The organism is Desulfatiglans parachlorophenolica, assembly GCF_055394735.1.
Genome location: NZ_AP042460.1, coordinates 977,741 through 1,033,672, shown reverse-complemented (window position 1 = coordinate 1,033,672; position 55,932 = coordinate 977,741). Strand labels below are relative to the sequence as shown.

The window sequence follows — 55,932 nt, the reverse complement described above, 5'->3', positions numbered from 1 at the left end:
ATGAAGGTCTGGGCCGGTCAGGCGCACATATTTAACGTCGATCTTTTCAATTCCACAGCAAAATCAAAAGATAATCAGAGGCCGTGAACAAGAGGTATAAACTTTACGAGTTCTCTGAAGCACAAACCATGCCAGAGGGATAGGACAAGAATGGGTATTGATTTCAGTGATATAGCTTCTTGGGTAGAATCAAGATGTCATGCTGCCATTAATGAATCTTGATCCAGAAAAATTGTTGAAAGGCAAGTGCTTAGAAAAAGGGAGAATTAGGGCAGGATTCAAGATTACTTGATCAGTCAAGAAAACTTGATTTATTTGCTTCGCTTCCTCGATTGACGGTCCTTTTTTAAGCGCTGATTGAGGGCCTGTGGAGATATCCCCAGCAGCAAGGCGGCAGCCCGTTGGTTGTTTCCAGTCCGACTCAGGGCTTCCTGGACCAGGGCTGTGCTTGTTTCCCTTAAAGTGGGGAACTTCTTCAGTTGGGCCAGCCACGGTTTTATTAAAGGAGTAGGCGGGATAACAGCAGCGCTCCCCGGCATGCTGTGCTTTTTTAAAACGGTATTGAAAGATTCCAATGACAAAACGGGCAAAGAACTGCACCCAACTGCATCAAAAATAAGGGCCCGCAGTTCCCGGACATTTCCCGGAAATGGATGCTCCTGGAGTAGTGTCACCAGTTCCGACGTGTAACCGGGGGGGCGTTTGTTAAATTCCACGGCGGCGGAATCGATAAAATAATCAATAAGTAGTTGGATGTCATCCATCCGCTCGCGTAAAGGAGGGATGTGGATATGATGGGTGCGCAACCGAAAGAAAAGATCTTCGCGGAATTGGGTTTTAGCAACCATTTCCCCCAAATCTTTGTGGGTAGCAAATAGAAATCTGACCCGGGCGGGTTTGGCCACATCCGAACCCAAAGGAAAATATTCATGCTTGTCAAGGAGCCTTAACAGCTTTACTTGTGAAGACAGGCTGAGATCTCCGATTTCGTCCATAAACAAGGTCCCGCCGCCGGCCCTCTCAATCTGGCCGGTGCGGACGCTGACCGCATCGGTAAATGCTCCCTTTACGTGACCGAAAAGGGCGTCAGAGAATACATTATCATCGAGGCCAGCCGCATTGACAGCCACAAATTCTCCCGGGCGACCGCTCAGCCTATGAAGAACCTCGGCAATCAACTCCTTACCCACGCCTGTTTCCCCGGTAATAAGGATGGGGGAGTTTCCTCCCGCTATGGCTTCGCAATAGCGGAAAACAGCATGCATCTTTCCTGACTGCGTTAAAATCTTTGCAAAGAGTTCAGGATGCTCCAACGACTCGGAGAAGAAAGATTGAGCCAGTCGGGCGTTTTCCTGTCTTAGTTGGCGGATTTCGATGGCCCGCTGAACGGCCGGGAGCAGTCTTTCCTTGTGAACCGGCTTAAGCACATAGTCAAAAGCCCCCTTCTGCATGCAGCGCACTGCCGTTTCAACTTCATTGGTGCCGGTAACCATGATGACCGGGATTTCCGGATGGCGTTCTTTTAATCCGGAAAGGACCTCTTCACCTGAAAGGCCAGGCATCACGAGATCTAGAAGGATTATTTCAACTTCCTGTCTGGACAGGATTTCAAAGACGTGCGCACCCTCGGGACACAGGAGGATATGGTTCAGCCCTCCAGACCGGAGGGTCAACTCGAAGCCCTTGAGCGCGTGCTCCTCATCATCGACGACGAGGATGGGAAATAAAGGCTGGAGGGGGGGAGCTTTGCCCATTCCTTTCCCTCAAACTGCTGCCGGGAAGGTCAACAGGGCCTTGGTCCCTTTGCTAAACTCCGAAAAGAACTCCAACCTCCCGTTGTGTTCTTTCACAATTTCCAGGCATACCGACAAACCGAGACCCGTTCCTCCCCGGTCTGCCTTGGTAGTGAAGAAAGGGGCAAAGATATGCCGCAAGTGCTCAGGCCGGATCCCAATCCCTTCATCTGCGATAGAAATGGCAACTTCCCTTTTTTCTTCCTCATAGAAACTCCTGATACGAATAGCCTGACTTCGTTCAACAAGGGCCTGGCAAGCGTTTTGGATGAGGTTAACGAGTACCTGCTCCAGTCGCTGTGGAGTTCCTTTTATTAGGGGCAAATGGTCGCAGCGTTCGATGGTGAATGCCACGGTCGATTTTCTGATCTCATGAGCCAACAAATCCACAGCAGCCGTGACTACGATGTTCAGGTCAACCGATTGAGGTTGCTCGCAAAATTCTCTCCTGGCATATTGCTTCATGTTTTCAATAATTTTTCTGATGCGCTTAGCCCCCGCTTCTATTCCGCCAAAAAGTCGCCCGATTTCCTCCCGCATCTCGGAATAGGGTAGGTTCGCAATTATAAAATCTCCGCATTCCTCGTGATATTTGTCCAGAATTGGCAAGATATCCGCCCAGGACCCCCGGAGGATTGGGGTGTTCATCATAATAAAGTTATTCGGGTTATTGATTTCATGGGCCACTCCGGAAGCCAGCACGCCCAGGGAGGCCATCTTGTCCGCCTCCAGTAGTTGCCGGCGACGCAATTCGGCCTCTTCTTCCGCCCTCCTTTTTTCCGTAATGTCCATTCCAATCAGGACGACGTGGACGCCGTTGCCTTGCCCATCTTCCATGATGCTGTTCGACCAGCAAATCAGACGACTGCTCCCGTCCCGGGCTACCCACTGGCTCTCAAAAGAAGAAGGCAGATTTCTATCCTCCGACAACGGGAACAACTCTCCGATCAAGTCCCGATCCTTGGAATTCGCAAGGAGGTCCCCTAAAAATTTTCCTAAGACCTCCCGACCGGAATAACCAGTCAATTTTTCGCAAGCCTTATTGAAGCGGGCTATCCTGCCAGCCCGGTCCAGGACAAGGATGAAGGGAACGGCATTGTTAAGAATGGCGTTGGTAAAATTTCGCTCCCTTTTCAATTTTTCCTCAGTCTGTTTGCGGTGGATTTCGACTCCCAAACGATTGGCCACAGCCTTGAGTCCGTCGATCATCAGATTTTTTTCCAGACGTTCCTTGAAATCGATCAGGACAATCGTTCCGATAACCTTCCCCTCCACCTCCAGCGGCACGGCCAGAATGGTTTCCGCACCCGCTTCTTTCAAGATGTATCCTTTAAGGTCAAGCTTGCTGAGTCCGGTCAAATTGACGATACTCCCGTCCTTCAGCACCCCTTTTGAAAAGCACCGGCTTAGGGGGTACCGTTTACCCGGATGAAGCAACCGCTTCGAAAAGCCGAATTCCCCCAGGCTAATGATTTCCTGAGTCTGCTCGTCGTGCAACGTGATGACCCCCGCCGGGTAATCAAAATGAGAGGCGATCTGACCAATCAAGGGCTGGCAGATCTCCTCCAATCCCCCGGGAGAGTGAAAAACCCAGGGCTCCGTCAAAGTCAGCCAACGTCAAGTGAGCCGGCCCTAAAGAAATAGCGCTGGCTTTTTGTTTTTTCATTTGCTATGCTGAGGTTATGGCCAGCGTAGCAATCCAAAACTTTTTCTCAGACAACCCCTTGCGGGTGCGCCTTGCTCGGCGCGATGAGTTGCCGAAATGGCGCGACTTGATGCGCCGGCATCACTATCTCGGGTTCGAGCGTATTGTCGGCAGCGCCCTCCACTATGTCGCCACCATTGGCGACCAATGGGTCGCACTCCTCGGTTGGGGCTCCGCCGCCTTGAAATGTGCTCCCCGAGATCATTACATCGGTTGGGACCCTCATCTTCACTACCGGCGTCTGCACCTTGTCGCCAACAATGTCCGATTTCTCATTCTTCCCGATTGCCACCAGCCGAATCTGGCCTCACGCCTGCTCGCCATGAACCTCAAGCAGCTTAGCCGCGACTGGCTCCGATTTCATGGCCACCCCATCCTGCTTGCTGAAACCTTTGTTGACTCCACTCGTTTCCGTGGCACCTGCTACCGGGCTGCTGGATGGAAAGAACTCGGCCAGACCCTCGGCTATTCCAAGCGAAACCGCGGGTACTGGCACAACGGCTCTCCAAAGCTCATCTTTGTCCGTCCCTTGGTTGCCAACGCCGTATCTCACCTCTGCGCCCCATTTCTCCCGCCGGTGGCGCTTAACCCGAAGGAGGCTGAGCCTATGATCGATGTCAACCGCTTGCCCCTGGAAGAGCAAGGAGGACTCATGCAACTCCTTAATAACATAACCGATCCGCGCAAACCGCGAGGGGTCCGCCATTCGGTCGCTACGGTTGTTGCCATAGCCGTCTGCGCCGCACTCTCCGGAGCCCGCAGCTTCACCGCCATTGACGAATGGGCGCAATCGCTGAGCATTGACGCTCTTCGCCGAATGGGTTCCAAGCGACCCAAACCACCCTCGGAATCAACCATTCGCCGTGTGCTTCAACAAATCGACTCCGCAACCTTCGATGCTCAAATCGGCGACTGGATTGTCGACAAGTTCCCTCTGGCAGGAAAAGCGCTCGCCGTGGACGGAAAAACACTGCGTCGCGCCCATGATGTCGGCCAACGCCCTCCGCACCTGCTCAGCGCTATTCTCCACCAGGAAGCGGTTGTTGTCGGACAGCTCGCTGTAGAGGAAAAAACCAACGAAATCCCAAAACTTAAAGAACTGCTCCAGCCACTGCCCCTCGATGGCGCCGTCGTTACCGCCGATGCCCTCCATACCCAAAAGGACACCGCGCGTTTCCTGGTAGAAGAAAAGGGGGCGGAGTATCTCTTCATTGCCAAAGACAACCAGCCAACCCTCCGCCAGGACATCGTTGACCTCAACCTCAACGCTTTTCCCCCCTCAGCATTGCCAAATCGACAAGGCGCATGGCCGCCTGGAAACCCGCCGGATACGGGTCAGCGCCGAACTAAACGACTATCTTGACTTCCCCCATGTCGGGCAAGTCTTCTGCATAGAGCGTAACACCGAGGAGATCTCCACCGGTAAAACCCGCAATGAAACCGTCTACGGGCTCACCTCACTTAGCCATGCCAAGGCCAGTCCAAAGCAAATTCTGTCTCTGGTTCGTGGCCATTGGTCCATCGAAAACCGTTTGCACTGGGTGCGCGACGTCACCTATGATGAAGACCGTTGCCGTATTCGAAAAGGCAATGGCGCGCAGGTTATGGCCTCGCTCCGTAATCTGTCAATATCCTTGTTGCGTATGGCCGGCGCCCGCTATATCGCCCCGGCGTTGCGATACTGTAGCCGCATAGGCCTCGGGGTCTTGCGCTTCCTAGGGGTGCAGCTTTGACTTTGCCGGATCCCTGGTGAAAAACCTGGGAAATATGATTTAAGATCTCTGTCACACTATACTTATTTCTCATATCCGAGATGTCCTGGGCCACGATCAGCCTCCCTGGCAACCTTGTCTCGTGGCAGACCAACGGATACGATCGCGTAAAGTACAATCGGCCGGTCAAAAGGCTGTTTTCAATGACTTCCAGGTATTCGCTGAAAGAGCCTTTGACCACCGGGCATCCCAGACAGGGTTCTTCCTTCTGACAGGCCACATCGAAAAAGGGTCTGCCAACCATCTCTTCAGGAGCCAACTCGACGAAATCGGCGGCTGCCCGATTCGCCCATAGAACATTCAAAGCATCATCATGATACACAATCATTTCCGACATAGAGTCCAGAATGGCCTCGAAAGGGATCCTGTTCTTGCAGCCAGACGGTCCTTCCGCCGTTGGTTGAAGCGGCGCTAATAGTGCGGACGCTCTCTGTTCCATTCCATACTCCCAAAGAAAAAAGTGAAAAAGACTTGCCATAGTTCAAATAAAGGTTTTTTACCATATTGCAACAACAGTTGCAAAATTTACATGACGACAGAAATATTTGCGCATACTGTAAGCCTGTAATATGTTAACCTCCGAAACGAGGTAAAACATGCGCAAGCTTGAAATTACAGATCCCGATATCATGCGGATGGCAATCCAGGACGAGATTGCGAGATCCGAGGAATCGCGCTACGACCATCGACTTCATGGCGTCCTGCTGGTCTGCCAGGGATTCAGCTGTGCGAAGGTCGCAGACCTGCTGAACCACAGTCCTCGTACAGTTCAGTACTGGGTAAAACGTTTCGAGAAAAGCGGCTTTGCAGGCCTTCAAGAAACCGAAAGGCCTGGCCGCCCAAAATCCCTGGATGACATGACCATCGAGGCCGTCGCCTCTGACCTGAGGAAATCGCCCGAGACCTTCGGCTACCGCCAAAATCTCTGGGATGGCAAGTTGCTCAGCCATCACCTTGCCACCCAGTACCGGGTCGATCTCGGAGTACGGCAATGCCAGCGCCTTTTTCACCAGCTTGGGTTCAGACGGAGAAAACCATGACCGCTCATTGCACGATCTAACGCCAAAGCACAGCAGAGAGATATAAAAACTGCTGCGCCGGTCATCAAAGGGATATTCACTCTTCTCGGGGAGTTCAAGGCTGCGACGATTCCCTCTGAGCCCCTGCGAAAGGCCCTCGATTATACCCCGAACCATCAATTGAGGGTAGCTCGTATCCATCCGGAAATGATTTCCCGGTACAACCCAGTTTCCAATCCGGAAATGAGGATTTTTTGCCAATATCAAGGAAATCCAGCGTTTGCGCGGAGGCGACCTGGTGGTCGCCGCACAAGCAAATGTGCAGATTGACGCCGAGATTGGCAAAAAAGACCATTTCCGGATGGAAATTAGATAGTGTCCATCCGGAAATGATTTTCTTATAGAACCCAGTTTCCAATCCGGAAATGAGGATTTTTTGCCAATATCAAGGAAATCCAGCGTTTGCGCGGAGGCGACCTGGTGGTCGCCGCACAAGCAAATGTGCAGATTGACGCCGAGATTGGCAAAAAAGACCATTTCCGGATGGAAATTAGATAGTGTCCATCCGGAAATGATTTTCTTATAGAACCCAGTTTCCAATCCGGAAATGAGGATTTTTTGCCAATATCAAGGAAATCCAGCGTTTGCGCGGAGGCGACCTGGCGGTCGCCGCACAAGCAAATGTGCAGATTGACGCCGAGATTGGCAAAAAAGACCATTTCCGGATGGAAACTAAATATCAAAATGCTCCGTTTCATAACCACATGCTCACGCCCAACGGTTTCCGTGAAATCGACATCGGTTGGGAAACTATACAATGCGCTTTGACCCGATTTGATCGAAAACGCGTTATTCAAGCATCCGGTGCATACCTCAGACTCCCCTGAAAGGCAGAATCCAAAACCGAAAAAAGGAGCATTTGGAAAGTATTTCAGGACGGTAGGCTGATTCAGTTCATAGTCCGAAAGGGCCAGCCGGATGCCGGGGTTTAGAAAAACGGTCTTTATACTCCCCGAACCAACGGGTGGTGGGATTGTAAACTGGCCTTCGTTTAAAATATCTTGCTGACTGATGGAAAACAGTGGCCCTTTTTGCATTGTTTGCCACCTGCTGTTGGACGATGGGTTGACCGCATATGCCTCTATTGCCCGCCGACTCTCTCGGCTATGCCCCTGTAACACAACAGTTTCAGGGGACTTGGTCTTGCACTGGGAGGGCCGTAAAAACGCCACCATATGCCGCGTAAACGCGGCCAAAATGGCCTTTCTGCAAAGTGGGGATTATCCCGTTTTCGATATGGAAGCCGGTGATTCACAGATCAGGGCTGGGCTGGATCTGAACCTGAAGATTAAACAACCACCACAGAGTTTTTGGCATCTCCATAGTGCGTAGGAAAATTTCTATCAGCATCGTAATCATTCATCCAATCCGTGCCGTCAAGAAGATAGTGAAACTGATATTCTCTGCCCTTTTGAAGATCAATCACCACGTTGAATTCCCCCTTTCCCAATCTTTTCATGGGGGTGGAAGAAACATCCCAGTTGTTGAACTCGCCCACAACATGGACGGTCTTGGCGGATTTGGCCTGTCTTTTGTCCAGCCTGAACGTGACCCTGCATAGATGCCTTCTCTTGAGGTACTTTTTCTTGACACTCATGAAGAAATCTCCTGTGCGGTGATATATATTCCAAGCCCTTTTCGGGCATGGTGGTCAGGCGCTTTCCCATGAGGGTGACCTCAAAGGAAACCATATCCCCCCACATGCACACGGCTCAAATCGGTCAGAGGCATCAACCTTATGACGCGATTCACAAAAAAAGACGTAACCTATTGCACTCCAAAGGATTACGTCTTCACTTTCTCCGCGCGCAAGGACCGGAGGCCATAAGATATCTCTTATTCAATTTTGACTATAGAACATATATTCTCACCTCTAACTGATCCGAAAAAGCCCTTTTGTCAAGCCCTATTCAAGGAGCAGGGACATATTGTTTTTGGGCAGATTCATCTCCACTTAATGGGTCGTGTGAATGGTGCAGGTGATAGAATAAAGCCTCAGTTTGAGATAGATCATATCTCCGAATGCGCGTAACAGAGGAACTCTGGCTCTAAAAAAGGCAACTGAATTTCACGCCAATGATGAGCGGTTCGCCGGCACGACCCGCGCCGGCGGTGGTGTGGACCAGGTAGCTTTCATTCAGCAGGTTTCTTCCATAGATATAGGCCGCCCAGTTGGCGCGTTCATACCCTATTTTGGCATTGACAAGGGTGTAGCGCTCCTGTTTGATCAGGTTTTCTTCGTCCATGTATTTGGGGCCCATCGAGGCGGCTGAGAGGGCTCCGAAAAATCCACTGTCATGTCTGTACGTTGCGCCTACGGAGAGGCTGTACTCATTGGCATTGGGAAGCTGGTTGCCCGATAAATCCAGGCCGTCGGGATGATTATCATAACGGTCGAATTCGGCCTTGAGCCAGCCGAGCCCTGCAAGGAGATCCAGGCCTTTTGCCGCCCGCCAGCGAGCCTCCAGTTCCGCCCCGTAGCTGTGGGCTTCCGCCGCGTTCTGCATCAGCGCTACATTATCCTTTACGACGCTGACCTGCATATCGGTCACGTCCACATAAAAAGCCGCAGCGTTCAGCCCCAGGCGTTTGTCAGCCAGCAATCCCTTATATCCGAGTTCGTATGTCATGGTATATTCCGGATCCACCGGATCTCGAACAGCATCCATATCCACCTGATTGGCAGCATAATCGCCGACTTTGTATCCACGATCCACTGCCGCATAAATCCTTTCCCGGTCGGATAAGACGTAGGCGAGACTGGCCGATGGCATTACGCCAAACCAGCCGTCCTCACGAGAGAAGTCCTGACTGGGCCCGAGAGCGCTGCTGCCCATTTCAGACCATCCTTCCCATGTCAGTTTTCTCTTTTCATAGTCAAGGCGAAGCCCGGCTCGGAACTCCAGATCCTCCAAAAGCCTGAGGATGCCCTGACCAAAAAGCGCGGCCTCTTGGCTGTCGATCGATGAATCGGACAGCATGTGGAGCCCGGAATACGCACTCTCTTTTCCAAAGGCAAAGTCTGACGACATATCGATATCTTCTAACATTAGGAAGATGCCCGCCAGCCATTCGAAATTTCGAGAACAATTGCCGGTGACACGCAATTCCTGCGTCAGGGTATTGAAATCCTCGTCGTAGTCGAAGACCATCAGATCATATTGCGTGAAGTCTTGATCCCATAAGATCTCATAATCCGAATTGCTGTAATTTGTAATCGATGTGAGGGTAAACTCGGAAAACTTCCTTTCCCATGTCAGCGTAGGCGAAAGAAGGTGTCCTTTGTTCTCGCCTTCTTCATTATTGGTGGTTGTGGTTGTCGGCCCCAGAGAAACCGGCGCATAATCATCAAAGCCGCCATTATAGCTATCCGCCGTCATGGTAAACCTTACGAGATTGTCCTTCGAAAACAAAAAATCATATATGCCACGGCCGGAGAACTGCTCATGTCGACTCCCATCATCGGTGTTCAAAAAGGCATTCTTCATGTAGCCATCTCCACGGGAATAGCCAAACGCCAGGCGATACCCTTGATTGATTGCCACCGGTCCGCCAATAGCCGCCGTGGCCTTTTGGGTGTTATAGCTTTCCGCTTCTGCGTAGGCATCCAGTGAGAACTCGGGGGTAGGCTTTCTGGTAATCACGTTCACCACGCCGGCCAGGGTATTACGCCCATAAAAGAGGCCTTGGCCGCCCCTTATCAGCTCAACCCTTTCAACATCCAGGAACGTGTCGACTCCCACGTAAGGCGCGGCTACTCCATCCACATTGGTGTTCCACACTTTATTCATATTGGCTATACCACCGATGCCGCGAAACACCATCTGCGTCATATGCGAATCAATCTTGTCGATATTGATATTGGGTGTCAGCTCTGTCAACTCATCGATATTGTCGACACCCAAGTCCTCCATGACAAATCCATCAAACGCCGTGACGTTTCCCGGCACCTTCTGAACATCTTCTTCTTGCTTTTGGACTGTAACGGTCATTGTTTCGAGTTCATATTCCTCCCGGGAGTCGCCTTCTTGAACAGCCTTCTTTTCCAATATTTCCTCCTGGCCCGCTACAGAAGCTGCCGGCAAAAACAATACCCAAACGACCGAAAATAGCGCGGCAAGTATCCATAAGGTCTTTGCTTTGTACAGATTCATGATATTCTCTCCTATGTCAGCGGTTTTTCTGCCAGATCCCAATGCCGTCTATTTTGATTGAGGGGATGTCCGCAACCGCCCGATATTCGTGGACTCTGGATCCGCATCACGGGCATCGTGACGGCCGGCGAATTGCGTTGTATCCCTGGCCGGGGAAAGCATAAAGACGGGGATATACAGGGCGGCGGTAGTGGCGAAAAGCGCAGGATAGCCGAATATCCGAGCCACCACACCGCTCACCGCCACGAATGCAATTCCGCCGATGAAGGAAAAGGACATAACCAGCGCAATATCTGAGCCTTCCCTCCCCGGACGAGCAAATGCCATGGCGATGGTATAGAGCACAGTGATGAGCATGGCAAACGCCATGTGAATGCCGGCAAGAGCGCCATACACGATTGCATCCGAGCTGCTGCCGAGGGATATCGGGATGAATGAACTGCAGGCGGCTGCCGCCGAGAGGCAGGAGGCCGCAAACACACGGCTGTGCCCCCACCTTCGAATGCAAAACCCTGTGATCAGTGCTGTCGGCACGCCGGAAATGGGGGCTATCCCTAAGGTAATGGAAATAATGTCCCAGTCATACCCCTTGTCGACCAAGAGCGGCTTGCACATGGTCATTGTGCTGAAAACGCCGGCCAAGACCAGAAACACCGCCAGCATTAAGCGCGCAGCCCCAGGGATTCTAAAAAACGAGATTATATCCCCATACGAAGCCAACGACCGTGAAGCACTTCCCCTTTCCCGAGTAAAAAGAATGGGAAGCCCCAACAGCATGGTGATGCTGGATAAAACCGCGATAGTCGTTCCCCAGGACGTATGGAAATACAGGATCAGCGCTGCGCTCGAACCGAGCACTACGCCCAGCATATTGCCGGCCGTCTGAATGCCGTTTCCCACCCCGCGATCTCTGTGCTCGAGCGTTTTCGCCGCGTATGCGTCAACGGCGATGTCTTGGGTAGCTGCGAACATATAAGATAGGGTCATGAGTGCCGCCACCATGATGATATCCTCCCGAATGCTGAACAAAGCCGCACAAAGGGTGGTCAAAGCAAACAGCGGCTGCATGGCAACCACCCATTTCCGGTAATGATTGCTCTCGCCACCGAACCGGTCTACCAAAGGCGCCCAAAGAAATTTCAAGCCCCATGGGAGGCTGATCATACCGAGGCATCCGATCATCTCCAGAGAATACCCCTCTTGCCGAAGGATGATGGGAAGCGCATTCGCAGCGAAGTGCCCCGGCATGGTCTGGGCCGTATACAAACAGGCCAATACGCCGAACAGGGGCCTCTTCAGCATGGCTTGACCCCTCGGCACACCTGCATTACGACCATGCGCCGGCCCACCTCGATATTGGAGAATCCCGCAGCAGCAAGCATGGACCTCATCTCATCATCCGAATAGACTCGGAGGGAATAGAGCCAGCCGAACGTAAGTCTTCCCAGGATTCCCCTTGCGATGGTGACCATGGCAAACCTTCCTCCGGGCTTTAACACCCGGAATACCTCGGAGAGCACCGCCCCGGGGTCTTCCACAAAAAAGAACATATTCGCGCTGGCGCAGGCGGTAAAAGCGCCGGCCGGCCAGGGGAGGTTTTCGGCGTTTCCCTGGACTATCTCCACCCTCCCTCCCGCCACATACCGCCAGTTGATCTGTTTGGCCAGTTGCACCATAGCCTCGCTGTGATCCACGGCAGCGCCCCTGCTCACCTTGGAAAGGGCCATGTTCAAGAGCACCCCGCCCCCGCAGCCGATTTCACAATAGATATCCCCGTCACTCAGACAAAGACTGTCCAGGATGATCTTAAACGATCTGTAATGGGACCGGGGATGGGTATAGTTTTTGATTGCCCATTTCCCCTCCGGCTTGCGTGCTGTCCGGTCCACAAAGTCCTTCCATTTCGGATTGTTTTTCATTTGAAGCCCCTCATCATGTTTTGGCGTGCTCATTTCTTGAGGATAGGGCATATTGCAACCCTCCTGCTTTGCAGGGCGGACCTTTCATTTTGCAGGGCGGACCTTTTCGATCGAGAAACACCTTGGATACAGATTACAGAAGCGGGGCCGACGGAAGTAATGAGAAGGGATAAATGTGGATTGACCCAAAAGCTGATGAGCCTCTAAGAGACCATTAGAACTGACTCGCCCGGAAAAGAAGAGGAAACCTACGAGTAGTTTTTTAACTGCGGATAAGACATAGATATGGCGCTTGTTGGAAGTCTGCAAGCCCCTTGCCTGGGGAAACGGTCTTCGCGAAGATAGTCAGCCGGGGGCGTACCGAAATGCCGCTTGAATGCCTTGGTGAAGTTACTATGCTGGGCATAACCTACTTCAAACGCCACTTCCGTGACGCTCTTTTTCTTGGTCTCGAGCAGTTCTCTCGCCCGTTCAAGCCTGCTGATGCGTAGGTAATCAAACACGGTGGTTCCAAAAAGCTGCTGAAAACCCTTATTCAGTTTGTTCTTGTTAGTGCCAACCTGCCTGGCTAATTCGAACAGCGACGGCGGATCTTCAATGCTGTTCAGCAGGATTCTCCTGGCCTCCCGGATGCGGTCGACGTCATCCGAGCGCAACACGAGAGGCCGTGAGACGGTCTCCGGCCAGACCAGGTGTGCCATGCTTTGAAATAACAGCTCCAGTGTCTTTCCTTCAAGATAAAGCCTTCTCAGTGGAATCCCATAAGGGCAGTTGATGATTTGATGAACAACCACCCTTACAGAGGGCGTCATGGCTGACGTATGATGAAAGAAACTGCCATCACCATTTGCAATATCACGCAGACCGGCGGGAATCAGATCCTGGTGTCCCTCCATAACATCGTTCAATAACAGCGGCGCTATATGGATGGCCACGCCGCCCAGGGTGATCCCGATCGGAGATCTAGATATCCCCTGACACTCAGGCGCATAGGTCATAACGCTATGCCCAGGCTTAAAATGCCAGAAGTCCCTTTGCCCCTCTCTGCAGGTTACAGTGTGATGTATACCGCCCGAGAGGCTGAATGCCAGGACCAGCGGCGAATAATCGAGGTCAAAACTGATCGCAACACCTTCGGATAACCGATAGCTGCCGATGGCCAACATCAGGCCCGGCCGGAGCTTGAGCGCATACAAAAACCCCTTTCCGATCTTCTTCGGCCATTGCCAGTAGGCTTCATGCCCGTCCCTCCAGGCTTTGAACCCCCTGTAATCGGAGAAGTCCCCGAAAAGCTCGCGCGCGTTGATGATCACTGTGCCCTGTTCCATGGAAGTCCCATATGATATTTGGTCCGACGTTAGCCGGTATGTCGGCAGAAGAGCCGGTATGCCGCTCATCACCCTGCCCCCTCTAGCTTTAAGCCTGCCTCATGAATCAACGCCCCCGGCACCATGAGATTCAACCGCTGCTCTCAGGGTATGGGAGAATCGCTCATAATGCAACTGACTACCCGGAAAGAGAGCGTCGCGAAGCCCATAGATTGCCAAGTCTGAAGGCTTCTTCTCCATAAGCCAGGGAAAACGCCGAAAAGCCCCGGGTCTGTTGCACTGCTCTGCATCGGCCATCCTTGCAGCGTGGATCCCCTTACGGCACCTCAAAGGTCAATGTGGTCGAACAGAAGCACTCGTTGCATTTCGACTCCAACTCATCGGGCGCAGGGAATTTCCACTCAACTTTCACAAGCCACGTTCCGTGATGCAGGATTCTTACCTTTGTTTCTCTCACAGCTTTTTCATTACGCTGATGACTCTGGAAGGATGCGCATGCGATTTTGAAAGCCGTTCATGATCGTGCTTCCGAGATGATCAAGGCATGCGAAATACTTGCAATAGGTAGCGTCTCTCCTTTTCTTCCGCCAGAACCTTTCTGTAAGGTCAAGTTTGGCAAATGAAAGGGGCTTCATTTCAGTGAGCGCGTTTTGAGCCGCTGCCCGCGGCTTTACCCTGCCACTCCCCTCTTGTCAACCCTCCCCCCGGCGAGAGTCTCCCTCATCCATTAGAGTCGTTTCTTGATCCAGTTGCCGCAGGGCCTTTAGCGCATCGTCCTTTTGACTTGAATACCTGGCCGCATTCTGAAACGCGCGGCGCGCGCTCCGCAAGTCCTTTGCATTCCAGGCCGCATATCCTGCCATGAGCCAGGCCCTATCTGCTTTCGTCTGTTGGGAAGCGGCGTTTTCATAGGCCTGAGCGGCCTCGGGGTACCTTTTCAGCTGATAGAGGAGGTCTCCTTTCAGCAACACAAGACGGGGACTGTGTTGCATGGCAAGGGCCTTTTCCACCCATTCAAGGGCCTTTTCAGGCCGATGGAGGCGGATATACCCCTGGGCGATCTGGTAGGCCATGTCCGGTTGCGGTTTTCCCCGTGCAAGCTTCTCATAAAACCAAACCGCCTGAACCGGAACATCCAGGGCCATGTTCAGGTCTGCAACGATCTTTTCCTCCTGGTCCGTAAGGCATTCAAGAAAACCCTTTATGCGCAGTGCGATCAGTGCCGACCTGTAGTCATTCTCCTTGAGGTACAAGTGGGCCAGGCCTTTCCACCATCCGGGCTCCTCAGGGTATTCGAGGATCAGATGCTCGAGATACTCTCGGGCGTCTGCCTTCATGTTCAGAGAGAGATAGGTATGAAGCCTGGCCTCCTGCCACTGGCGGCGTTTCCCCCCTCCTGTCTTTTCCGAGAGGGCTTCAATAAACGGGAGGGCCTTCCGGGGCTGATCCGAGTCAAGATATGCCTGGACCAGGACCTCCTTCCATTCATGCCTGATCTCGGCCGGCGGATGCTCCTTCAGGAGGATCTGGAACGCCCCCAGGGCCGATTTGGAGTCCCCGGCAGTCATGAAACAGGCAGCGCCGTAATAGAGGATTTCAGAATCCTTTTTGGGGGCGGTCTCATACCCTTTTAGGAAGGCGTGGCCTGCCCGGCCATGCGCGTTCATGTCATAGCAGCATTTAGCCAGGTTCATCCACCCTGCGTGGAAATGGGGGTTCTGGCTTACGGCAGCCCGATAATGGGTCTCTGCTGCGGTATGATTTTTGCCCATCAGCCAGCAGTTGCCCAGGGTAAAATGGACCAGGTAGTGGTCATATCCCTTTGAGGCCTTCTCCTTTGCATCCAGCCTCCTCCCTTCTTCCGTGAATCGCTCGAGCACGGCAGCAGCCTCTGCAAACCGGTCCTTTTCCATCAATTGCTGAGCCTCGTGAATCGCCATCCGTGCGGCCGGAGGGACATCGTCTCCCTGACTCCCGCGGGAGGCCGAAGAAACCCCCAGGAGCATGATTACCATAGGCCACAACCCAAAGGCATATTTTGACACGGGGGTCATCCTTTCTCCTTCTGGAGATCGAATTGAACGGTTGTCTTCACCCATGTCTTGACAGGGATGCCGTCCACGGTCCCCGGCGTAAAGCGCCATATCGAAACACAGCGGATCACGGCCTCGTCAAAGACCTTTTCCGGACGGCTTTCAACGATCCGGATGTCTTCCACCCGGCCCTGCTCGTTTACGATGAAGCGGACCTTGACCCACCCTTCGATCCCCATCCGTCTCGCCTTCATCGGATATACAGGAGGGACCCGGGCAAGGGTGGTCAGGGGATGATCGATCTCGCCCATCTCATAAGATCCCTTCAGTACCGGCGCGTCTGGCGCGCCTAACGAAACCGTCTTCATAGGCGGGACCGACACGGCGCATGGAACCGGCGGCAGTTTCGGGTTGATTTCAAACGGCAGATCCATAGTTTGTCTTACCGGCCGATTGGCATAAACCATCTTCTTCGGGCTCACCTTCTTCGGGGTTTCGTTAACCTTCGGCTCTTCCCTTTTCTCCTCTCTCCGGGCCCGGGGTTCGGGATGTTTGATCCGGACGATATTGACCATTTCGATACACGGCTCACACTCGAGCCTCCTCGAACCCCTCTTGTCGATCAACCGCGGCATGAGATCGAACAAGACCACGTTGAGCCCCAGAGACAACCCTACCGCGACCGTCCAGAGGATTGCGGATCGCGCAGGGCTCCGGGTTTCCATCCGGTGTAGTGCAGCAGATCCCATCACCACGCCCATCTCGTTACTCCCCTGTTTCCGATAGGAGACCCGCGCCTAATGAGACACTTTTGGCCCCCGCCAGCTTGCATTCGTCCATGACGTTGATGGCAATGCCGGTACGGCTTTCCCGGTCGGCCACCACGATGACGGCCCCTTCCGGATTCTCGGCCAGGGCCCGTTCCACATGCGCCCTTACCGCGCGAATATCGATCTCGCGCCGGTCCATGAAGATTCGATCTTCCTCGGTGACTCCAATCAGGATATTGGCCTTTTCCTTGCTGACCGCCGTAGCCGCGGTCGGCCGGTCGATGTCGATCCCTGTTTCCCTGACAAAACTGGTGGTCACCAGGAAAAAGATCAGCAGGATAAAAACCATGTCTATCAAAGGCGCGATGTTCAGCTCGATCCCCCGTTTCCTCGCCTTTCGCGCTGCGGATATGTTCAGCATGATCCCCTCTCCCACAACATAAAACAGCCCCCCATACGATTACACATGCCGCCTCAGATAGATGCCCACCGCTGAGATCCGTTGTTTCAGGTTCTCGGCCCGGCGACTCAGAAACCCGCTCATATAAAGCCCGGGTATTGCCACCAAAAGCCCGGTCTGGGTCGTGATCAGGGCCTCCGAAATCCCCCCGGCCATGGCCTTGGCGTTCCCCGTCCCGAAAATCGAGATAATGTCAAATGTGGCGATCATCCCGGTCACCGTGCCCAAGAGGCCCAGCAAGGGCGCCATCGCCGCAAGAACGGCGATCAAAGAGAGGTGCCGGTTCAATGAGGACGTCAGAACGAGCACGGTCTCATCCAGAATGAATCGATCCACCTCGGCCATGCCGCACCGACGAAGCAGAAAGGCGTTGACCAGCAGGGCCCCAGCCCCCCTGTACTGCTTGGGATCCGGCAGTTGGCAGGCCTTTACATGCGCCAGGGCTGTTTTTCGGCTCATATTCTTCCGGTACAATCGCCTGAAGAAAAAGACCCGGTTGACAATGAGCGACCACATCACCACCGAGAGGACCGCCAGGGGAACCATGACCACGCCCCCTGCACAAAAATAGTCCTCCAGACCGAGAAAATGATCGTGAAAGACCCCCATCATCTCCCCTCCCGTGCCTTGAACACGGTGTTTACAAATGAAACCGCCTTCTTTTCCATCTGGCCGATCAGGTTCTCGACCTTTCCGGACAAGAGGGTGTGACACAGCATGATGGGAATAGCCACTGAAAGCCCCAGCATAGTGGTCACCAGGGCCTCGGATATTCCGCCCGACATCATCCTTGGATCCCCGGTGCCATAATAGGTGATCACATGGAAGGTATTGATCATGCCGGTAACGGTTCCCAGGAGTCCCAGCAGGGGCGCGATCGCCCCCAGCATGCCCAGGGTGGACAAAAACCGCTCCAGCTTCGGGACTTCGTTCAGCGTAGCCTCCTGGAGCACGTTCTCCAGGTCCTCACGGCCCATATCCCGACCATTGATACCTGCCAGGAGCACATTGGGCATCGGCTTTTTCCCGGCCTGGTTGCAAAGCTCCACACACCTGTCCCACTCGCTCCGGCTTGCATGGCCGCATACCGCATCCACAAAGCGGTCTGTTTTCATTCCTTTCCGGAACAGATAGAAGGTCCTCTCCAGAATAATCAGCAAGGCCAGAACCCCGATGCCGAGGATCGGGTACACGATGGGGCCGCCCTTGGGGATCTGTTCCATGAGGCTCAGTTGATGGGTCAATTGCCGCAAGGCCGCACCCTTGGACATATCGATGGGAACATCCTCCGATTCACCCTTCAGATACGCCTCCAGCTTTCTTGCCATACGCGGCGGAGGAGCTTCGGAAAGGGCAAAAAGATGTCGATTGTCGTCGGAATAGAGCAAAAACCCGGTCTCTCCGGCAACCTTATAGGCAGCTGAGAAATTCCCCAGCACCAGGATGTCGCCGGAAACCTCTTCCCCGGCTCGATTGACAAACGCTCCCTCCTTTATCCGAACCTGACCCGATAAACTGATTTCATCAAACAGGAGATCCACCATCGCCCGGATGTGATCCATCCCCGGATATTCCGTCTGGTTCAAGATCGGCTGCAATGCCGCCTCCCGGCCCGCGACAAGGGCGCTCTGCAGGCTCCGGCCCAGAAGAAGGTCAGTATCCTTGGCATTGACACGCACAAATCCAACCAGTTCCCGGACAGCCCCCTCCACCTCCTGCCGGCGGCCAAGCAATTCCCTCTCCTTGGCTTGAAGGGCCTTCAGACTCTCTGCCAATGCCAGGCTTTCAGTCGTCAGCCGCTCCTTTTCTCCACTCAGCCGCTCAAGTGATCGGTTGAGTGCCGATCTGTCGGCAAATATGCCTTGCCTGCTCTCTTCCGCCTCCCTCGCCGCACGCTCCTTTTCCTCCCTTGCCTTCTCCAGTATGATCGCCCGCCTCTCCCTGGCCTCGGTCTGCACGGCCCTCATATCCTGGGCAAAGGCTGCTGTGGACACACACAGTAGGATCATGGCCACAAGGCACATACCAGATCCCCTTTTCATTTCATCACCAGCCTTCCAAGCGGCAGAACCAGCAGATCCACCGGTCGTTGCTTCGCCCCCATCTCCATGGCCGCGCTGATCGCCTGGTTGTATCCAGGCGGAAACTTCTTCCACTCAAAGGCCGCCGGATCAAAATGCCCGGCCATCTTCCCGTCCAGAGATTGGAAAAACAATGAGATCCGTCCCAATCGGAAGATGTTGACCTGGATCTCCTTGCCGTCAATCTCGACCTCTTCACGGTACACCTCCACGGTGTTCCCGTACTCCGCCTCGACCGACAGGGCCTCCATCACCTTCCTGAACTTCTCACCGGCAGAGACCGTGGCGTCATCCAGGGTCCGTCTCAGGGTCTCAAGGCGTCTCTCCCGTTCATCCCGAAGAAACGGGACATCCCCCCTCACCAGGGTCTCCAGCCGGTCATAGGTCTCTTCAAGAAAGGGAAGAAGCTCTTCCGATATACCGGCAATCTGCCCAATCTCACGTTCAAGGGATTCCACCGAGCCACGGAGGACCGCCACGTCCTTCTCCAAGGCCTCGTTTTCCACACCCAGCCGATCGTTGTCATGCTCCAGCCTCTCATACTCCTCCTTAAGCCTCAGTCGCTCCTCAGCCCATTTGTCCTCAGCCTTCTGGGTCTCCTGCCGAATCGTTATGGACTGGTCGATGCTCTTTTGCGCCTGATCCGCTTCTCTCCCGGCCATCGAATGCCTCTGCGCCATACACACGAGGATGAAGAGCAACGGAATTAGAAGAAAACCTCTTTTATGAATACGATGATTCGTCATTTCTATCTCCCTCAGACAAAAAAAAGCGTAACCTGGATTTTTTTCCATCCAAGTTACGCCTTCACTTTCTCCGCGTCTTTGAGCCGCGAAGAACGTAAGACATTCCTCTTTAAGCTTGATCTCGCTAATTAATTTCGAACTGACTAATTATTTCAAAGCATCTCTTTTGTCAAGACTTTTCTTTCACTATAAGAGGGTTCCAGATCAGATAGCTGTATAAGAACCTGCGTCAGGGTCGGCAGGATGATGAGGCCTGAGGGAATAGTCCAAAGTGACAAAAAGCATCGCCGAGCAAGCCTGATAAACAATCTCCTTAAGCTATCAGCCCCGCCCTTGCGAAATAGTTTCCATCCGGAAATGGTCTTTTTGGCCAATCTCGGCGTCAATCTGCACATTTGCTTGTGCGGCGACCTACAGGTCGCCTCCGCGCAAACGCTTGATTTCCTTGATATTGGCCAAAAATCCTCATTTCCGGATTGGAAACTGGGTTCTATAAGAAAATCATTTCCGGATGGACACGAAATAGATTTGAGGGATGCGCCGTTCGATCTCGGCCGCTGAAGGGATGACTTCTTCGGCCGTGGCATCTTCAGCAAATTCCGCAAACAGGTTGGCCATCTGATGATCGCTGAAGGAAAGGCCGGTGGATTGGCGGGGTGATCCCGGGCCGTTTCCGACCCGGGATTCCCACAGATCCGGACATGCGCGACTGACGCATCCGGCTCCTCAGGTCATGGTTTTGCTACGCGACCTCAGCACTGGTGGGCCACGGTGGGTTTAGGAAGCGGAAGCCGCTTCGCTAATTCGTTTCCATCCGGAAATGGTCTTTTTTGCCAATCTCGGCGTCAATCTGCACGTTTGCTTGTACGGCGACCTACAGGTCGCCTCCGCGCAAACGCTTGATTTCCTTGATATTGACAAAAAATCCTCATTTCCGGATTGGAAACTGGGTAGTGCCGGGAAATCATTTCCGGATGGACACTAATTCGTTGAACCAATCCCATTTCCGTTTAGCCTTATGGGATCGTCGACCAAGCCACTTGTGCCAGATCTCTCGGGCCAGGAAGATAAACCTGCCGAGAGCAGGTGTATTGCCCTTGATCCCGAAGTACTGAATGTGCCCGCGCATCTTTGAACTCGGCATTTTATGCTGCCCTGCTATAGGCCAGTGGCGCACCCTGCGCAGCCAGACAGATAAGCGTTTAAGGGACCTTGCCAACCTGTCTTTTGCTGTCTTTCGCTTGATGATCCAAAAGCCCCGCCGGGATTTTGCCCAGAAGTGTGTAAACCCAAGAAAGTTGAATGTCTTTTTTTTCCCTGCGCCGTCTCCATCATGTGGCCGCCGGAAATTCAATGTTCGGGTCTTTTCCGGGTGGAGCTTCAGCCTATACTTGCCGAATCTTTTCGGAAGTACCGCCATCACGCATTCCGCATCCTCCTGGCATTCGAATACCAGCAGGGCATCATCCGCGAACCTCACCATGAAGGCTTTCCCTCTCATGCGGGGCTTCACCGTTGTCTCGAACCATTTATCCAGCACTTCGTGAAGGTAGACGTTGCTGAGGCACGGGGAGATCACTCCTCCCTGTGGAACCCCACTTTCTGGATACGTGATCTGATGCTGCTCCATCACGCCGGCATTCAGCCACTTTCCGATGAGACGCACAAACACACCATCGCGTACCCGTCGGCGAAAAATCTCCTGCAACTGACTATGATCGATGGCGTCGAAGTATTTGCGGATATCCTAATCTAATGATATACCCGCCTCCCATCTCCATCAGGCCTTCCCTGATTGTCTTTATGGCCTGGTGAGCAGACCGACCCGGTCTGAATCCATAGGAGCAGTCCAGGAAGTCCTGCTCATAGACTGGTTCGAGAGCCATCGCCACCGCCCTTTGAAGCACCTTATCTTCAAAAGTCGGGATCCCGATCGGGCGTGTTTCTTTGCCCTTTGCATCCTTCGGGAGTAAGCGATCACAGGATCTGGATCAGGCGGTGGGTTGAGCTATCCAGGCGAGGTCGGGTTCCTGACCCCGGAAGTAGGCGCGCAGGGCATCGACAAGGACGGGGAAGGTTGTCTTTTCCCGAAGCCGGCAGGTCTGCCTGAGTGAGAGGATACGCTCCACCCAGCGGTTTCCTTTTTCACTGGACGTACCCTGGCTGGATTTGCGCCACAGCACGGCGAATCGAAGCATCCGCTCGGCATGATTGTTCGTGGGATCCACCCCCTGCTCCGAGAGGAACGTCCAAAGGCTTTCGATCTCCCTGCGAAGACGGCGTGCAAATCTGCCGGCATCATCCTTGTGCTTCTCATGAAGGGTGATCAAGCGGATCAAACGAGCATAAAAGGCCTGCCACTCTCCGACGGAGGGGGGATCCTTGGCCATATGGCATAGTCGTTGGAGTTCATGGGTTGCCCACAGACCGAACCGTTTTATGTCCGGGTCTTTCCTTTCGGAGAGTTCCTTGGCCTTGCGGATCAGATGAGCAAGGCAGGTCTGCCGCAGTCCGACCCATTTGCGGTACACGCCGTATCCGTCCGAGACCAGGATGCCGGTCCAGTCCTTGATCGATGCTTCGAAGGCTTGCTTCGAGCGGTTGGAATGGATCATGAAGAAAGCCACTGCCGGCCCCTCCATGACCCACAGCCATTGCAGGAGGCCGTTGAGGCGGTGGCTGGTCTCGTCGATGTGGTTGACCGGCGCCTGTCTGGCTGCCTGGCCGATCGTTTCATAGTGGAGTTGGATCGCGGCCGAGGCCCGATCGATGATCTTCTGGATGGCGCTCAGGCTGATATGGAACCCAAGCACCGAAGCGCAGAAGGTTTGAATCGTTGAGCGGCTGTCTGCCTCCGGTGCCCGCCATCTCGGCGATCATGGCTGAAAGCCTGGGACCGTAGCCTGTCCGATGTTCCCTGGGGACGGTGGCCTTTTGCATCTTGCCGCAGACCGGGCACCTGCCTCGGTGCAGTTCGAAGTGCATGACCTCGAGTTCGATCGGCGGCAGTTCGATGACTTGGTGCGTATAATACGGTTCGGTTTCGGGGAACTCGCGGTTGCCGCAGGTGCAGATTTCCGGAAGGATGACTCGGGTTTCCTTCGGCGGGAGCATCTCCTGCCGGTGCCCCGGATGGGTCAGTTTCCGTCGATCGGTGTCTTTCTTTTTCTTCCCGGATTTTTTCTTTTTGAAGGGCAGATCCGAGGACGGCGGCCGATCCGAGTTGGAGGAATCCTTGTTCAGACGCGCTTCGAGGTGTTCGATCCGTTTTCGGAACTCGCTTTTTTCCTCCGCAAGGGCGAGGATGATCTGGATGAGCACGGAGCGCGCGACATCCTGCAGCCCTTCTTGGGTCAAGGTGATGCCTTCGGGAAAAAGAGGCGTTTCAGGCATGGAGCGCCTCCCGGAAACGCTTGCCAAGCGGGTAGAGGTAGACCGCCTTGACCGGTTCCATGCAGCGGTTATAGCGGTCGTAGCGTCCACGCCCCTTGGTCAGTCCTGCATAGACCCAGTTGGCCGCCCGGTAGCAGGTGCCCTGGAACCGGGTGGTGTCCACGAAGGTTTCGAGCAAGGCAACGGGATGGCGGTAAAACGCCTGCCAGTCCCCGGGAAGCATCCGGATGTTGGCGCTCAGAAGCTTCGAGGCCAAGTGTTCCACCGAAACCCAGCCCGGAATCAGGAACCGGACGTTATTGACGACCTTGTAGAGGTTCGCTTCCCTGGTACGGGGCTCCCAACCGATGAACCGGTCGCGGCACTCCACCTTCCAGGCCGCTGAGCCCCAACCGAGGCAAGCCACCAGGTGTCCATCCAGGTAGGCCAGGTACTTCAAGTATGCACCGACGATTCGGGGGCGCCCCAGGTAATATGGTACTTGTCGACCAGGTGATCCCACAGGCCTTCATCCGGGGTGCGCCGGACCATCTCGATTTTCAAAGAGCCAAACTCGGAGACCGTTCCGTGAATCTCCGAGGTGTCGTAGTTATAGCTGTGTCGAACAGCCTTGCGGGGCTTCCGATGATTCGTTGTGGACAAAGGCGGGGGGAGATTAACAACCTGCTTTTCTTGGAGCTTGAGCAGCAGCGCACGGCAGGCCATCCCTTTGAGTTGCCCGTTCGGCTGCCGCCAGTCCCAGTGCTCACACAGCACTCGGGAAATGGCGGTTCGACCGCGTTCCCAATGCCGGGAGATGGTATCGCGGATAAACGAGAGGTCTTCCTCTCTGATCTGACGGCCGCGAATTTGATACAGGGTCCCTGCCAAGGGGCTGTCCCCTCTTGGCAAAGCACCCTGGCAAAATTTAGCCTCGGACGCCAGGGAAAAATGCACCCCCTGTGATCAAATACAACTGATCTGCATGAGAAGAAAATGGCGATAGACAAAGAAATCAGCAGATAAGCCTGGATCATCGACACCACCTTGCAGGACGGGGAACAGGCTCCCTGGATTTCCTTCAGCCGCTCGAACAAGCTGGCCATTGCCCGCGCCCTGGATCATGCGGGTATCCAGGAGCTCGAGATTGGTGTTCCGGCCATGGGACCTGAGGTTCAAAAAGACTGCCGCGCCATGGCTGCGCTGGGACTACGCTGCCGGTTGTCGGTCTGGTGCAGGAGCCGAATGGACGATCTGGCAGCGGCCGCCCGCTGTAACGTCAGCGGGGTGCATTTCAGCTTTCCGGTCTCTCCCATCCATCTGGCGGCCCTTGGCAAGGATCAGGCTTGGGTGCTTTCCCAAATGGTCGCCCTGGCCCGTTCGGCCAGGGCTCACTTTGATCACATCACCGTGGCAGCCCAGGATGCCACACGGGCCGATAAGGACTTCTTGATCGCCTTTGCAGAGCGAGCCCGGGGCGCCGGCATCCAGCGCTTCCGTGTTGCCGACACCGTGGGAATTGCACGACCCGAAACCGTCACAAATCTGATCCGGTCCACCAGAATCGCTGTTCCAAAACTGCCGCTGGAATTCCACGGCCATAACGATCTGGACATGGCCACGGCAAACGCCCTTTGTGCCCTGGAAGCCGGTGCAGAAGCCATCAGCGTTACGGTGAACGGCATGGGAGAGCGGGCCGGAAACACGGCCCTGGAACAGATCGCCATGGCCCTTTATCAGCATCCCTGTCTCGCTTGTGAGGTGGACACCACATCCCTTGTGCAGTTGTGCAAAATGGTGGCGAATGCTTCCGGACAAACCATCCCGCCGGCCCAACCCGTTGTAGGGAGCCGGGTCTTCTCCCACGAATCGGGCATCCACTGCCACGCCATGTTCCGGAATACCCGCACCTATGAGCCCTTTTAACCCCAATTGGCGGGGCATGAGACCCGCCGTTTCGTTCTGGGCACCCATTCGGGTACCGCCGCAATCCGGCATCTGCTCGATGAGGCGGGTATTCAGGTATCTTATCAACAGGCACAAGCCTTAAGGCCCCTGTTCGTAATGTCGGGCGAGAAGCTCTAGGATGGCGTCGCCGGCCTTTTTGTCCACCGGCAGGGGTCCCCCCCCTGTCATGATCGATTCATCGACGGCTGATACGCCCGAAACGATAACCGCGTCGACCGGGATGCGCTCTCCGGGTTTGACTCCGGGAGGATTTCTCGGCTTTTTACGAGCAGATGGATGGCATCAAGGTGGGTATAAAACCCTATGCCTTTCCAGATTCCGTTGCTATTTCAGGGTGATATCCATATCCAACTCTCCCATGGCTGTTTCTATGGTTTGAGACCGGACCGACCGGAATCCGCATCGAAGCATGGAATCAGCAATTTCTCCCTGGTTGAAGTAGAGATCCCGACCTGCCCGCATAGCATCTCCCAAGTGCCCCAATATGGTATCGGGCCGGGTCTGCTCGTGGGTCATGCCGTCCTGAAAACTGATAAAGACCCCGCCCGGATTAAGACTCGTGTAAATTTTACCGATCAACGGGTCGAGATCGTGCCGTGCAAAATTCAGAGTCGCGCAGGCCCACACCAGGTCGTACCCGTTGCCAATATCGTCGGATAGATAATCTCCTGCCTGCACGGATACGCGATTTTGCATGCCATATTCCTGAATGAATCGCTTTGCCACGGCAACTACGGCCGGTCGGTCGAAAACCACACCGGTCATGATCGGGTGCGCGGCCACGAAATAGAGGGCGAACATGCCGTGACCGCCGCCCAGGTCGAGCATTTTCCGAAAACCGGAAAATCCCGGCAGCCCGGTGATAATGGCGGCCATTTTCTGTCCGGTACCACCAGTTACCCAACCGGCGGTGGCCTTTGTCACTTCGGCCCAAAGCGTCTCCGATGCCAAGTCCTTGTCGCAGGCTTCCGTGCGGGGGCCGCACTTGACCAAATCGGTGAGATTTTTCAGTGGGTCTAGGTACATCCTCTGTAGCGTCTTAAAAAGCGGTCCGAGATACGTCGGCGAATTCTTCATCAGGTAGGTATTGGTCTCCGTCCGGTTCCGGTAAAGGCCCTCTTTCTTTTCCACCAGGTCGATGGTTGCCAGGGCGTTGAGAAACAGTTCGGTATTACCCGCATGAGCCCCGACGGTAGCAGCAATATCCTTGGACGAACGAAATACATCCATTACATCAAAAATGCCCAGTTCGATCCCGGCCATCAACAGCCGGCTGCCAATGGGCGCTGTCGCTATATCATTAAGAGCCTTAAAATCATTTTCTACAGTGGGCAATGTTTTCATCCTACCTCCTCTTACTGTCTTATGCATTTTAGCTCTATCCTCAATGAGTTTTCATCAGAACCGATAGCTTGCAGTGATGCCGACCATTCTGGGTTCACCATCCTCGACCAGATCCCCCAGGCCCATGGACGAATTATCGTACATTGCGGTGACATATTCTTCATCAGACAGGTTCGTGCCCCAGACTTCAACGCGCCAGTGATCCGTTTCGTATCCAAAACGTAAATTCACAATTTCATAGGCCGTCTGTTCGAGATTGTTTCTGACATCCCCATAGAAGCCACCTGTGCCGAGCAGATCGGCCCGGGCAAAGAAACCCGTGGGGTGCCGGTAATCAGCGCTCAGGTTATAGGTGTAGTCCGGAGAGTATGGAAGGGACTTGCCATCAAAATCATACAGGGTGCCATCCTGTTGTAACGCGTTCCATTCGTCAAATTTTGATCGAACGTATCCAAAACCGGCAACCAGGTTCAGGCCTGGCAAAGGCCGTGCCTGAACCTCCAGCTCAATTCCCTGGGAATGCGCTTTGGCGGCGTTCTTTATTGTGGTCTCCATGTCCATGGACCATTCCACCACCTGTTTGTCCTGGATATCGATGTAAAAGAAGGCGAGATTGGCAAGGAGTCTGTTATTCAGCCAGGATGTCTTTATCCCTGCCTCGTAATTCCAGGTGTATTCGGGACCGTAGCAGAAGGCGTCTTCACTGCTGGGCATATAGCCGTAATTGTATCCGCCCACCATGTATCCCTTGGAGACCGTGGCATAGGACATGAATGCATCGCTGAAATCATAAGCGACGGAGAACTTGGGCATCCATTCATTATAATTGAGGTCTCTGTTTTGATCTATTGGGCCGGCCATACCCGTACCCTTCATGGTCCCTTCCAGGTTCTGATGATCAAATCTCAGTCCGGCGGTCAAGTGAAGTCTTTCGAAGAACGTATATGTTCCCTGGCCGAAAAGGGCACCTCCATCGTTATGAATGTCCGTATTGTTTTCCATGTGCCATGCCGGCCTATTGCTCCATATGTCGGTCTTTTCACCGAACACGTAGACACCCGTCAACCATTCAAGAGGCTTCCCGCCTTCAGGAGAGGACACCCTGAGTTCTTCGCTCATGTGTTCTATGTCATATTTCATGGGAGCATCCCCCCAATTGTACCAGGGACCCAGGTCATCGGCACAATCCATATCCGTATCATATTTATGGGAGTAGTGCTGAAGCCCGGTAATGGATATCACATCAAACACATCACCGGCGTACTGAATCCGGAGAGTCTGGCCGTTGCCTTGCTGTCTGGAATATTCATCCGTCACATTGTGGCGGATTTCGCAGGAAGGTGTTGCAAAGGGCCCGGTCCGGTATCGATAGGAGTTCTGCTTGTCGTCCGTATCCAGAAAATCTGCGATAAACGCCAGTTCCCATATATCCGTAGGCGTCCAACGCAGGGTGGCGCGACCATTTTTATGGTCTTTTTTAGCAGACTTATTATTGTTGCTGTACAGATTTGTAATATAGCCGTTTGAAAGATCATATTGCATGGCAAGACCCAGGAACAACTGATCCTTCGCAACAGGACCGCTCAGGTCTGCGCCAAATCGCCATGACTTATAGCTGCCGTATTCGCTCAGGAGTTTTGCCCTGAACTCATCATCCGGCTGCTTGGTGATAATATTGACAACTCCAGATTCGGTGTTGCGGCCGTACAAGGTGCCCTGTGGGCCTCTGAGGACCTCAACCCTTTCGATATCGTACAATTCGGGATTGTACATATAATGTATCGGGTAGTTCACACCATCCACATAAAATCCAGCCGGTGAATAGATGGACGTATCAAAGGCGGATATCCCCCGGATGATCAGGTCATTTTCCGCTGAAGATACTTTCATAAAAACATTGGGCGTGAAGCGTACAAGTTCGCTCATATCTTTAATGCCCGCATCTTCAATGGGAATATCCGAAAAAACCGAGACGCTCAGGGGTACATCCTGGACGTTTTCCTCCCTTTTCTGGGCCGTAACGGTCATCGGCGCCAATTCATAGACACCCGGTTCCTCTTTCTCCTGTTCCTCCTGGGCCGACACACAAAGCGCCGTCAAATGCATTATGGCAGTAAGGGCGATAATTGCACCGATAACACCCGGCAAAGACAGATTTCTTTTCCTCCTGGTCATGATATCCTCCGTTGCGAAAATGGTTTGTTGCGTAAGAATAAATCTATGCAGAATCTTTATATGAAAATCCAACCTTGATTGAAATACTGATGGCATGACCCGGAGGGATTTTGACATGACCTTAAGGGATTTTCAGCAAAAGGCATCCTAATGCAACCAGCGGAGGAAATCGGGACAAAATTTTTTAAAAAGATGTAGGGCAGAAACGGATGGACCATTCAATGGAGGCATTACTTGTCCTGATAAATGCTTACGGCAGAAGTGATCCGCGACCCCCACTATATGAAAACGACTTATTTTTATAGTAAAGACTCGGCCTCACCCCAAATTGCCTTTTGAATGCATCGGAAAAGCGGCCTGAATCCATATAACCCACGGCATAGGATATTTCTTTAACGTTCATTTGGCCTTCTTCAAGAAGTAACCTGGACCGCTCCATCCGAAGTTCGTGCAGGTATCCAAAGACGGTTTTTCCAAACACCCGGCGGAACCCTCTCTTTAATTTAAACTCGTTAAGCCCTACCTGACGGGCAAGTTCCATTAATGACAGGGGCTGTTTCATGTTACGAATAACAATATCCCTGGCTTCATGGATACGTTCAATGTCAGATTGCCGTAAGACCTGTGGGCTTTTCTCTCTCTTTCTGGAGAATAGGAATTGTTCCAGTTGAAATGCGACGAGTTCCAAGGCCTTACCTTCAAGGAATAAAAATCTAGTTAAGCCGTGATATGAGCAGTTCAGCATCTGATAAAGCGCTATCTGCAAATTTGGGGTCATGATGCCGGAACAGTGGTAGCGGCTTTTAAGAGACCCCTCAACAGCCGCATAAAAATCAGGTGGGATATCGTCAAATTCTCCGTGCAACAGAGTGCTCAATAATATAGGATCCAGCTGAATATGAACAATACGTGCAGGCGTGCCGGCTGAAAACTCACTGACACCTCGCGATTTCGGGAAAAAAGATATATGACTGGTGCCGTTGTTTCCATCAATACTTGTTTTCCCCCCGCGCCCATGATTGATGGTGGACCGCGCTTTTCCCGAAAGAATAAAACAGAACAGCAGCGGCGCACGCTCGATATCAAAACGCACGACGAAATGCCGCGGGAAAGTCACATCCGTAACAATCAATGCAAGCCCGGGCCCGAGTTCAACTCGCTTTGACCATTTTCCACTTATATCGAACGAGCTTTCAGAAATGGGATCATAAATAACTGGTTTATCAAAATATTCGGTCTCACCGAAGCCTCCGTTCCTATCTACTATTGACACCGATGGATTCACGTACACCTCAAAATGTTGCATGCTAAATGGTCAACTCGTCGATCCCTTGAACCTTTCCTGCCATTGCTGCCCTTCTTCCACCATTTTCGAGGCAAAGCATCCTGTCGATACCGACATCCCGGCACTCGTCCATACCGGCAATCTGCCCAATCCCACGTACAAGGGATTCCACCGAGCCACGGAGGACCGCCACGTCCTTCTCCAAGGCCTTGTTTTCCACACCCGGCCGATCGTTGTCATGCTCCAGCCTCTCATACTCCTCCTTAAACCTCAGTCGCTCCCCAGCCCCCATTTGTCCTCAGCCTTCTGGGTCTCCTGCCGAATCGTTATGGGCTGGTCGATGCTCTTTTGCGCCTGATCCGCTTCTCTCCCGGCCATCGAATGCCTCTGCGCCATACACACGAGGATGAAGAGCAACGGAATTAGAAGAAAACCTCTTTTATGAATACGATGATTCGTCATTTCTATCTCCCTCAGACAGAAAAAAGCGTAACCTGGATTTTTTTCCATCCAAGTTACGCCTTCACTTTCTCCGCGTCTTTGAGCCGCCAAGAACGTAAGGCATTCCTCCTGAAGCTTTGGCTCACTAATTAATTTTGGAGCTTCTAATTATTTCAACCAATTCTTTTTGTCAAGAATTTTATTTCATTATAGAGCGTTCCAGCTAGGGATATCAGGACCGGTGCCAGCGTTGATCGGATGGTGGGGTCTACCACGCAAGATATCCATAATGTGAGGGAACCCCGCCGTGCGAACCGTATTTGAAATATGCCTTGGCCGTTAGGGGCTGATGACCTCAATGGCTGGGGTATCCGTTCATGCTCTCTATGGCCGAATGGTCCTGCGGAGCGAAGGCGATCCAGTGGCCTTGCCCGATATCGATAAGAGAAATTTGGGAAGCGAATCCTGATTCGCAAATTGAGGCGTGCTTTGTATACGCTATTTGTAACAATACCCTTCGATACTATCATTTCCTTAAAAACTGTATCTCAATCTCAGGTAGATCATATCATTATCCGTAAACTGGCCGAGCCGGGAATCTATGGGGCCGCTGAAGAACATGTATCCCGGGGCGATTTGCCAGTTGTCGCCGATTTTATATCCTGTGAATATTTCACAGACTGCACTCTCATCGTTTGTGTAGTACGTGCCGCGAAATCCAGCGGTCAAATCATCGTCAAGAAAATTGACACTGATCTCAAAGGTGATGCCGTGAGTCTTGCGTTTTGAAGCAAGGGGCTGTTTGCCGTTTTCTATGAGATCGATGAAAAACTGCAAGTTGAGGTAGAGGTTGGTGAAAAAGGTGCGGTCAATCCCGATGACGCCTTGGTACAGGTCACGCATGGCAAGGCCGTCGCTGTCTTCCTTGTATGATGGATCATTAGCATCTATCGAAAACAGGAGTCCGGGTGTTGGTTGGCAGAATATGCTGTCGGGAAGGAGCCGTATTTTTCACAAACGCTTGACTAGAGGGGGTCGGATGTCGAATTATTCTGTCTTTGGGAATAGGGCGGAAGCAGTCATGGAAAACAATTGGGGTAAAGGATGTAGCAGCACCCTTTACCCCGAAAAACATGTGAGTAAAACTCACAACCCGTACTCTATTGATAGTATTTGTCGAGGTATGCGTCAAGAGCCTTTTCAGGCTGGGTCGAAAATATCTCTGGCCCAGGCCGTCATCCTGCCCCAAATGCGAAGGGAAGCTATGCGCGCATGGGTATGCCACGGCCTGCTTTGACGGGTACGGAGAACCTGCCGAGATTCCGAGGTACCGCTGCCCGGCTTGCGGGTGTGTGGTCCGGCTCCGCCCCGAAGGATACTTCTCTCGTTTCCAATCTTCCATCGCAACCATCCAATCGAGTATAGCCAACCGCTTGTCAGGCCGCGGCTGGCTCCCGGGTCTTTCGCCATCCCGCCAGCGCCACTGGCTGAACAGCTTGATCGAGCAGACGAAACTGCATCTTGGCCTGTCGTGGTCCGGACAGCTCCCGGACGCATTCGAACTGCTTCACGCCGTGGGGATCTGCCCGGTCAGCCGCTCCATCCAATGTGAAAGGAGTGCTTCTTTTGTGGGGCCCCACCGAAGGCTGCCCTTTACCAGCCCTCGGGAGGTGGGGTATCCAGACGCAAAACCACCACAAAGGAGGTCCCACAGATGGACGAACAGCAGCAAAAAGACATCGCCGTTTTCCGGTTCGGGGTGATCAGCGACTTTTTCTGCCAAAAATTGACCCGGGGAGAGAAAGAGCGGTTGCTCAGAGAGAAGTGCTCCCGGCAGTGGCAGATCCCCCACTCAGAGCGTACCCGGCTTGCCCGCACCACGATCCTTTCCTGGATCAGGGCGTATCGCCAAGGCCGGCAGAGGCTCGAAGCTCTTTACCCTCAACCCAGAAGCGACCGGGGCGTGCCCCGCAGCATCCATGATGAGGCTGCCGCCGTGATCGTCACGCTGCGCAGGCAGATGCCCCGGTGCACCCTCATGGTTCTTCTCTCGGAACTGGAAAACCGCAGGCTTTTGAGGCCGGACGAGCTGCCGAGCTACTCTTCTTTGTACCGCTTTCTCAAAAAAGAGAACCTCTTGCCCCTCGATCAGTCCTCACCGGTCGATCGGAGAAAGTTCGAGGCCGAATCCCCCAACGACATCTGGCATTATGCCGCCAACCGGATTATTGCCGGGTGAGGCATGCTCACCCAGCATTTTCCAATGGGAAGGGGCAATCAACCTTAAAATTTTGCGGCATAATCAAAGCGTTTTCAGGAAAGCCAACAGGTCGTCGTCCGGCTTATATCGGCCCGGCGGCACATCTGAAGGCGTTGTCTTAGCAAGGGCTTGCTCTTTCAATGCAAGGCTGGCATGAAGATACATCTGCGTGGTTTCCAGGCGCTCGTGACCAAGCCAAAGCGCGATCACGGATTGGTCGACTCCCGGCCTTACAAACCCCAGGGTCGGGGAAAAATAGAGCGTTGGTTCCTCACCGTGCAAAAACAGTTGCTCCCAACCCTCAGTTCAAATCTCGACCTCAGGGGCCTCAATGAACAACTCGAAGCATGGATCCACTCCGTCTACCATCAACGTCCCCACGGATTCACGGGTCAAAGTCCCATCCAGCGCTTTGCCGAAAAAATGGAGTGCATCCGCCCCGCCCCCAGAAACCTCGAGGACTTCTTCCGTAAGCGTGCCAGGCGAAAGGTCGCCAACGACCGCACCATCGCCCTGAATGGCAAGGTCTATGAGGCGCCTGTTCCCCTCATCGGAAAACAGGTCACGCTCCTTTACCACGACCATGATCCCACCCGGGTTGAAGTGCACCTGGACAACCTCTCCTACGGGTTCCTCACCCCTCTGGATCTGCACGTCAACTGCCGGGTGCGCCGGTCCCGCTCTCAAGACCTCGTCATAGACAGCGCTCCTCCAAAATCCGTCCCATCCGGCCGGTTACCCTTTTCTCTCGCAAAGGAGCCCCGATGAAACCCCATTATCTCAACTTTTTCGGCTTTACTCGTGAACCGTTCGGCTCCGAACTCGAGCTCGATCAGATCCTTCAGACCGCCGAAGTGGTGGCCGTCGCCGAGCGCTTCGATTACACCCTGCGCCTGGGCGCCGTCGCACTGGTGACCGGTGAGGTCGGTGCGGGCAAGTCCACGGCCCTGCGCTGGGCCATCAGCCGTCTTCACCCCTCCGAGTATCGCCCCATCTGGGTGACGGCAACTTCTGGCTCCATCCTCGAGTTGTATCGCCAGCTTTGCTCCGCCCTCGACTGCGATTTGCAGGGCTCCTCCCGCGCCACCCTCCTGCGCATCATCCGCAGGCAGGTCCTCGATCTCGTCCTCAGCCGCAAGCAGACCCCGGTGCTTGTCATCGACGAGGCTTCACTCCTGCGTCTCGAGGTCCTGGCCGAGATCCACACCCTGCTTCAGTTCGAAGCCGACTCCAAACCCTATCTGCCCATGATCCTCGTCGGCCAGAACCATCTGGCCGATCTGCTGACCTATCGCACCTCGCTTCCCCTCTCTTCCCGCATCATCGCCCGCTATCATCTCCAGGGGATCGACCGGGAGACCCTCGGTACCTATCTCCTGCACCACCTCAAGATCACCGGCATCACCCGCCCCCTTTTCTCCGAGCAGGCCCTGACCGCCATCCACCAGGGCTCGGGCGGCATCCTCAGGCGGGCTAACCATCTCGCCCGCGGTGCCCTCATCGCTGCGGCCGCAGAAAAGATCCAGCAGGTCGCCGCCGAACACGTCCGTGTCGCCGCAACCGAACTCCTCTGATCCTCAAAGCCGGGGCTGGTCATCGGCCAGCCCCCCTCTTCACCCCCATGGACGCTGTGCTTAGAAAACTCCACCGCTTCTTTCGCCAAAAATGGCACCTGGCGGTTCTCCATCCGGAAAAAGGACGCTGGATCGTCCAGCCCCATCCCGACCATATCCCTTATCTCAAGGCCCTCAACGCCTCAGGCTGCCACATCCTCCTTCAACCCCTTGAACAATCCCGCTATCTCCTGGCCGATGATCTGTCCTGGGAGAGGGTTTGCCGTCACCATCGCCAACCTGACAACACCTGGAGGCCCGGTCGCATGGTCGTCGAGACCTCCCCTCACAACTTCCAGGTCTGGATCCGTTCTGCCCACCCCTTGGATCTCCACCATAAACGCATCCTCCTCCACATGCTTCACAGCGATCCGGCCGCCGATCCCAACAACCGTTTCGGCAGGTGCCCCGGCTTCCGCAACCGCAAACCCTGCCATCGGACCCCCGACGGGCAATATCCACTCTCTCGCCTCATCTGGGTCGACTACAACTCCTCGGCCATCATCCCGCAGCATCTCTTCCAGGCAATGACTCCGTCTTCCCCTCAACCCTTTCCCCCTCCACCCCCAGGGGGGTGCGGTGTGTCTTTCTTCCCCTTCATCTCGCTTCAGATATCTGCGCGCTACCGAATCCGAAACCGACTTCGCCTACGTCCTCGCCCTCCTCAGACGCGGGTACTCCGAACACGCCATCCGCTCCCTCCTCATCGCGCAACGGACCTCCTGGGATCATCACCAGGGCGAACGGAGGCAAAATCCCTATATTAATAGAACCATCGCCAAGGCCAAGACCATCATCCAAAATCCCTCTGGCCAGATTGCCCCGAAAATGCAGACCAATCGTCCAACATAATCAGAAAAAAAACGTCAGATTATTGTGAAAGACGACAGCGGGTAACTGACGGGCATCCGACATCTGGCACAACTGGTGGGCGATCAGTTCCAGGGCGCGGCTTTCAAGAAAGAGCTTGCGGGTCATGCCGCTGAAGGGACAGTTGAGCAATTGCTGTAATGCCACGCACATGGCCGGGGTAATCGTCTGAATGTGGCAAAACAGATTGTCCCGTTTTTCCTACAGGATGTTGCGCAGGTGCCGATCGATCGAGCGCAGATCGGACTCGAAATAGGAGCGAAGCTGTTCCGGCGAGATGACGATGCCGACCTGACGCAGGGGCAGATCCGTACAAATACGGCTGGTTCCATTCGGATCCGGGTAGTATAATATGCCCTGTATTCCAGGTGATATCTCAATCGGTTGTTTTTGAATGCCATATCTGGCACTCGCTTTTCCAGAAAGGCAGAAGCTGAAGGAAAAGGCCGCGGGATGATCTACCATAGAGAAACGAGTGTCTTGGTGGAACAGACAATCAGTCATCCAAACATAGAATCCAGATCGAATTTCGGTTTTAACAATCCGGAAGTCACCATAGTCTCCCGACCCGTTCCAGCAGCATTCGAAGTGTTCCGGGGTGTTGCGCCGTATATTCATTGCGGCCGAGGCAGCCCCCCCTGGGGAGTGTAATGAATATGACTGGGTTCCGGCATCTGAATGCTCCACTTTGCACTTGATGGCGGTTTAAGGTTGAAATCAAAGACATTATTTTAAAGCAATTCGATCTTGTTGAGCTTCATGGTTCCGGATCATAAGAAGAATTTTTTGGCTATCACTGATACCCCTGCTGACACATAACATCACCCCGATAAGCTTGTGGATTATCCTGAAATAAAAAGGCGTAACTCAGATGATTTCTACAATCCAAGTTACGCCTTCACTTTTGCCGCTTATGCAGCAGCCGTAAGACATCCCCTTAGAGATTGATGCCCATATTCAATTTAGATTCGCCTAATATCAAAAAAATATCCATGTCAAGCTTTTAAAGGAACGAGGGATTTGCGTTGTACCGTTTTTTCCCACAGGCAATACCCAATCAAACCACTGATAACGTATTATAGCTTTATATAGATTGCCGCAAAATTGGAAATATGTTCAAAAACCGGCGATTTCGCCGGCAAAAATTGGGGTAAAGTTATTTTGGTCTGCAAAAAATACTCTGTCATTGCAAATGGTTAGATACAGCGCAAATCCCTCAGGAACCAAAATCACTGATTAGTGTCCATCCGGAAATGATTTTCCTATAGAACTCAGTTTCCAATCCGGAAATGAGGATTTTTGGCCAATATCAAGGAAATCAAGCGTTTGCGCGGAGGCGACCTGTAGGTCGCCGCACAAGCGAACGTGCAGATTGACGCCGAGATTGGCCAAAAAGACCATTTCCGGATGGAAACTGATTAGTCTTGACAGATCATTTATTACGTATATAATATGCGTAAATTGTAGAAAAGGAAAGAAAATATGAAAACAGCAAGTGTTGGAGAAATCCAGAAAAATTTCGCCAGGGTTCTTAGCGGGATTAATAATGGTAAAGAAATAATCATTACAAAAAGAGGGAAACCCATAGCCAGAATAGTGCCCTTACCCCCTAAAAGCGAAATCGAGTGGCCTGATTTCTACAATGAAGCTATTGACCTTAAAGGAAAGCCAATAAGCGAAATAGTTATTGAGGGCAGGGAAGACAGGTTCTAAGTGCTCTACCTCGATACGAGTGTAATCGTTAAACTCTACATCAAAGAAGAATATTCCCTGGATGTCTCAAATTGGCTTAAGGAGAATAATGAAGCCATTCCTTTAACAACCTTTCACGAATTAGAGTTTAACAATGCTATCAATCTGAAGGAATTCAGGACTGAGATTACAACGGATGAGATACGTCTTATTATGGCAAGATTTGCTGAACATGAAAGCAAAGGAGTCTTTTATCGTCCACAAATAAGCTGGACTGACGTATTCAAATACGCTGTTGATTTATCAAGAAAGCATACGAGTGAAACGGGATCAAGGGCCTTGGACATCCTGCATGTGGCCTCAGCTTTATCAATTAAAGCTGACAGGTTTCTTACTTTTGACGAGAGGCAATCCAAATTGGCTGCTCTAACCGGAATAAGGATAGAAAATTTATAGCTGAATGTCCATACCCTTCGGCTTTACCTCAAACTTGAGGTTATCGATACATCCTGTAACGATATAAGGACAATGTCTGATATCGGCAGACAAGATAAAAGCGGGGGGCAGGAAGTCGCTCTTTGTCTGAAAAAGGATGGGGTTAAAAGCTGTATCTCAATCTCAGGTAGATCATATCATTATCCGTAAACTGGCCGAGCCGGGAATCTATGGGACCGCTGAAGAACATGTATCCCGGGGCGATTTGCCAGTTGTCGCCGATTTTATATTCTGTGAATATTTCACAGGCTGCACCCTCATCGTTTGTGTAGTACGTGCCCCGAAATCCAGCAGTCAAATCATCGTCAAGAAAAGTGTCGCTGATCTCAAAGGTGATGCCGTGAGTCTTGCGTTTTGAAGCAAGGGGCTGTTTGCCGTTTTCTATGAGATCGATGAAAAACTGCAAGTTGAGGTAAAGATTGGTGAAAAAGGTGCGGTCAATCCCGATGACGCCTTGATACAGGTTACGCATGGCAAGGCCGTCGCTGTCTTCTTTGTATGATGGATCATTAACATCTATCGAAAACAGGAGTCCGGGTTTTACGGCAAGCTCACCACGTACCGTGGTCCTATCAAGACCCTTTGCAAAGTTAAATCCGTAGGCCTCGTAGCGGTAATAGCGAGCGGTGAAACGCATTCTGCCGTCAGTCAGGTAATCGCGGTGATACGCAGGATCATCCGTGTAGCCGTTGTAGTAAAGAAGCGCCAGGTCAAAGCCTTTCCATACCGTGGAGATCCGAAAAGCAACCTCAGAACTCTCCAACCATTTATCCGGTTTTTCATACGGGCCAAGCGCTATCACTCCGGATTCGGCCATTTTTCTTAATGCCTTCAGATTCCTTGCCTCCCATGGGCTATTGGGGAGGGAGAATTCGTTTACCTCTGCCTTCGGCACCCATACTCCTTCAAGAGTCACAGGCCCCAAGAGGAATATTCCGCTCCCCAAGATTATGGGCAGCCTGGCATCGGCCCTGGCGGTTGCAATGGGGTCCCGATAATCCCGGGGATTGATCAGATCCATGGGGTTGATTCCGTCGCCTGTTCCCCAACGCATCATCTTTTTGCCCAACATCAAATCGATCCGTTCGGTATCGACTGTCAGATATGCCTCGTTCAGATCTACATAGTAAATCTCACTGTTGTCATCCGTCCAGTCCCGAACCGCCGGATCATAATCAAAATAGCCACTGACAAACCCCCTCAGCCAATCATCCCCCAGGTAACAATCCAGCCACAGACGCTGCCGGAGAGAGATGGGCTCTTCCACATCCTTAGTCCTGATCTGATTGCGGCTTTCAAGGTAACCCCCGACCAAAAGGAATTCAGGCTCTGTCCTATTCACATCCTCGCCTATTGTATCGCTCAGGTCCATGTCCTTTAATGGATCTTCTTGAACGGCAAAAGAAACATCCTGCAAGAGAAGGAATAGGAGTATCACACCCCATCTGATCCCTCTGTCACAACACGTCTTCATACGAATCATTCAGTTTTTGACCATTTTGTCAGAGCCTATCAGAAAGGCATGATGCGCGGATTGGAGGAGCGTGTGCGGATACTTGTGTTGTAGATCTCCCTGTTCCTGAAACACTATCGCTTCAAATGGCTTTGTTCAAAAATAGCATCCGACAATCCGATATCGTAATCTATATTGTCATACTGCATCAGGGTCTCTGAATTTTGCTCCGGGGTCTTCACCATTATCTTTGTAACCGTCCAAATACCTCCGATTTTCTTGTACCCGCCATGGATAGCCGTCTTAAAATGCTTGCCTCTCTTATTATAGTATTCCATCTTCACAGGTAGCCAAGTATCCTTCCTGACCCAGACGATCCGCTTTGAGTAATTTGTGTCTTTCTGCTTATTTGCTATCCTTTCCACCACATAACAATCCACACCCGAGAATTCCTCAGACCTTAAAAGCCTGTGCTCGTCATCATCCACTTCTCTTTTTTCAATATCCTCATTGGCAAAATCACTCCTCATAAAGCTGCCCTTCTTGCCCCCGCCGCTAATCCTTCGGATCAGGCTTTCGGACGGAAGATAAACCCACATATCGTCGTCTTTTTCAACGTCTTCGTAGCTCCAGGTGAGGTACATGATCCCTCTGACATCAGGCGGCTCGATAAATTTGATCAGGCTTCGTTCATCCGGTCCATACTTTTTAATATATCTTTCCATCTTTCTGACCAGCTTCTGCCCGTTGCGGTTGATGACCATCACCGCGGCTCGCTTCCCGTCCAGGCTGGTATCCACTGCGTCCATCTTCAAGGCGATCTCCCGGCCGTTGGGTTCACCAGCCATTGCTGTTCCCGACGTCATCGCCAATATCATAACAATCCATAGTCTTCTCATGATTTCCTCAACTATTTGTCCTGTTTTTCCAATCCCAACGGCTTGAACAGCAGCATTATGGCCGGAGCAAGAAACAAGTCAGCCAGAAGCGCCCAGATTATCGCAAAACCTGCCATCAATCCGAAATCACCAATATTACTTATGTCGGAGAGACCAAAAATAGAAAATCCCGCTGCGAGGGTAATGCTTGTAAACAAAATCGGACGTCCCACGGTTATAATCGTACCCTTCAGCGCACCCTCGTAGGTGCCGGTACGCCTGAACTCACGGCGATAGCGCATAAAAAAATGAATGGTGTCATCTACTGCTATGCCGATGATAATGGCGCCAAAGGTCACCACTGACATGGAAAGGTAGATACCTGCATAGCCCATAAACCCTATGGCTATTAACACAGGAAAAACATTGGGAATCATGCTGATAAGCCCCAACTTGAATGATCTCAGGACGATAATCATCATCAAGCCAATGGCTATAAATGCAAATCCGAAGCTTTTGATCTGACCAGATGTGATTAAGTCGGACATCGCAGTTACCATGGGTATCATGCCTGTATATTCTATCTTGATTGACGGACTGAGGTGTTCTTCTGCAAAATTGGTGATATCTGATATGAACATTTTAATGTCCTTTGTACTTAGGCTTTTAGTGCGTGCCGTCAGCCGGGCAATGTCATAGTTAAAGCTTACCTGCTTGTCCAGTTCCTGGCCTCCGGATGTCTCATATAGAAACATATATTCAGATGCCTGTCCTTTAGTCTCCGGCAGGGTATAGTGCTCAGGATGGTTTTCATGAAGGGCCTGGTTCATCTTTTTCAGAATATCAAGCACACTGAAGGTTTTCATCGAAAAGGGGTGTTTCTCTATATGATCCTGCAACGATTCGAGCTGCCGCAAAAAGGCAGGTTCTTTGACGCCGTCTTTCCTTCCGGCGTCTGCCATAATCTCTACGGACATAGATCCGCCCATCCTGGAATCCACATAGTCGAAGGCCTGACGCACGGAGAGCCTTCTGCTGAACATCTTTATCGTGTTACTTTCCACCTCAACCAGGAGATAGCCGCCTGCAGACAGGAGAGTCAGGACAAGGAAAACAGCAAAAATGGCTCGCGAATGCCTAATATTGACGAGGGCTATCCATATTAACGCCGGTCAAAAAATGGACAGAATGGACGGTTTAAAAACGACCAGGGAGAGTAGCGGGGCATAGCTGTGCACGGGGCGGCAAACGGCTTCGCGAAGAGGGGCAGCCTGCGGGAGCCAGATACGCCCAAGGAAGGGCCCGCCACATCTCCAGGAGGAAGAGGCGGGAGCAAACAAAGATTTTTTAGGGAATGGATCTATTTGTGCTTTCTTCGATAACTTGTTCCTCCGAGGATGATGATCTCCGAGTTGTAGACGAGCCGGTCAGCGATCGCGGAGGCTACCGTGTTGGAATCGAAGACCTTCCCCCATTGAGCAAAAGGCAGATTGGTGGAGAGGATTGTTGACCTCTGGGTATGCCTTTGACTGATGACCTGGAAGAAGAGGTTCGAACCCTGTGAGCCAAGCGGAAGATAACCAAGCTCGTCACAAACGAGCAGATCCGGGGTCTGGTATTGCCGAAGCTTTCTGATGAGCGACCGGTCGAGCTCGGCGGCGACCAACTGGTTGATCATGTCGATGGCGCTGGTGAAGAGGACCTTGAGGTTGGCATTGCACGCTGAAGTGGCGATGCATTTGGCCAACATGGTTTTCCCGGTGCCCGGGTTACCGATGAAGATGACATCCTGCTTTTTTTCGATGAAGTGGAGGTTGAGGAGTTCGAGGATTTTGGTTTTCTGATCCTCGCGGGATTTGTGGTGGTGGAAGTCAAACTGATCGATGCTCACTCTTTCCGTGATGCCGGATTGTGAGAAGCGGCGGCTGACGGCGTTTTTCCACCGCTCCTCCTGTTCTGCATCCAACAGACGCTTCAGGATATCCAGGATGCCGAGGTTTTTCTGCCGAGCCTGATCGAGGACACCCTCGAGATGGGCAGCCATTACGGAGAGCTTGAGGGCCTTGAGGTCCTGAGAAACGACCTCGATGGACACGGACATGGCTATTTCCCCTTTCTGAGCACAAAGGCGTCGAACTCGGCGAGGTTGGGTTCTTCGAGGCGGATGCGGTTCAGGCGCTCTTCTTTGAACTGGAGAGGCGGGTGGTCTTTGGTGGGGGTGTGGTCCTGGACCAGGATGTTTTCGATGTAATGAGCACCGAAGGCTTTGTTGATCAGTGCTTTTTGAAGAGATGCCAGGAAAGCGACCAACCCGTAGCGGTCTTTGAGAACCAGGAGTTTACTGACATTCTTCCTGAGGGGAAGGCGGGCTGCAGCCATGTGTTCTAGGTAGAGCCTGGCATCTTCGCCCAGGGAGGCGAAGAGGGCCACTTCTTCGGATTGCCACTGCCTGCGCATGCCTTTTAAGACCGCTTCGCGGTGCTCCGGGAGTTCGATGCGCTGTTTCCGTTCCCAGGAGCGCTGATGGGTGGCGATCAGTTTTTCCTTGAGATAGATGCTGAGGGTTTGCTGATCGGCCTTGACCACGACCTGTTTGCCGACGGCCCAGGGGGGAGTGGTGTAGGTGTTGGCATCGAAGTGAATGCAAAAATCGGTGTGGACCTTGAGCACGGCTGATTCACGGCAATCGGGAAGGAAGTCGGGCAAAGGCCTGAGTTGCTCCTGAAGGGCACGATCAAGAGGCCTCTGAGCGGTGGTGGCATGCAGCCGGCAGTTGGCGAGGGTATCGCGCCAGTGATCGGCCTGGCGCTGCAAGTCGGTGAGATCGACGAACTCGCGCAGGGGCCAGAAGTTATGGCGGATATAGTGGATGACGCCCTTTTCGACCTTGCCTTTTTCCTGAGGCTGGCGGGGGTTGCAGGCCCGCGGGGTGATGCCGAAGGGACGGAGGAACTCCAGAAAGGCTTCGTTGAAGCGGATGAGGGATCCTTCCCGTTCGAGCACGGCGGTGAGCATATTGTCGGTGAGGACTTCTCTCGGGACCCCGTTAAAGAAACGAAAGGCGTTCAAGAGGCAACGGTGAAGGGTCTGCTGGTTTTGGGAGTGGGTGAACTCGAGGTAGAGCAGTCGGCTGTAGCTTAAAACGATGGCGAAGCAGTACAGCCTACGCTCCGTATCGCCGTAGGGGAGGCTGCCGAAGTGGCCCCAGTCGATCTGGCACTGCTCGCCCGGCAGGGTTTCGAAGCGCAGGAACACACGGCGCGGTGCGGGCCTGATCGATCGCAGGAAGTCCTTGAGGATGGTGAGCCCTCCCCGGTACCCCTTGGCGGTAAGCCGCTGGTGGATAACGGTGGCCAGGACGCGGGGGTTACGTTCAAGCATGGCCTGGATATCATCCCGGAACGGGTCCAGTTTGCTGGGCCGTTGGAGTTTTTTCCGCTCGGGGGTTGGATTGCGAAGGTATTTGGTTACGGTTTGGCGGTTCAGGGCCAACTGCTCCGCGATATGGCTTTTCGTCCAGTCTTCCTGTGCCAGGCGGTGGATCTCAAAAACGATGCGTCTTGTGATCATGGTCTCCTCCGAGGCTTTGGTGGATGAGTTGGCGAACGGTGGCGCGGTCGGTCCGAGACCCAAAAGGCAGGGAAAGAACCTGAAACAGCCTCCCGTCAAAGGCGATCAAGTCTTTGTGGATCAAACCGTCCCGGGCGAGGATGTATTCATCGGCCAGAAGGCTCGTCAATGAACAGATCCGGTCGTAACTGTAATAGGACAATCCGTGGCGGTCTCCGACCACGATCAGGAAGAGATAGAGGATCAACTCGTGGTGGCTGAGTCCGGCCCAGAAGCCCTCGCGCAAGAACCGGTGCTCGATGGCGGCAAAGCTCCCTGCGATCTTTCTTGCCCTGTCGGGGCGAAGCAGCCGTTTTTCGATCATGGCCTCTCTCCTTTCGAGAGAAAAGCTACCATGCGGATGGAACCAAAGGCGATCGAGTCCTATTTTGCAATCAGATCCTGACGTGTCTAACAAGCTGGAATCAAAAAGACTTTTTGTGGGAACGCGTCCATTTTTGCAATCACTGGGAGCATGTAAAAGGCCTGCGGAGGTCCGCCAATCCAAGGGATCAACGCGTCCATTTTTGCAATCCGCTTTCCTGGCGATCTACGGCTGTTGCGGCAGCGCTGCAGCAGGCGGTTACGCTGAGCTTTGCCGGGATGGCGTTCACGGTTGTTGGTTGGCAGAATATGCTGTCGGGAAGGGGCCGTATTTTTCACAAACGCTTGACTAGAGGGGGTCGGATGTCGAATTATTCTGGCTTTGGGAATAGGGCGAAAGCGGGCATAGAAAACAATTGGGGTAAAGGATGTAGCAGCACCCTTTACCCCGAAAAACATGTGAGTAAAACTCACAACCCGTACTCTATTGATAGTATTTGTCGAGGTATGCGTCAAGAGCCTTTTCAGGCTGGGCCGAAAATATCTCTGGCCCAGGCCGCCATCCTGCCCCAAATGCGAAGGGAAGCTGTGGGGGCATGGGTATACCACCGCCTGTTTTGACGGGTACGGGGAACCTGCCGAGATTCCGAGGTACCGCTGCCCGGCTTGCGGGTGTGTGGTCCGGCTCCGCCCCGAAGGATACTTCTCTCGTTTCCAATCTTCTATCGAAACCATCCAATCGAGTATTGCCAACCGCTTGTCTGGCCGCGGCTGGCTCCCGGGCCTTTCGCCATCCCGCCAGCGCCACTGGCTGAACAGCTTGATCGAGCAGACGAAACTGCATCTCGGCCTGTCGTGGTCGGGACAGCTCCCGGACGCATTCGAACTGCTTCACGCCGTGGGGATCTGCCCGGTCAGCCACTCCATCCAATGTGAAAGGAGTGCTTCTTTTGTGGGGCCCCACCGAAGGCTGCCCTTTACCAGCCCTCGGGAGGTGGAGTATCCAGACGCAAAACCACCACAAAGGAGGTCCCACACATGGACGAACAGCAACAAAAAGACATCGCCGTTTTCCGGTTCGGGGTGATCAGCGACTTTTTCTGCCAAAAATTGACCCGGGGAGAGAAAGAGCGGTTGCTCAATGAGAAGTGTTCCCGACAGTGGCAGATCCCCCACTCAGAGCGTACCCGGCTTGCCCGCACCACGATCCTTTCCTGGATCAAGGCGTATCGGGAAGGCCGGCAGAGGCTCGAAGCCCTTTACCCTCAATCCAGAAGCGACCGGGGCATGCCCCGCAGCATCCACGATGAGGCCGCTGCCGTCATCGTCACGCTGCGCAGGCGGATGCCCCGCTGCACCCTCATGGTTCTTCTCTCGGAACTTGAAAACCGCAAGCTTTTGAGGTCGGACGAGCTGCCGAGCTACTCTTCATTGTACCGCTTCCTTAAAAAGGAGAACCTCTTGCACCTCGATCAGTCCGCACCGGTCGATCGGAGAAAGTTCGAGGCCGAATCCCCCAACGACATTTGGCAGGCCGATGCCATGCACGGTCCCATGATCCTCGATGGGGAAAAGCGGCGGAAAACGTACCTCTTCGCTTTCCTCGACGACATGAGCCGACTGATCCCCCACGCTGCCTTCTACTTCAGCGAAAACCTCGAATGCTACCTCGACGCCTTGCGCTCAGCGCTCCTCAAGCGCGGCCTGCCACGCAAACTCTACACCGACAACGGCAGCGCCTTCCGCTCCAAACTCCTCCAGGAAACCACCGCCAGCCTCGGCATCGCGCTGGTTCACTCCCGGCCTTACAAACCCCAGGGTCGGGGCAAAATAGAGCGTTGGTTCCTCACCGTGCAGAAACAGTTCCTCCCCACACTCAGCTCCAACCTCGATCTCAGGGGCCTCAATGAAAAGCTCGAAGAGTGGATCCACTCCGTCTACCATCAACGTCCCCACGGATCCACGGGTCAAAGTCCCATCCAGCGCTTTGCCGAAAAAATGGAGTGCATCCGCCCCGCCCCCAGAAACCTCGAGGACTTCTTCCGTAAGCGTGCCAGGCGAAAGGTCGCCAACGACCGCACCATCGCCCTGAATGGCAAGGTCTATGAGGCGCCTGTTCCCCTCATCGGAAAACAGGTCACGCTCCTTTACCACGACCATGATCCCACCCGGGTTGAAGTGCACCTGGACAACCTCTCCTACGGGTTCCTCACCCCTCTGGATCTGCACGTCAACTGCCGAGTGCGCCGGTCCCGCTCCCAAGACCTCGTCATAGACAGCGCTCCTCCAAAATCCGTCCCATCCGGCCGGTTACCCTTTTCTCTCGCAAAGGAGCCCCGATGAAACCCCATTATCTCAACTTTTTCGGCTTTACTCGTGAACCGTTCGGCTCCGAACTCGAGCTCGATCAGATCCTTCAGACCGCCGAAGTGGTGGCCGTCGCCGAGCGCTTCGATTACACCCTGCGCCTGGGCGCTGTCGCACTGGTGACCGGTGAGGTCGGTGCGGGCAAGTCCACGGCCCTGCGCTGGGCCATCAGCCGTCTTCACCCCTCCGAGTATCGCCCCATCTGGGTGACGGCAACTTCTGGCTCCATCCTCGAGTTGTATCGCCAGCTTTGCTCCGCCCTCGACTGCGATTTGCAGGGCTCTTCCCGCGCCACCCTCCTGCGCATCATCCGCAGGCAGGTCCTCGATCTCGTCCTCAGCCGCAAGCAGACCCCGGTGCTTGTCATCGACGAGGCTTCACTCCTGCGCCTCGAGGTCCTGGCCGAGGTCCATACTCTCCTTCAGTTCGAAGCCGACTCCAAACCCTATTTGCCCATGATCCTCGTCGGCCAGAACCATCTGGCCGATCTGCTGACCTATCGTACCTCGCTTCCCCTCTCTTCCCGCATCATCGCCCGCTATCATCTCCAGGGGATCGACCGGGAGACCCTCGGTACCTATCTCCTGCACCACCTCAAGATCACCGGCATCCCCCGCCCCCTTTTCTCCGAGCAGGCCCTGACCGCCATCCACCAGGGCTCGGGCGGCATCCTCAGGCGGGCTAACCATCTCGCCCGCGGTGCCCTCATCGCTGCGGCCGCAGAAAAGATCCAGCAGGTCGCCGCCGAACACGTCCGTGTCGCCGCAACCGAACTCCTCTGATCCTCAAAGCCGGGGCTGGTCATCGGCCAGCCCCCCTCTTCACCCCCATGGACGCTGTGCTTAGAAAACTCCACCGCTTCTTTCGCCAAAAATGGCACCTGGCGGTTCTCCATCCGGAAAAAGGACGCTGGATCGTCCAGCCCCATCCCGACCATATCCCTTATCTCAAGGCCCTCAACGCCTCAGGCTGCCACATCCTCCTTCAACCCCTTGAACAATCCCGCTATCTCCTGGCCGATGATCTGTCCTGGGAGAGGGTTTGCCGTCACCATCGCCAACCTGACAACACCTGGAGGCCCGGTCGCATGGTCGTCGAGACCTCCCCTCACAACTTCCAGGTCTGGATCCGTTCTTCGCGCCCGTTGCACCTCCAGCACAAACGCATCCTCCTGCGCATGCTTCACAGCGATCCGGCCGCCGATCCCAACAACCGTTTCGGCAGGTGCCCCGGCTTCCGCAACCGCAAACCCTGCCATCGGACCCCCGACGGGCAATATCCACTCTCTCGCCTCATCTGGGTCGACTACAACTCCTCGGCCATCATCCCGCAGCATCTCTTCCAGGCAATGACTCCGTCTTCCCCTCAACCCTTTCCCCCTCCACCCCCAGGGGGGGCGGTGTGTCTTTCTTCCCCTCCATCTCGCTCCAGATATCTGCGCGCTACCGAATCCGAAACCGACTTCGCCTACGTCCTCGCCCTCCTCAGACGCGGGTACTCCGAACACGCCATCCGCTCCCTCCTCATCGAGCAACGGATCTCCTGGGATCATCACCAGGGCGAACGGAGAAAAAATGCCTATATCAATAGAACCATCGCCAAGGCCAAGACCATCATCCAAAACAAGTCTGTCCAAATTACCCCGAAAATCACCACCAATCGTCCAGGATAATCAGAAAAAAAACGTCAGATTATTGTGAAAGACGACAACGGTAGGCTTTGTAGTATCCCGGGTGGCGGTCGTGCCACGCCTTCTGGCAGTCGCGCTGGTTGGCTTTGTAATCCGGGTCGGAGAGGAGTTTTTCACGCTGCCACTGGCGCTTCCGGGCACGCTGGCATTCCTTCCGGGCGCAATAGCGTTGCGTCTTGATGCGCGGATTGCGCTCGAAAACAGATCCGCAATGGAGGCATCGAATAGTCTCGTTCATGGTCGTCCTCCCCGTGGATGACAACCATAACACTTGTGAGCCTAATCTTTCGAGATTACACAAAAAGGCGAAATAAAGAAGAGAAAGAAGCAGATCCAGGAAGAAAAGACAGGTTTTACATACAGGAAAGAAGGAAGAACCTGCAATGCCGGTTTTTCAGCCGCTCATTTTGGCCAGTTTTCTACCGGCTATATCTGTCCATTTTTTGACCGGCGTTAATAATCCATCCGAGTATCCGGTCAAAGAGATCATTGCGATGGGCGAAAGCCTTCTGAGATACTGCTTTTCTTGTACATTTACCGAAGGAGAGGAAGGCAGGCACTACCATCAGCGACAGCACAAGGGCTGTTATCACGCCGATGGCAGCATACGCCCCCATCTCCCGAATTGGCTTGATTGCAGTTGCCAGAAAGGACAGAAAGCCCACAGCCGTGGTGAGAGTGGTAAGCAGGCAGGGATATCCCACCAACGCCAGGGTTTTGGTGATTGCCTCTTTCCGGCCCAGGCCTCTTTGCTGCTGATTCTGAAATTCGGCGATGATATGCATGGAGTCTCCGATGCCCACCGCAATCAGCAGGGTCGGGATAATGATGACCAGCATATTCAATGGCCAGCCCAGCATACCGACCATCCCCAGGGTCCAGATCACGCTGAGGATTACAACTATGACGGGCGCTATTACCCCGCGAACACTGCGGATGGTCCAGTATAGAATCAGCATCTCCAGCAGAATGCAGATAAGCATAAACAGGGGCGTTTCTTTGGTAGTTACGGCCTGGATATCGTAATTGATAATGGGAGTTCCCACCGTATGCGGCGCAAGGGATGCATATTGCGGCTTGGCCAGAATTTCCCGGACGACCGGCGCAATGGTTCGCCTTGCATCCACTTTGTCGCCGGGGTATGGATCGAGTTCGAGCAGAATGGCCGCAGTTTTGCCATCGGGGGAGATAAGGTTATTCAAATAAAGCGGCTCTGCCAGCGCCTTCTTCCGGATAATCTCCATCTGGTGCGGATCCCCGGGCAGATCCTCCATCAAGTCATAAATCTCTATTCCTCCTTCAATTCCCTCAATGTATTCAACATTACATAGAGACTTTACGGCATTCGCATAAGGCACACTTTCTTCCAGTTCAGTGGCGAGTTCGGCGATCCGTTGAACTGTTTGAGGCTCGAAAAAATCTCCTGTTTCAAATAAGATATACACAAATTCATCATTGCCGAAGGTGTCATGGAATCTGCTGTAGGCAGCAAGTGTTTGATCTCCTTCTACAAAAAACGCCTCGTTGGAGTTGTCCATCCTCAGGCCGCGCATTTCATACAAGAAAAGAGCTGTCAAAAGCATAACAGCTACCAATAATGGCCAGCGCCAGGCCAGGACAAATCCGGCCAATTTTGCAAAAATGTTGTCTGAGTTGTAATTATTTTCCACAAATCCTCGCTATTGATAATCAACAATGCTCGCTGACCATGGAAGAACAGCTATCAGTGGACTGAAATGGTTTGGCAAGTCGATTGTGTCCCCTTGTCCCTCCAGCGCTATTTAGTGTCCATCCGGAAATGATTTCCCTATAGAACCCAGTTTCCAATCCGGAAATGAGGATTTTTGGCCAATATCAAGGAAATCAAGCGTTTGCGCGGAGGCGACCTGTAGGTCGCCGCACAAGCAAACGTGCAGATTGACGCCGAGATTGGTCAAAAAGACCATTTCCGGATGAAAACTATTTAGATGAATGATTCCAAGCAATCTATGTCAGAGATATATAGATCACATCTATTGCGGAGACGCTAACGGCCCAGTCTGTTTTTTTAGCGGAATCGTCTATTTGGTGACGAAAGAGAGGCCTCACGCATGTCTTCCAAAAGATCACAAATAGTGATCCCATCTTGACTATTTTCAATGTATTTCACATCACCAGGCACGGTTATGTCTTTCAGATAAGCCTCTTCGGTCTCCAAACCCTCAGCCAGGCACTAAAACCGGTATACGAGCTGGACACCCGCCTCTCCCGGATCGCTGTAGATGATGTAATAGCCATCGTAATAGCCATAGGAATTGTATTCCTTGTCAAAGATGTTTTTCCCGTAGAGGTAGAAATCAAAATGTTCCGTTTCATAGCCCACTTTCGCGTTGACAGTTTGATACGGATCTCTTGAGTATTTATTTGCCTTGTCAAAGTACATTTTGCCACAACCGATCACATCGGCCCTGGCGTAGAAACCGCTACCGTGTCGATATTGGACCCCTATATTAAAGGTATAGTCCGGCGCATAAGGGTTTTTGTTACCTTCATAATCACCCAGCGCGTCCTTGAAAGTCTTGAATTCAATATCGGTGTATCCGAATCCGGCCATTACGCTCAGCCCTTCGGTAACCTTGGCTGTCATCTCCAATTCGAACCCTTTGCCGGTAGCTTTGGCCGCGTTGCTCAAATACGATTCCATCGTCGAAACAGCTTCCGTAACCTGCATGTCATTAATATCCATATAAAAAATGCAGCCGTTTAGTATCAGTCGATTATCAAAAAATGCATTTTTCGATCCGATTTCATAGGACCACAATGTTTCTTCATCATAGCTGGCATATCTGGGATCAGTTGCAACCGTATTAAATCCCCCTGAGCGATAGCCTTTTGCAACACTCGCGTACGTCATCAATGCAGGCGTAAAATGATATTCGAGAGCCAGCTTGGGAGAAATGTCATTCCATGAGTCATCCGTTGTCGTGTTGAGAATGTTATTCTCATATTCCTGCTCTTGCACCTCATAGCGCAACCCTCCAATCAAATGAAACCCCTCCGTAAGGGCATAGTTGATCTGTCCAAAGACGGCATAGGCATCTCCCCTAAAATCGCGATCTTTTGTGGATGCCATCGGTGGAAAAACAGAGTCGGTTTTCATATTGATCTCATTATGGTCGTGGTCGTAATAGAAACCAACCAACCATTTTAAGTTTTCAGAGGATGAAGCCAATCGCAGCTCCTGGGATATTTTGGCGTATTTATTGTCCTTATCTCCGTGCATCAGCGTCATTGGGCTGAAGTCCCAGTCCATTATTGAGCGATCATTGTACATCCTTCTGGCGGTTACGGAAGTCAAGATCAGCGAATTACCAAAATCATATGTCATGTTAAGTGATTGCGTATTTGAACTTGCTTTGTTGCTGCCTTGAAGGTTGGCGGAATCCTTGCGATCCTCAAATGGGGGGAGCCCGAACATGGAAGCCCCGTATTCCGTCAAACTCATGTTTCCTGCGCCATCGTTATAATCGAGTATGGAAGCGATAAACGAAATATCGAGGCGATCCATAGGGGTCCATCGAAGGTGCGCCCTTCCGAACCAATGCTCTCTGTCATCCGGAGCATCGCCGGTCGTCGTGTTTTCCATAAAACCATCTTTTTGATAAAATTTTCCGGCGATGCCGAAAAAAAGTTTGTCTGTTTGTATGGGTCCGCTCAGGTTCAGTGTGAATTCATCCTTCAATCGATCGCCGGTTTCGGCGGACAATAGTCTCGCCGCTTCGGCAAACAGCTTCCCCCTGAAGTCGTTGTCAGGTTGCCGCGTAATGATGTTGATGGCGCCTGCTTCCGTATTTTTGCCATATAATGTGCCTTGCGGCCCCCGGAGAACCTCCACCCTTTCGATATCAAGCATGGAGTATTCAAATCCTGTAGAGGTTAATATAGGAACCCCGTCTATAAAAAGTCCGGTGGATACGGTCAGGAACTCCGCAGGTACATAAATGCCACGCATGGCCGGCGAATTCATCCCTGACGCTCCGTCATAATTGAGCAAAAAATTGGGCACAAAATCGGCAAGTTCTCCCAGGGATTCAATATTCTTATCTTCGATATCCTGTTCATCAAAGGCCGTAATACTCACCGGCACATCCTGAACATTTTCTTCCTGCTTTTCAGCTGTAACCGTCATGGTTTCCAGTTTGTATTCTCCCCGGGCCTTTTCTTCCTGCGCATCCTCATGTTTCTGATCTTCGTCCTCGGCCACCGCAAATGGCACTGAAAAGAAACCCGAGGCCAACGCGACTACAAATATTGCGATTACGATACCTAATGAGAAAAGCCTTCTCTTCCAATTTTCCATGATTTTTCCTCACTTTTTTAAAAAGAATCAGTTTCTACCCTCTAAATATATTTTATTTATCTAACATCACAGGCATTCGCTAACGATCCATGAACTTTTTTTGACGGAATATGAACTTTTGAGATTTAATAATGTTGGGGTAATAAGGGTGAAGAGGTCTTTTAAAACTTATTCCTGAAGTTACCTTTCATAAGTCCTGCCTGCCTGTGCCGATACGCCATTTTGTTGCGTGAACTCTGCCCCTCCAGAGCCTGGCGTAAAGGCCCCTATTCTCAAGAAGTTCCTTATGCTTACCGATCTCCTCAATCCGACCTTTCTCATTCAAGACAATGATCTGATCGGCTGAAGTAATGGTAGATAACCGGTGGGCGATAATAATGAGTGTCTTGGATGCAACCAGGCCATTGATTGCGCTTTGAATCAAGAATTCATTTTCAGGATCTACCGATGCTGTAGCCTCATCCAGCAGGATAACAGGAGCATCCTTTAAAATGGCTCTGGCTATAGAGATGCGCTGTCTCTCTCCACCGGAAAGGGTAGCCCCGCCCTCCCCTACCAGGGTATCGTAGTCGTTTGGCAGGGCACTGATAAAATCGTGGCACCGGGCAATCTTTGCAGCCTCGATGATTTTCTCTTTTTTTGCATTCTTGGAACCATAGGCAATATTTTGATAAATTGTGTCGTTGAAAAGATACACATCCTGGAAGACCATGCTCACCCGGGATAGAAGATCGTCGATTTTCATTTCCCTGATATTCCGTCCCCCCATTTTCACCTGGCCCGAGTCAACGTCCCAGAACCTGGCAATCAGCCGGGTGATAGTAGTCTTACCCGAACCGGAAGGCCCCACAAGGGCGGTAATCGTTTTTTCCGGAATAGTGAAACTGATATTTGTGAGCACTTTCTTGTCTTCGTAACTGAAGCTCACGTTCTCAAACCGCACATCACAGGCTCCCGGTACATGCCCATTTTCGGGCTGTGGCAGGGGATCCGTCTCCAGGAGTTCCTTTATCTTATACAGGGCCGGCTCGGCCAGTTTACGTAACGCAACTGCCGGGAACAACTGCTTCACAGGTTCGTAAATCCTTAGACCGATAATGGGGAATATCAGGAAAACGGTTAAAGAAATGGTGCCGCTAAAGAGGAAGCATGTGGCAAATACAAGAATGAGGGAAAGGCCCAGATCAAGGATGGTTCTGGCAAGTGTCATGGGAACATCGCCTTTCAGGACAACGCGTATGTTGGTTTCCCTGAAGTGTTGCAGGGTGTTATTGAATTTGTCAAATTGCCTATCCGTCTGCTTGAATGCCTTCAATACTTCAATCCCTTGAACATACTCGATTATTTCAGTATTGACGTTGGACAGGCCGTCGGATCGTTGACTCAGGCCTTTGGAAAATACATCCCTGACCCAGAAATAAAATGGTACTCCTACCGGGAAGACGGCCACAGTGACAAGCGTCAGGCGCCAATCAACGAACAGCAAAAAGATCGGGACTATTGTCACAAAAGTAAGTGCCACGATGATATCGGGAAATGCCTGGTAAATGGACATCTGAATTGCCAGCATCTCATCCACCAAAAGGGTATGGAGAGAACCGGTGCTTTTTTCGGAAAAATACCCCATGGACAGCCTGCGCAGATGCTCGCCCACCATCAGCCGTAGCTTTTTGACCATATCATTTGCCGTGGGCCAGATCGTGCGCGTAAACAGATAGGAAAATACCCCCTGAGATAAAAAGCAAAGGGCCATGCCGCCGGTATACCATACGACCTTCCTAATGCTGAGAGATCGGGCAAGCAGATCGTCCAATGTCAGGAAAATAAAAGCATAGGGCGCGCCCATGCATAGGGTTTCAAATATCTTGTAGAGCGCCGCAAGAAGGAATTTCCTTTTCAGTTCCGGTGCCCACTTTAGAAGTTGACGCATGTATCGGATCATGCTTCCTGCCTTTCCAAGGACCAACCCTGAGCGGACACATGGATTTCCCACATATTTTTATATAATTCGCTATCCACAAGAAGCTGCGCGTGGGTGCCGCTGGCCGCGATCCTGCCCTTATCCAGCACCACGATATCATCGGCTGCAATGATGGTTGAAAGTCGGTGGGCGATGACGATGAGGGTCTTATGCCGGACCAGTCGATTGATGGCATCCTGGACCAGGGCCTCATTCTCCGGATCAATAAAGGCGGTGGCCTCATCGAGTATGAGAATAGGAGCATCTTTTAGAAGGGCCCTGGCAATGGACAGGCGCTGTTTTTCACCACCCGAGATTCTGCCGCCTTTTTCGCCAATGACCGTGTTGTATCCTTTTGGCAATTTCATGATGAAATCATGGCATCCCGCGGTTTTGCCGGCCTCCCTGATCTCATCCTCCGTGGCATCCGGATGGCCGATACGCAGGTTGGCAGAAACGGTATCGTTAAAAAGATACACGTTTTGAAAAATCAGCCCGAATTGTCCCATGAGATCAGCTGAATGGATATTTCTGATATCTGTCTGACCTAAGGAGATGGACCCTGCATCCACGTCCCAGTAGCGTGGAATCAGCCGGGCCAGGGTGGTTTTGCCGGCTCCTGAAGGGCCTACAACGGCGATAAACGTTTGGTCGGGAATGATAAAATCAACATCTTCAATAACATTCCTGCCGCTATCATAACTAAATTGGATATGTTTCCCGAAAACGCCACTTCCCGGTGGCATTGAAGATTCGGGTTCACGTAAGGGCTCAGCGTCTAAAATGGCATCTATCCGCGCCTGACTCTCCAGATGTCTTTCCATGATCCGGCCGAATTGGATCATAACCCACATGGGACTTCCAAAACCAACGCCCATGAGCAAAAAGAAGGCCAATTTTTCCAGGGGGATCATGCCCGCAAGATGCATGGCAGCACCCACAGGCAGAACAAGGAGCATATTGGCTGTGATGGAAACGGAAAAAACGGCGGTGGGCAGATACCACCGTTTACTGGCCTCATTTTCGAGACGGAGGCAATCTGCAATGGATCCGGAATACTTGGAAAACGATTCGACCGTATGATTGAAGGCCTTGATGACGGGCATGCCCTGGATGAACTCGATCATGGCGGCGTTCATCTTTTCAGCAGCCAAAAACCATTTTTTTATAAACTCTCTGCCCCCCCTCATGGTCATTATCTGGATGACCATACCGAACGGAATGACGAGTATGGTGGCGACGGCCAGCCTCCAGTCAACAACCAAAAGAACAATGGTCGTCAAAAGCGTGCAGAAAAAAGCAGCGGCAAAGTCCGTGATGTTGTGGGCCAGAAAAATTTCCATTTGCTCCACGTCTTCACTCATCACCTTTTTTATCTGACCGCTATTTTTCTTATTGAAATATCCGAGTGGCAGCGTCATCAGTTTTTTTGCAATTTCGACCCTGAGATCATAGAGAATATTATATGCGGATATGTGGGACAGTGCGCTGGATACTCCCATGCAACCATGTTTAAGAATCGTCGCCACAATCCCCACCATGATCAACATATAGATAAACCGCTGGTCCGCCTCGCCAAGTGGCTTACCCCCGACCTCGGCAACCATTTTATAAATAACAAAGAAGGGTACGATGCCGAACCCCTGGCCGATAGCAGCCAGTATCCCTGAGAAGACCAGCTTGCCTTTCTGACGGCTGGCCAGATGCATCAATCCGCGCAGATTTCTCTGTTTTTTGGGTTTTGGTTCCATAGCTGTAGGGTCTCCTGTGCAGGTAAATCCATTCATGTTGCAAAGCCAGCAATGTGACGGATGATTAGGTTGAAATAATTGCATAGCCTCCATCCGTCCGCTAACGATTGAAGAATTATTTCTGACGGAATAAGAAGGTCTTCTTCAAAAGAGAGTGGGATTCAAGACCGGCTTCATTGGGGGAACCTACAGGCGGTATGCTGACC

60 protein-coding genes and 4 pseudogenes are annotated in these 55,932 nt (G+C 52.6%); 16 read left to right on the top strand and 48 right to left on the bottom strand.

Annotated elements, in window-relative coordinates; genetic code table 11:
• Positions 1-311 precede the first annotated feature (311 nt).
• Positions 312-1,754 (bottom strand): sigma-54-dependent transcriptional regulator, encoded by a 1,443-nt coding sequence (locus ACZ500_RS04805; RefSeq protein WP_464231385.1) that lies wholly within the window; start codon positions 1,752-1,754, stop codon positions 312-314.
• Positions 1,755-1,763: 9 nt separating this feature from the next.
• Positions 1,764-3,341, bottom strand: a complete 1,578-nt coding sequence (locus ACZ500_RS04800; RefSeq protein ID WP_464231384.1) for an ATP-binding protein — start codon at positions 3,339-3,341, stop codon at positions 1,764-1,766.
• A gap of 134 nt (positions 3,342-3,475) precedes the next feature.
• On the opposite strand from ACZ500_RS04800, the gene ACZ500_RS04795 reads away from it, so the two are divergent.
• The gene (locus ACZ500_RS04795; protein WP_464230374.1) at positions 3,476-4,861 is read left to right on the top strand and encodes an ISAs1 family transposase; all 1,386 of its coding nucleotides are present in this window, start codon (positions 3,476-3,478) and stop codon (positions 4,859-4,861) included.
• Positions 4,749-5,078 (top strand): annotated as a pseudogene (locus ACZ500_RS04790) (ISAs1 family transposase); the annotation flags it as partial. The gene ACZ500_RS04795 and the pseudogene ACZ500_RS04790, both read left to right, overlap by 113 nt.
• A 22-nt stretch (positions 5,079-5,100) precedes the next feature.
• Here ACZ500_RS04790 and ACZ500_RS04785 read toward each other — a convergent pair.
• On the bottom strand, positions 5,101-5,598 hold the full coding sequence (locus ACZ500_RS04785) for a PAS domain-containing protein (RefSeq protein WP_464232998.1): 498 nt from the start codon (positions 5,596-5,598) through the stop codon (positions 5,101-5,103).
• 268 nt (positions 5,599-5,866) lie between these two features.
• On the opposite strand from ACZ500_RS04785, the gene ACZ500_RS04780 reads away from it, so the two are divergent.
• Complete coding sequence (locus tag ACZ500_RS04780; protein WP_464231383.1) at positions 5,867-6,310, top strand: helix-turn-helix domain-containing protein; 444 nt, start codon at positions 5,867-5,869, stop codon at positions 6,308-6,310.
• Positions 6,311-6,404: 94 nt separating this feature from the next.
• Here the strand turns inward: ACZ500_RS04780 and ACZ500_RS04775 are convergent, their stop codons facing one another.
• From ACZ500_RS04775 to ACZ500_RS04710, 14 genes are all read right to left on the bottom strand, one after another.
• Positions 6,405-6,644 carry a hypothetical protein gene (locus ACZ500_RS04775; RefSeq protein ID WP_464231382.1) on the bottom strand — a complete coding sequence of 80 codons (240 nt, stop codon included), beginning with the start codon at positions 6,642-6,644 and terminating at the stop codon, positions 6,405-6,407.
• Positions 6,645-6,687: 43 nt separating this feature from the next.
• Positions 6,688-7,008 carry a hypothetical protein gene (locus ACZ500_RS04770; RefSeq protein ID WP_464231381.1) on the bottom strand — a complete coding sequence of 107 codons (321 nt, stop codon included), beginning with the start codon at positions 7,006-7,008 and terminating at the stop codon, positions 6,688-6,690.
• 469 nt (positions 7,009-7,477) lie between these two features.
• Positions 7,478-7,561, bottom strand: coding sequence for a hypothetical protein (locus ACZ500_RS04765; RefSeq protein WP_464232997.1), 84 nt, complete (start codon positions 7,559-7,561; stop codon positions 7,478-7,480).
• Between the two features lie 76 nt (positions 7,562-7,637).
• Positions 7,638-7,946, bottom strand: coding sequence for an isoamylase early set domain-containing protein (locus tag ACZ500_RS04760; protein ID WP_464231380.1), 309 nt, complete (start codon positions 7,944-7,946; stop codon positions 7,638-7,640).
• A 451-nt stretch (positions 7,947-8,397) separates the two neighbouring features.
• Positions 8,398-10,503, bottom strand: coding sequence for a TonB-dependent receptor (locus tag ACZ500_RS04755; protein ID WP_464231379.1), 2,106 nt, complete (start codon positions 10,501-10,503; stop codon positions 8,398-8,400).
• Between the two features lie 48 nt (positions 10,504-10,551).
• Positions 10,552-11,751, bottom strand: a complete 1,200-nt coding sequence (locus ACZ500_RS04750; protein ID WP_464232996.1) for an MFS transporter — start codon at positions 11,749-11,751, stop codon at positions 10,552-10,554.
• A 47-nt stretch (positions 11,752-11,798) separates the two neighbouring features.
• Positions 11,799-12,422 (bottom strand): class I SAM-dependent methyltransferase, encoded by a 624-nt coding sequence (locus ACZ500_RS04745; RefSeq protein ID WP_464231378.1) that lies wholly within the window; start codon positions 12,420-12,422, stop codon positions 11,799-11,801.
• Between the two features lie 248 nt (positions 12,423-12,670).
• Positions 12,671-13,750 (bottom strand): helix-turn-helix domain-containing protein, encoded by a 1,080-nt coding sequence (locus tag ACZ500_RS04740; protein ID WP_464231377.1) that lies wholly within the window; start codon positions 13,748-13,750, stop codon positions 12,671-12,673.
• A gap of 692 nt (positions 13,751-14,442) precedes the next feature.
• Positions 14,443-15,804, bottom strand: a complete 1,362-nt coding sequence (locus ACZ500_RS04735; protein ID WP_464231376.1) for a tetratricopeptide repeat protein — start codon at positions 15,802-15,804, stop codon at positions 14,443-14,445.
• Entirely contained in the window at positions 15,801-16,508 is a 708-nt protein-coding gene (locus ACZ500_RS04730) for an energy transducer TonB (protein ID WP_464231375.1), read from the bottom strand. The genes ACZ500_RS04735 and ACZ500_RS04730 overlap by 4 nt, the downstream gene beginning before the upstream one ends.
• A 40-nt stretch (positions 16,509-16,548) precedes the next feature.
• Positions 16,549-16,974 (bottom strand): ExbD/TolR family protein, encoded by a 426-nt coding sequence (locus ACZ500_RS04725; RefSeq protein ID WP_464230819.1) that lies wholly within the window; start codon positions 16,972-16,974, stop codon positions 16,549-16,551.
• A gap of 39 nt (positions 16,975-17,013) precedes the next feature.
• Positions 17,014-17,622: a MotA/TolQ/ExbB proton channel family protein gene (locus tag ACZ500_RS04720; RefSeq protein WP_464232995.1), complete on the bottom strand. Its 609-nt coding sequence runs from the start codon at positions 17,620-17,622 to the stop codon at positions 17,014-17,016.
• Positions 17,622-19,037, bottom strand: a complete 1,416-nt coding sequence (locus tag ACZ500_RS04715; RefSeq protein ID WP_464231374.1) for a MotA/TolQ/ExbB proton channel family protein — start codon at positions 19,035-19,037, stop codon at positions 17,622-17,624. The genes ACZ500_RS04720 and ACZ500_RS04715 overlap by 1 nt, the downstream gene beginning before the upstream one ends.
• A gap of 14 nt (positions 19,038-19,051) precedes the next feature.
• Complete coding sequence (locus ACZ500_RS04710) at positions 19,052-19,756, bottom strand: DUF3450 domain-containing protein (protein ID WP_464231373.1); 705 nt, start codon at positions 19,754-19,756, stop codon at positions 19,052-19,054.
• A gap of 441 nt (positions 19,757-20,197) precedes the next feature.
• Here ACZ500_RS04710 and ACZ500_RS04705 point away from each other — a divergent pair, with 441 nt between their 5' ends.
• Positions 20,198-20,401 carry a hypothetical protein gene (locus ACZ500_RS04705; protein WP_464231372.1) on the top strand — a complete coding sequence of 68 codons (204 nt, stop codon included), beginning with the start codon at positions 20,198-20,200 and terminating at the stop codon, positions 20,399-20,401.
• Positions 20,402-20,660: 259 nt separating this feature from the next.
• A complete protein-coding gene (locus ACZ500_RS04700; RefSeq protein ID WP_464231371.1) occupies positions 20,661-20,825 on the top strand; it encodes a hypothetical protein in 165 nt (54 codons plus the stop codon).
• Here ACZ500_RS04700 and ACZ500_RS04695 read toward each other — a convergent pair.
• From ACZ500_RS04695 to ACZ500_RS04665, 7 genes are all read right to left on the bottom strand, one after another.
• The gene (locus ACZ500_RS04695) at positions 20,805-21,548 is read right to left on the bottom strand and encodes a reverse transcriptase domain-containing protein (RefSeq protein WP_464231370.1); all 744 of its coding nucleotides are present in this window, start codon (positions 21,546-21,548) and stop codon (positions 20,805-20,807) included. The two genes, ACZ500_RS04700 and ACZ500_RS04695, sit on opposite strands and share 21 nt — an antisense overlap.
• Positions 21,549-21,552: 4 nt before the next feature.
• Complete coding sequence (locus ACZ500_RS04690) at positions 21,553-21,747, bottom strand: hypothetical protein (protein ID WP_464231369.1); 195 nt, start codon at positions 21,745-21,747, stop codon at positions 21,553-21,555.
• An 84-nt stretch (positions 21,748-21,831) separates the two neighbouring features.
• A complete protein-coding gene (tnpC, locus tag ACZ500_RS04685) occupies positions 21,832-22,653 on the bottom strand; it encodes an IS66 family transposase (protein WP_464231368.1) in 822 nt (273 codons plus the stop codon).
• Entirely contained in the window at positions 22,574-23,233 is a 660-nt protein-coding gene (locus tag ACZ500_RS04680; protein WP_464231367.1) for a DUF6444 domain-containing protein, read from the bottom strand. Before ACZ500_RS04680 ends, tnpC begins: the two co-directional genes overlap by 80 nt.
• On the bottom strand, positions 23,226-23,672 hold the full coding sequence (locus ACZ500_RS04675; protein WP_464231366.1) for a Druantia anti-phage system protein DruA: 447 nt from the start codon (positions 23,670-23,672) through the stop codon (positions 23,226-23,228). The genes ACZ500_RS04680 and ACZ500_RS04675 overlap by 8 nt, the downstream gene beginning before the upstream one ends.
• On the bottom strand, positions 23,669-24,103 hold the full coding sequence (locus ACZ500_RS04670) for a hypothetical protein (RefSeq protein WP_464231365.1): 435 nt from the start codon (positions 24,101-24,103) through the stop codon (positions 23,669-23,671). Before ACZ500_RS04670 ends, ACZ500_RS04675 begins: the two co-directional genes overlap by 4 nt.
• Before the next feature lie 75 nt (positions 24,104-24,178).
• Positions 24,179-24,337 (bottom strand): hypothetical protein, encoded by a 159-nt coding sequence (locus tag ACZ500_RS04665; RefSeq protein ID WP_464233146.1) that lies wholly within the window; start codon positions 24,335-24,337, stop codon positions 24,179-24,181.
• On the opposite strand from ACZ500_RS04665, the gene ACZ500_RS04660 reads away from it, so the two are divergent.
• The gene (locus ACZ500_RS04660; protein WP_464232994.1) at positions 24,287-25,138 is read left to right on the top strand and encodes a homocitrate synthase/isopropylmalate synthase family protein; all 852 of its coding nucleotides are present in this window, start codon (positions 24,287-24,289) and stop codon (positions 25,136-25,138) included. The two genes, ACZ500_RS04665 and ACZ500_RS04660, sit on opposite strands and share 51 nt — an antisense overlap.
• A 156-nt stretch (positions 25,139-25,294) precedes the next feature.
• On the opposite strand, the pseudogene ACZ500_RS04655 reads toward ACZ500_RS04660, so the two are convergent.
• From ACZ500_RS04655 to ACZ500_RS04625, 7 genes and pseudogenes are all read right to left on the bottom strand, one after another.
• Positions 25,295-25,420, bottom strand: a pseudogene (locus ACZ500_RS04655) (P-type ATPase actuator domain-containing protein); the annotation flags it as partial.
• A gap of 84 nt (positions 25,421-25,504) precedes the next feature.
• Entirely contained in the window at positions 25,505-26,524 is a 1,020-nt protein-coding gene (locus ACZ500_RS04650) for a methyltransferase (protein ID WP_464231364.1), read from the bottom strand.
• 54 nt (positions 26,525-26,578) lie between these two features.
• The gene (locus tag ACZ500_RS04645) at positions 26,579-28,699 is read right to left on the bottom strand and encodes a TonB-dependent receptor (RefSeq protein WP_464231363.1); all 2,121 of its coding nucleotides are present in this window, start codon (positions 28,697-28,699) and stop codon (positions 26,579-26,581) included.
• Positions 28,700-28,949: 250 nt separating this feature from the next.
• Positions 28,950-29,972, bottom strand: a complete 1,023-nt coding sequence (locus tag ACZ500_RS04640; RefSeq protein WP_464231362.1) for a helix-turn-helix transcriptional regulator — start codon at positions 29,970-29,972, stop codon at positions 28,950-28,952.
• A gap of 34 nt (positions 29,973-30,006) precedes the next feature.
• Entirely contained in the window at positions 30,007-30,276 is a 270-nt protein-coding gene (locus ACZ500_RS04635) for a hypothetical protein (protein ID WP_464231361.1), read from the bottom strand.
• Positions 30,255-30,446: a hypothetical protein gene (locus ACZ500_RS04630; protein ID WP_464231360.1), complete on the bottom strand. Its 192-nt coding sequence runs from the start codon at positions 30,444-30,446 to the stop codon at positions 30,255-30,257. The genes ACZ500_RS04635 and ACZ500_RS04630 overlap by 22 nt, the downstream gene beginning before the upstream one ends.
• A 513-nt stretch (positions 30,447-30,959) precedes the next feature.
• Complete coding sequence (locus ACZ500_RS04625) at positions 30,960-31,328, bottom strand: hypothetical protein (RefSeq protein ID WP_464231359.1); 369 nt, start codon at positions 31,326-31,328, stop codon at positions 30,960-30,962.
• An 811-nt stretch (positions 31,329-32,139) separates the two neighbouring features.
• Between ACZ500_RS04625 and ACZ500_RS04620 the strand changes: the two genes are divergently transcribed.
• Positions 32,140-32,664 carry a transposase family protein gene (locus ACZ500_RS04620; RefSeq protein ID WP_464231358.1) on the top strand — a complete coding sequence of 175 codons (525 nt, stop codon included), beginning with the start codon at positions 32,140-32,142 and terminating at the stop codon, positions 32,662-32,664.
• Positions 32,665-32,727: 63 nt separating this feature from the next.
• Here ACZ500_RS04620 and ACZ500_RS04615 read toward each other — a convergent pair.
• Positions 32,728-32,913 (bottom strand): annotated as a pseudogene (locus ACZ500_RS04615) (integrase); the annotation flags it as partial.
• On the opposite strand from ACZ500_RS04615, the gene ACZ500_RS04610 reads away from it, so the two are divergent.
• The 4 genes and pseudogenes from ACZ500_RS04610 to ACZ500_RS04595 all read left to right on the top strand — a co-directional run bounded on the left by ACZ500_RS04610 (position 32,839) and on the right by ACZ500_RS04595 (position 35,150).
• Positions 32,839-33,453 carry a Mu transposase C-terminal domain-containing protein gene (locus ACZ500_RS04610; protein ID WP_464231357.1) on the top strand — a complete coding sequence of 205 codons (615 nt, stop codon included), beginning with the start codon at positions 32,839-32,841 and terminating at the stop codon, positions 33,451-33,453. The pseudogene ACZ500_RS04615 and the gene ACZ500_RS04610 overlap by 75 nt on opposite strands.
• On the top strand, positions 33,450-34,259 hold the full coding sequence (locus ACZ500_RS04605; RefSeq protein WP_464231356.1) for an ExeA family protein: 810 nt from the start codon (positions 33,450-33,452) through the stop codon (positions 34,257-34,259). Before ACZ500_RS04610 ends, ACZ500_RS04605 begins: the two co-directional genes overlap by 4 nt.
• A gap of 47 nt (positions 34,260-34,306) precedes the next feature.
• A pseudogene (locus ACZ500_RS04600) lies at positions 34,307-34,735 on the top strand (DNA-primase RepB domain-containing protein); the annotation flags it as partial.
• Positions 34,736-34,877: 142 nt separating this feature from the next.
• Positions 34,878-35,150: a hypothetical protein gene (locus ACZ500_RS04595; RefSeq protein ID WP_464231355.1), complete on the top strand. Its 273-nt coding sequence runs from the start codon at positions 34,878-34,880 to the stop codon at positions 35,148-35,150.
• On the opposite strand, the gene ACZ500_RS04590 is transcribed toward ACZ500_RS04595, so the two are convergent.
• The 3 genes from ACZ500_RS04590 to ACZ500_RS04580 all read right to left on the bottom strand — a co-directional run bounded on the left by ACZ500_RS04590 (position 35,151) and on the right by ACZ500_RS04580 (position 36,569).
• Positions 35,151-35,321, bottom strand: coding sequence for a hypothetical protein (locus ACZ500_RS04590; protein ID WP_464231354.1), 171 nt, complete (start codon positions 35,319-35,321; stop codon positions 35,151-35,153).
• A gap of 48 nt (positions 35,322-35,369) precedes the next feature.
• The gene (locus ACZ500_RS04585) at positions 35,370-35,786 is read right to left on the bottom strand and encodes a hypothetical protein (protein WP_464231353.1); all 417 of its coding nucleotides are present in this window, start codon (positions 35,784-35,786) and stop codon (positions 35,370-35,372) included.
• 618 nt (positions 35,787-36,404) lie between these two features.
• The gene (locus ACZ500_RS04580) at positions 36,405-36,569 is read right to left on the bottom strand and encodes a hypothetical protein (RefSeq protein WP_464231352.1); all 165 of its coding nucleotides are present in this window, start codon (positions 36,567-36,569) and stop codon (positions 36,405-36,407) included.
• An 81-nt stretch (positions 36,570-36,650) separates the two neighbouring features.
• Here ACZ500_RS04580 and ACZ500_RS04575 point away from each other — a divergent pair, with 81 nt between their 5' ends.
• Both ACZ500_RS04575 and ACZ500_RS04570 read left to right on the top strand, forming a co-directional pair.
• Positions 36,651-36,881 carry a type II toxin-antitoxin system Phd/YefM family antitoxin gene (locus tag ACZ500_RS04575; protein ID WP_464231351.1) on the top strand — a complete coding sequence of 77 codons (231 nt, stop codon included), beginning with the start codon at positions 36,651-36,653 and terminating at the stop codon, positions 36,879-36,881.
• Positions 36,882-37,316, top strand: a complete 435-nt coding sequence (locus ACZ500_RS04570; RefSeq protein WP_464231350.1) for a type II toxin-antitoxin system VapC family toxin — start codon at positions 36,882-36,884, stop codon at positions 37,314-37,316.
• A 142-nt stretch (positions 37,317-37,458) separates the two neighbouring features.
• Here ACZ500_RS04570 and ACZ500_RS04565 read toward each other — a convergent pair whose 3' ends face one another.
• From ACZ500_RS04565 to ACZ500_RS04535, 7 genes are all read right to left on the bottom strand, one after another.
• On the bottom strand, positions 37,459-38,793 hold the full coding sequence (locus ACZ500_RS04565) for a DUF1302 family protein (protein WP_464231349.1): 1,335 nt from the start codon (positions 38,791-38,793) through the stop codon (positions 37,459-37,461).
• Positions 38,794-38,942: 149 nt separating this feature from the next.
• Positions 38,943-39,707: an outer membrane lipoprotein-sorting protein gene (locus tag ACZ500_RS04560; protein WP_464231348.1), complete on the bottom strand. Its 765-nt coding sequence runs from the start codon at positions 39,705-39,707 to the stop codon at positions 38,943-38,945.
• Positions 39,708-39,718: 11 nt separating this feature from the next.
• Positions 39,719-40,663, bottom strand: coding sequence for an efflux RND transporter permease subunit (locus ACZ500_RS04555; protein WP_464231347.1), 945 nt, complete (start codon positions 40,661-40,663; stop codon positions 39,719-39,721).
• A 383-nt stretch (positions 40,664-41,046) separates the two neighbouring features.
• Positions 41,047-41,787 carry an IS21-like element helper ATPase IstB gene (gene istB, locus ACZ500_RS04550; protein WP_464231346.1) on the bottom strand — a complete coding sequence of 247 codons (741 nt, stop codon included), beginning with the start codon at positions 41,785-41,787 and terminating at the stop codon, positions 41,047-41,049.
• 2 nt (positions 41,788-41,789) lie between these two features.
• Positions 41,790-43,256, bottom strand: coding sequence for an IS21 family transposase (gene istA, locus ACZ500_RS04545; RefSeq protein WP_464231345.1), 1,467 nt, complete (start codon positions 43,254-43,256; stop codon positions 41,790-41,792).
• Complete coding sequence (locus ACZ500_RS04540; protein WP_464231344.1) at positions 43,231-43,620, bottom strand: hypothetical protein; 390 nt, start codon at positions 43,618-43,620, stop codon at positions 43,231-43,233. The genes istA and ACZ500_RS04540 overlap by 26 nt, the downstream gene beginning before the upstream one ends.
• 86 nt (positions 43,621-43,706) lie before the next feature.
• On the bottom strand, positions 43,707-43,958 hold the full coding sequence (locus ACZ500_RS04535; RefSeq protein WP_464231343.1) for a hypothetical protein: 252 nt from the start codon (positions 43,956-43,958) through the stop codon (positions 43,707-43,709).
• Positions 43,959-44,657: 699 nt separating this feature from the next.
• Between ACZ500_RS04535 and ACZ500_RS04530 the strand changes: the two genes are divergently transcribed.
• From ACZ500_RS04530 to ACZ500_RS04520, 3 genes are read left to right on the top strand one after another with little or no spacing between them, the layout of a single operon-like run.
• On the top strand, positions 44,658-45,962 hold the full coding sequence (locus ACZ500_RS04530) for a DDE-type integrase/transposase/recombinase (protein ID WP_464231342.1): 1,305 nt from the start codon (positions 44,658-44,660) through the stop codon (positions 45,960-45,962).
• Positions 45,959-46,768 (top strand): ExeA family protein, encoded by an 810-nt coding sequence (locus ACZ500_RS04525; RefSeq protein ID WP_464231341.1) that lies wholly within the window; start codon positions 45,959-45,961, stop codon positions 46,766-46,768. The genes ACZ500_RS04530 and ACZ500_RS04525 overlap by 4 nt, the downstream gene beginning before the upstream one ends.
• A gap of 47 nt (positions 46,769-46,815) precedes the next feature.
• Entirely contained in the window at positions 46,816-47,658 is an 843-nt protein-coding gene (locus ACZ500_RS04520) for a DNA-primase RepB domain-containing protein (RefSeq protein ID WP_464231340.1), read from the top strand.
• Between the two features lie 19 nt (positions 47,659-47,677).
• Here ACZ500_RS04520 and ACZ500_RS04515 read toward each other — a convergent pair whose 3' ends face one another.
• The 6 genes from ACZ500_RS04515 to ACZ500_RS04490 all read right to left on the bottom strand — a co-directional run bounded on the left by ACZ500_RS04515 (position 47,678) and on the right by ACZ500_RS04490 (position 55,726).
• Entirely contained in the window at positions 47,678-47,914 is a 237-nt protein-coding gene (locus ACZ500_RS04515; protein ID WP_464231339.1) for a hypothetical protein, read from the bottom strand.
• Between the two features lie 181 nt (positions 47,915-48,095).
• Positions 48,096-49,346 carry an efflux RND transporter permease subunit gene (locus ACZ500_RS04510; protein ID WP_464231338.1) on the bottom strand — a complete coding sequence of 417 codons (1,251 nt, stop codon included), beginning with the start codon at positions 49,344-49,346 and terminating at the stop codon, positions 48,096-48,098.
• 111 nt (positions 49,347-49,457) lie between these two features.
• A complete protein-coding gene (locus ACZ500_RS04505) occupies positions 49,458-49,622 on the bottom strand; it encodes a hypothetical protein (protein ID WP_464231337.1) in 165 nt (54 codons plus the stop codon).
• A gap of 266 nt (positions 49,623-49,888) precedes the next feature.
• Positions 49,889-52,015, bottom strand: a complete 2,127-nt coding sequence (locus tag ACZ500_RS04500) for a TonB-dependent receptor (RefSeq protein WP_464231336.1) — start codon at positions 52,013-52,015, stop codon at positions 49,889-49,891.
• Between the two features lie 187 nt (positions 52,016-52,202).
• Entirely contained in the window at positions 52,203-53,945 is a 1,743-nt protein-coding gene (locus ACZ500_RS04495; RefSeq protein WP_464231335.1) for an ABC transporter ATP-binding protein, read from the bottom strand.
• Positions 53,946-53,953: 8 nt separating this feature from the next.
• Complete coding sequence (locus ACZ500_RS04490) at positions 53,954-55,726, bottom strand: ABC transporter ATP-binding protein (protein WP_464231334.1); 1,773 nt, start codon at positions 55,724-55,726, stop codon at positions 53,954-53,956.
• Positions 55,727-55,932: the final 206 nt, after the last annotated feature.

Bases quoted from the DNA above. Each gene is read 5' to 3' on its own strand.
- ACZ500_RS04805 (WP_464231385.1), bottom strand. From the start codon at position 1,754: ATGGGCAAAGCTCCCCCCCTCCAGCCTTTATTTCCCATCCTCGTCGTC.
- ACZ500_RS04795 (WP_464230374.1), top strand. From the start codon at position 3,476: ATGGCCAGCGTAGCAATCCAAAACTTTTTCTCAGACAACCCCTTGCGG.
- ACZ500_RS04785 (WP_464232998.1), bottom strand. From the start codon at position 5,598: ATGATTGTGTATCATGATGATGCTTTGAATGTTCTATGGGCGAATCGG.
- ACZ500_RS04780 (WP_464231383.1), top strand. From the start codon at position 5,867: ATGCGCAAGCTTGAAATTACAGATCCCGATATCATGCGGATGGCAATC.
- ACZ500_RS04775 (WP_464231382.1), bottom strand. From the start codon at position 6,644: ATGGTCTTTTTTGCCAATCTCGGCGTCAATCTGCACATTTGCTTGTGC.
- ACZ500_RS04770 (WP_464231381.1), bottom strand. From the start codon at position 7,008: ATGGTCTTTTTTGCCAATCTCGGCGTCAATCTGCACATTTGCTTGTGC.
- ACZ500_RS04760 (WP_464231380.1), bottom strand. From the start codon at position 7,946: ATGAGTGTCAAGAAAAAGTACCTCAAGAGAAGGCATCTATGCAGGGTC.
- ACZ500_RS04755 (WP_464231379.1), bottom strand. From the start codon at position 10,503: ATGAATCTGTACAAAGCAAAGACCTTATGGATACTTGCCGCGCTATTT.
- ACZ500_RS04750 (WP_464232996.1), bottom strand. From the start codon at position 11,751: ATGCCGGGGCACTTCGCTGCGAATGCGCTTCCCATCATCCTTCGGCAA.
- ACZ500_RS04745 (WP_464231378.1), bottom strand. From the start codon at position 12,422: ATGAAAAACAATCCGAAATGGAAGGACTTTGTGGACCGGACAGCACGC.
- ACZ500_RS04740 (WP_464231377.1), bottom strand. From the start codon at position 13,750: ATGGAACAGGGCACAGTGATCATCAACGCGCGCGAGCTTTTCGGGGAC.
- ACZ500_RS04735 (WP_464231376.1), bottom strand. From the start codon at position 15,804: ATGACCCCCGTGTCAAAATATGCCTTTGGGTTGTGGCCTATGGTAATC.
- ACZ500_RS04730 (WP_464231375.1), bottom strand. From the start codon at position 16,508: ATGGAAACCCGGAGCCCTGCGCGATCCGCAATCCTCTGGACGGTCGCG.
- ACZ500_RS04725 (WP_464230819.1), bottom strand. From the start codon at position 16,974: ATGCTGAACATATCCGCAGCGCGAAAGGCGAGGAAACGGGGGATCGAG.
- ACZ500_RS04720 (WP_464232995.1), bottom strand. From the start codon at position 17,622: ATGGGGGTCTTTCACGATCATTTTCTCGGTCTGGAGGACTATTTTTGT.
- ACZ500_RS04715 (WP_464231374.1), bottom strand. From the start codon at position 19,037: ATGTGCCTTGTGGCCATGATCCTACTGTGTGTGTCCACAGCAGCCTTT.
- ACZ500_RS04710 (WP_464231373.1), bottom strand. From the start codon at position 19,756: ATGGCCGGGAGAGAAGCGGATCAGGCGCAAAAGAGCATCGACCAGTCC.
- ACZ500_RS04705 (WP_464231372.1), top strand. From the start codon at position 20,198: ATGGTCTTTTTGGCCAATCTCGGCGTCAATCTGCACATTTGCTTGTGC.
- ACZ500_RS04700 (WP_464231371.1), top strand. From the start codon at position 20,661: ATGGTCTTTTTTGCCAATCTCGGCGTCAATCTGCACGTTTGCTTGTAC.
- ACZ500_RS04680 (WP_464231367.1), bottom strand. From the start codon at position 23,233: ATGCCTGAAACGCCTCTTTTTCCCGAAGGCATCACCTTGACCCAAGAA.
- ACZ500_RS04665 (WP_464233146.1), bottom strand. From the start codon at position 24,337: ATGATCCAGGGCGCGGGCAATGGCCAGCTTGTTCGAGCGGCTGAAGGA.
- ACZ500_RS04650 (WP_464231364.1), bottom strand. From the start codon at position 26,524: ATGAAAACATTGCCCACTGTAGAAAATGATTTTAAGGCTCTTAATGAT.
- ACZ500_RS04645 (WP_464231363.1), bottom strand. From the start codon at position 28,699: ATGACCAGGAGGAAAAGAAATCTGTCTTTGCCGGGTGTTATCGGTGCA.
- ACZ500_RS04635 (WP_464231361.1), bottom strand. From the start codon at position 30,276: ATGGGGGCTGGGGAGCGACTGAGGTTTAAGGAGGAGTATGAGAGGCTG.
- ACZ500_RS04630 (WP_464231360.1), bottom strand. From the start codon at position 30,446: ATGACGAATCATCGTATTCATAAAAGAGGTTTTCTTCTAATTCCGTTG.
- ACZ500_RS04625 (WP_464231359.1), bottom strand. From the start codon at position 31,328: ATGCGTGACCTGTACCAAGGCGTCATCGGGATTGACCGCACCTTTTTC.
- ACZ500_RS04620 (WP_464231358.1), top strand. From the start codon at position 32,140: ATGGACGAACAGCAGCAAAAAGACATCGCCGTTTTCCGGTTCGGGGTG.
- ACZ500_RS04610 (WP_464231357.1), top strand. From the start codon at position 32,839: ATGAAGATACATCTGCGTGGTTTCCAGGCGCTCGTGACCAAGCCAAAG.
- ACZ500_RS04605 (WP_464231356.1), top strand. From the start codon at position 33,450: ATGAAACCCCATTATCTCAACTTTTTCGGCTTTACTCGTGAACCGTTC.
- ACZ500_RS04590 (WP_464231354.1), bottom strand. From the start codon at position 35,321: ATGTGCGTGGCATTACAGCAATTGCTCAACTGTCCCTTCAGCGGCATG.
- ACZ500_RS04585 (WP_464231353.1), bottom strand. From the start codon at position 35,786: ATGAATATACGGCGCAACACCCCGGAACACTTCGAATGCTGCTGGAAC.
- ACZ500_RS04580 (WP_464231352.1), bottom strand. From the start codon at position 36,569: ATGGTCTTTTTGGCCAATCTCGGCGTCAATCTGCACGTTCGCTTGTGC.
- ACZ500_RS04575 (WP_464231351.1), top strand. From the start codon at position 36,651: ATGAAAACAGCAAGTGTTGGAGAAATCCAGAAAAATTTCGCCAGGGTT.
- ACZ500_RS04560 (WP_464231348.1), bottom strand. From the start codon at position 39,707: ATGAGAAGACTATGGATTGTTATGATATTGGCGATGACGTCGGGAACA.
- ACZ500_RS04555 (WP_464231347.1), bottom strand. From the start codon at position 40,663: ATGTCCGTAGAGATTATGGCAGACGCCGGAAGGAAAGACGGCGTCAAA.
- istB (WP_464231346.1), bottom strand. From the start codon at position 41,787: ATGTCCGTGTCCATCGAGGTCGTTTCTCAGGACCTCAAGGCCCTCAAG.
- istA (WP_464231345.1), bottom strand. From the start codon at position 43,256: ATGATCACAAGACGCATCGTTTTTGAGATCCACCGCCTGGCACAGGAA.
- ACZ500_RS04540 (WP_464231344.1), bottom strand. From the start codon at position 43,620: ATGATCGAAAAACGGCTGCTTCGCCCCGACAGGGCAAGAAAGATCGCA.
- ACZ500_RS04530 (WP_464231342.1), top strand. From the start codon at position 44,658: ATGGACGAACAGCAACAAAAAGACATCGCCGTTTTCCGGTTCGGGGTG.
- ACZ500_RS04525 (WP_464231341.1), top strand. From the start codon at position 45,959: ATGAAACCCCATTATCTCAACTTTTTCGGCTTTACTCGTGAACCGTTC.
- ACZ500_RS04520 (WP_464231340.1), top strand. From the start codon at position 46,816: ATGGACGCTGTGCTTAGAAAACTCCACCGCTTCTTTCGCCAAAAATGG.
- ACZ500_RS04515 (WP_464231339.1), bottom strand. From the start codon at position 47,914: ATGAACGAGACTATTCGATGCCTCCATTGCGGATCTGTTTTCGAGCGC.
- ACZ500_RS04505 (WP_464231337.1), bottom strand. From the start codon at position 49,622: ATGGTCTTTTTGACCAATCTCGGCGTCAATCTGCACGTTTGCTTGTGC.
- ACZ500_RS04500 (WP_464231336.1), bottom strand. From the start codon at position 52,015: ATGGAAAATTGGAAGAGAAGGCTTTTCTCATTAGGTATCGTAATCGCA.
- ACZ500_RS04495 (WP_464231335.1), bottom strand. From the start codon at position 53,945: ATGCGTCAACTTCTAAAGTGGGCACCGGAACTGAAAAGGAAATTCCTT.
- ACZ500_RS04490 (WP_464231334.1), bottom strand. From the start codon at position 55,726: ATGGAACCAAAACCCAAAAAACAGAGAAATCTGCGCGGATTGATGCAT.